Source organism: Naumannella cuiyingiana (assembly GCF_013408305.1).
Lineage (GTDB): Bacteria > Actinomycetota > Actinomycetes > Propionibacteriales > Propionibacteriaceae > Naumannella > Naumannella cuiyingiana.
In genome coordinates this window covers 1-55,833 of record NZ_JACBZS010000001.1, presented here as the reverse complement: position 1 = coordinate 55,833, position 55,833 = coordinate 1, and the positions used below count along the sequence as shown (strand labels likewise).

Below are 55,833 nucleotides of genomic sequence, written 5' to 3'. Positions count from 1 at the left end.
TCGCGATCAACGACCTTGATCCTGCCGTGTTCGCGTTCTGGAACGCAGTCGTCACCCAGCCCGACGAGTTCACCGCGCTAGTCAATAGCGTCGAGCTCTCCGTCGATGAGTGGGAACGACAGCGCGAAGTCTATCTGACCTCCGCCCGCGACAACTACCTCCCGCTCGGATTCGCAACGTTCTATCTCAATCGAACCAACCGCTCAGGCGTCCTCAACGGCGGACCCATCGGCGGGAAGGACCAGACGGGCAACTACAAGATCGACGCTCGCTTCAACCGCGAAGGTCTGGCCGAGCGCATCCGCCTAATCGCGCTGCACGCAGACCGCATAGCCGTGACCAACGAGGATGGTCTGCGTGTCATCGAGCGGTACTCGGACCGCGACGACGCCTTCATCTACGCCGATCCGCCCTACTTCGAGAAGGCAGGATCGCTCTATCTCAACGCCTTCCGAGACTCCGACCACCGCGCTCTCGCGGACTGCCTCAAAGCTGTGCAACGGGCAAAGTGGATTCTCACCTACGACAACGTGCCGCAGGTCGCAGAACTCTACTCAGACCTGCGCAGGAGACTCTTCGCACTGAACTACTCGGCTCGCCGCGTGATGAAAGCCAGCGAAATCATGGTGTTCTCGACGGAACTGTCTATTCCCGAGGAGATTCAGTCTGCGCATGCCGGCCTCGTGCAGCTGGCAGACGCCACTACCGAAGGAGCACGCTGATGGCGCGGCTGGACAAAGCATCACCCGACATGCTCTCTCTCGACCTCGCGAACCCGCGCATCCCCGACGCGAAGTTCACCGACGAAGAAGCGGCAATCGCCTACCTCTACGCACAGGCCGACCTGGGCGAGCTGATCCAGTCCATCGGCAACTCAGGGTGGCTCGACTTCGAGCCTCTCATCGTCGAGGAATCAACACGGACCGTCGTCGAGGGCAACCGGCGCCTCGCGGCCTTGCGCATCATCGCGAGCCCCCACCTCCAGCAGCAGTTCAAAGTGACGCTGCCGCAGCCACTACACGCGAACGCGATACCGACCGAGATCCAGGTCAACTATGTCGGTAGCCGCAAAGAAGCGCGCGACTTCATCGGCTTCAAGCACGTCAACGGCGCCTTCAAATGGGACTCCTATGCGAAGGCTCGATTCGCGCATTCATGGCTCCAAGACGGAGACGACATCGACGAAGTCAGCCGCAGGCTGGGCGACGGACACAACACGGTCAGCAGACTCGTCAACGGCGTTGTGGTGCTAGAGCAAGCGGAGAAGACCAAGCTCTTCGACCGCGAACTCCGTTCTAGGACGTCTTTCTACTTCTCCCACCTCTACACTGCGCTCTCGACAGCCAACGTCCGTCAGTTCCTAGGGCTGCCTGAGAGCGACAACTCGGTGCTTCCGTCCCAGCCAGTGCCGGCATCGCACCGAGCGCATCTACGTGACCTCCTGTCGTGGCTCTACGGACAAAAAGACGAACCGGCGCTGATCAGGAGCCAGAACCCCGATCTCGGACGGCTCATCAACGTGTTGGGCAGCGAGCGTGCAATCCGCGTGCTCGAATCCAACCGTGACCTGGACCGCGCCTTCGATGTCGTCGAAGACAAGGCAAAGGCATTCGAAAAGGCGTTCTACCAACTCGCCAGCTCTGCCGAAGACGTCTCCCGAATCATCGCTCGTTACGATCCGAGGTCTGATCTGGTCGATGACGCGGAAGCAACCCTTCGCGTGGTGACCATCGTGGTCAATGCGATGAAAGAGGCACACCTCGGAGGCCGCTCTTCCGATGAGAGTTAATGCGCCTCCGGAGCGCTCAACGAGGAGCGTCGCGGCCGACTGGGTGGAACTGCACGCCCTCCTGAACGCGTCCGCCGCGAACGAACAGAGTCTGATCCGAAGCCAGACCGTTCAACGGGAGCCCGACCATGGCAGCCTCCTGACTGACATCGACGCTGAGCTGGTCGACAAAGAGATTCTGGAGCCCGAGAACGACGAGCTTTCCGAGCGCGTTTACGAGGAGCTTGCCTACCGCGAACGAGTGCTCGGCGCTCGGTATCCGTTCGAGCTTGTGCCGGAGTACGGCAAGTGGGCCCTCCGGCGTCGCGCAGCGGAGAGCGACGCCGAGGTCGCAGCACACGACTGCTACATCTGCTGCCTCCTGATCTCTGCGATCCACTCCGAGCTGCTGCCGACGAAGAGCGACCACGAGGTGTTCAAATCAAGCGCGAGAGCGCTACAGGTAGAGTCGTATCTGACGGCAGCCGAAGTGCTGGGCGGACGCGCCTACTGGTTCGGCTTTCCACGGCCCGACGGCTCGGGAATGCTCGAAGCGATCCAGGACCTCGCGTCGATGATGGGCACCGCTGTGGCGCCGGAAGAACGGCCATTGGGTCTATCTGCAAACGCTGCGGACGGCACCGTGGACATCGTCGCCTGGCGTCCGTTCCTCGACGGGCAAGCAGCGTCAATTGTCGCGTACGGACAGGTGGCTTCGGGCCGGAACTGGATCGCCAAGCCCATCAAGTCCTTCATCGACGGCCACTTTCTTCCCTGGTTCGACAAGGCGCCGTCGCACACGCACATCGAGATGCTCTTTGTGCCGTTTCCTCAGCACCACGAACAGCCTGAGGAGAAGAAGGAGGACTTCCGCGCCGTAGCTTCAGAGAAGGCCCGTCTTCGCGAAAACGACTACGGCGTGGTGATTGACCGGCTTCGGCTGACCGAACTCATGGCTTCTTCGAAGGCCAACGGCCGCTACAAAGTTGGCGATTACCAGACACACGAGGCCTTCACCTCGGCTTGGGTGCAGGAGGCGCTCGACTACGCTGCGGACGGCGCCCTTTCGGCATGAAGCACATACTCGCTCCCGGCAAGGCCGTTATAGACGGTCTAGAGCGTCTCGGAGACGCGCTGGGCTGCGAAGTCCGCCGAGAGCTCCGAGTGGGTCACAGTGCCGCGGTCGATCTATCGTGGACCGCAGCCGAAGTTAACGACGTTCAACCTTTAATATTCGAAGTGGAGTCAACTCCCTCCGCAGGTCTCGCGAATAACGCCACGAAGGTTTTTGGTAGCTCTCTCGACGAGTTTCCTCGACCGCTGTTCTTCTTCCATCTTGTGCTATCGGGAACACCCGATAATGCGCGAATCAGAAGCGCGGGAATATTGTGGGGTCAATACAACTACCGAGGCTATCGATTTCATGCTCCCGACGATCGGAAACGACTAGTCGCCGACGTGCTCGAACAGCATCGGCGAGTGCGTCAAGAAGTGTCGCCCCCGTTCAGTGGTGGACGCTCTCCGCGGTCGAGAACTCGATGATTTCTCGATCGCCGAGGCGGCATTATCGCGAATGGAAAAACTACGCTTCATTGCGCCCTACCTTCTTGGCTATGGAACGCTCGCGCTCAGGGATGAGCGCTTCTTTCCTCTCTACGCTCGGCGCCTACGCCCAATCGATCACAATCCGGCGAAATCAGGTGCAACGAGACTAGTACCAGCTCGTGCCACCCGTGAGATCGAAGAAGGTTACCTGGATGCGCCCGGAAGCTACATCCCGGGTCTTCTTGAAAGCGCACTGCGAATCTACGGCGGCGATGTCCTGGACTCCGAAGGGCCCGATCTGTTGGAACGCTGGGCGACAGGCAGCGGACCTCATATTCGGATGATTGATGCCGCCTTCGGGCTCAACCGCGACTGCGACCAGTTCGTTCTCATCTCCGCGCCTTTCCACTACGTCTGGGCGGCGACTGCTCTAGAGGTCCACCCTGAGTCTCGGGCATGGGTCTTGAGCGACTTGATGGAATTGGTAAGACGTGAGCACGACAAAGGTGTACACGGTCCTGTCTCTTGGCCTGCCATCATCTGGATGAGCCACCTCCTAGCAGGTCGACCCGCGCTCGGCTGCGCCCTCGACGTGGAATCCATGTACAGCGAGCTACAGCAGATCGTGGGTGAGATCGGAGGCATCCCAAAGGCGCTGCTTCTCGATCCGCCTCCGCCATACGGCGATCTATGGGGTGGGGGCGACATGGAGTGGATGGACGCAGATGGAGCCGAGGAACTGCCTGCCATCGAGCGCTTGCGCGAGTCCGTAGAGGCGCGGCTGGGTATAGATGGCAAAGCAACGTGGGGAGATAGGTGAAGAACTTGGGCTGGAGGTGATGGGTTCTTGGCGGACCTGCCTCTCGGCGCTGGTGTCACACGACGCGTACCTCCGCCCTACGAGCGAGTTGCTGCGCGTTGTCTATAGTCACGCTCGGTCCACAGAGGAATTTCGAGGCCCCGAGCAGACGTAGATGCGCTCCGCCAGTACATCGGGCTAGATCGGGGCGGTTAGGAGGAGTGGACCAATCAAGTGACCAACAGCTTGCAAACCCTGCAAGACTTGACCTGCAGAGCACGCTTCTGAAACAGAAAATCCCAGATCAGGTGGGCCACCAGCCTTCTTCCTGGCACCTGGGGGTCAAGGGGTCGCAGGTTCAGATCCTGTCAGCCCGACGTAAAAGCCCAGGTGAGAGTAGGTTTTCTTGCTTGGCCTTCGTCACGTCTAGGGCCGTCTCGCCTGGTCTGCCTCTGCCCACGGTCCTGTCGAACTTCCGGGTCGACTGCTCGCCCGTGACTCGTCCGCTGCGAAGGCCAGGTCAATACCTGGTTACCCGCAGCGGAGCGAGTGCTTCTGTCCAAGCGATGACCTCGTCGATCAGCGTGCTTAGCGCGGCCTCTTGGTGGGGGTTGGGCTTCAGTGCGCCTGGGTCGGTGGGGTCTGTGGGGTCGGCGAACTCGAACTCGGTGAACACGGGCAGTGCGACGTGGCTGCGCACGGTGGCGACCTTGACTTCGGCCAGGGTGAGTCTGAGGTGTTCGACTGCGCGTGTGCCGCCTTGCGTGCCGAGGCTGACGAACCCGGCGGCCTTGTTGCTCCATTCGCCGAACAGGTAGTCGATGGCGTTCTTCAGGGCCGCGGGCATGGAGTGGTTGTACTCGGGGGTCACGAAGATGAAGCCGTCGTAGCTACCGATCGTCTCTGCCCAGCGCTGAGTGTGGGCATTCTCGTACTGGCCCATCATGGGCGGCAGCCGCTCATCGAACAGTGGCAGGTTGTAGTCGGCGAGATCTACGAGGTCGACGCTCGCCTCGCCCGCGGCGATCGCGGGCTGGCTACGGGCGGACTGAGCCACCCAGTCGGCGACGGCGGTGGTTCGCCGCCCGGGGCGGGTGCTGCCGATGATGACGGCGAGGCGGGTTGTCATGGGTGCTCCTGGCTCTGGTCTTCCTTGGGGGTTGTCTGTCGCGTAGGCTACAACGGACGTAGCAATGCGTACAACGTAGAGTGCAAGGAGTGGAGATGGCCGAGTCGCAGAGTCCGCGTCCACGCGGCGGGCAGGCCGACAAGCGTCGGGCGATACTTGCCGGTGCACTGCGCGTGTTCGCTCGCGATGGCTACACCCGGGCCAGCATTGACGGCATTGCTGCCGAGGCGGGCGTTTCCTCACGCACGATCTACAACCACTTCGCCGACAAGGCGGAGCTGTTCGGCGTCGTCATCGTCGAGAGCACCGCGAGTGCCGCCGAGCTGCAGGTCGCGATCATCGAACGGCACCTGGCCAAGATCCTCGACCTGGAAGCCGACCTCATCTCCTTCGGTGAGGAGCTTGCCGTGCCGCCAGAGGGGTACGCCGAACACTTCGGACTCGTTCGCCAGGTCATCGCCGAAGCAGAGCACATCCCGGCCGAGGCCGTCACTGCCTGGCAGGAGGCGGGACCGCGCCACGTTCGCCGCGTCCTGGGGCAACACCTCGCCGCCGCCCAAGACCGCGGACTCTTGCAGGTCCCTGATCCAGAACTCGCAGCATCACAATTGATGTCGCTGCTCTCAGTGGTACACCCCACACATGTTGGGGACGCACCAGACGCCAAAGAGATCACCCGCATCGTGACCTCCGGCGTGGGCCTGTTTCTGCGTGGCTACCAGCCCTCGGCCAACTGAAATGGTCCCTGTGCGCCCATTCGATGAAGTCCGGCTTCGGGCGCGCCGGCAAGAAAATCTGGCTTCCGAACTCGTCCTGGGTCAGCCACGGAGCTTCCCGGGGCACAGGTCTACAGGTTGGCACACGCCGAGTTGGCCGCGAAGGGATCGCGGAGCTGGCGTTTGCGCTCGATCTCGCGGGCGAGTTTCGGGGCCGCGGTGTACGCCGCCTGTGCGGCCCGCGCGATCTGAGGCTGGGCGAGAGGATCGATGCGCGACGCTGCGCCCTCGATGAAGTCGGCGGCGTTGTCCACCGCCTGCTGGCGTTCGTCGAAGGCCCCGCGAAGGTCGGCGAGCACCGCTTCGCCGTCCTCGACCGGCGGCGAACCGAGTGCTTCGATGGATGCTCGTGCCGATCCGATCTGGGTGGAGACGGCCTTGAGATGCGACACGAGCTCGGCGGCCGTCGCCGGATCCGAGACCCGGGACCAGTCCAGCTCGCTTCGGCGATCGGCGGTCTCGGCAACCGTGCCGACGGCGGCGCAGGCACTGCCGACCCACGCCTCGACCGGGCCGCTCACGTTCTCACCGTCGCGGCGCTCAGGCAGTGCGCAGCCCGCCGTCAGGAGCACCGCGACGAGATATCCCGCCAGCACCGCGCCGGTCGGCATTCGAAGACCCATCCCGCCTCCTGTTGGTGATCTCGTGAACATCAAGCTAGCACAGGCGTGCTAGTATTCGTCCATGGCACGTGTGGACCATCAGCAACGGCGGCGCGAGATCGCGGAGGCGGTCTGGCGGTTACTGGAGAACGGCGGGGTCGAGTCGGCATCGGTACGCGGGGTCATCGCCGAGACCGGGCTGTCGTCGGGATCGATCCGGTTCTTCTTCTCGACCCAGGCAGGGCTGCACCAGTTCGCGATGGCGAGTCTTGCCGAGCGGGTCCGGGAGCGAGTCCGCGGCGCGACCGCCGAGCCCGATCCCAGCGCCCGCGCCCTGGCAATGGCGAGCGAACTGATGCCCCTGCGAGACGACACCGAGCGCGAGCTGTCCGTCTGGATGGCGTTCGTCGCGAAGGCTCGACACGACCCGGAACTCGCCCGCATCGTCGCCGAGCAGGCCACCGCCATCCGGGAGTTCCTCGCGAAACTCCTGTCCGATCTCGTGGCCCTCGGTCTTCGGGCCCCAGGCACCGACACCGGCACCGACGTCGCCCACCTGAACGCCGTCATCGACGGCCTCACCCTCGAACTACTGACCGTCCCGGAGCTGATCGACAGGGATCAGGCCGCGGCGCTGCTGCGACGCGCGCTGCTGCCCGGCGAGGAGCCGACCCGCAAGGAGGAGAACGCATGACCCAGCGAAGGCAGGCACCCGAGGCCCGCGCCCAGGCCACATCCGGGCGGTGGGCGCCGTGGTGGATCTATCTGATCGTGCTGTTGGGGACCAACTACCTGCGCAGCTACTTCCTGCCGGGCGGGTCGATGCCGCTGGCCGTCACGGCGGCGATCGCCATCGGCCAGGCAGTTGTGCTGTTCGTGATCATCACGGCGATCTGGCGGGCAACCCACCGCAGCGCGGGCTGAGTGGTTCGACGGTAGGGAAACCGGACCGCCAGCTCGTCGGTCAGCGCCACTGTGTAACGGGGCCCCTGCGGCTGGAATGATCACATGCCCTTCACCGATGCCCCGTCCACCACCGACCCCACGAACACCGATCCGGCCGCCGCGCCGAGGCGGGCCCGGCGTACCGCCTGGCTGATCGTCGGAGCGGCCGCCGCGATCCTCGCCGCGCCCGGCCCGTTGCAGGTCCCGCTGCTGATCTTCGTCGCCATCCCGGCGATGATCGTTTGGGGCCGCTCGGCGTCGTCGTGGCGTGCCGCTCTGGCCGGCCAGTGCGCGGTCTGGGGAGCCAGCACGGTCTGGACCTTCCTCAGTGCCGCCCTCGCCGATGTCAAGATCCTCGACCCGACCATTCTCGCGTTGTCGATCATGTACCTGCCGCTCAACGTCGTCCCGATGCTCGCCGACCGCTGGCTCGCCCGAAGCTTCCGCGACCGCCCGCTGCTCGCCAGCCTCGGCTACCCGACGGTGCGGGTGATCGGGGAGTACGCCTTCGCCAGCCTGATGCCGCTGGGCGGCGTGCTCGGGCTGCTCGGCAGCACCCAGGCGGAGTTCCCGGCGCTGATCCAGCTCGCGTCCGTGACCGGGGTCTGGGGCGTGTCGTTCATGATCGGCTGGGTGGGCTCGCTCGGCGCGGGCGTCCTGCTCGGCGGCCTCCGCTCGGCCGCGGCGCGACGCTGGTTCATCGGCCTGGCCGCGCTGGCGGCGGTGATCATCGGCGGCTCGATCCGGCTCGCGGTCGCCGACCTGGTGCCGGCCGAACGGGTCCGCGTCGCCTCGATCAGCGTGCCCGCCGAGCTGCGCAACACCGACACCGGCAGCGGCGCAGTCGCCCGGACCGAGGCGATGGTCAGCGCGACCGAACGCGAGCTGGAGGCCGGCGCGAAGATCGTCTCCTGGTCCGAGGCGGCCGGCCTGACGCGTACCCAGCGGGACCACGACGCCCTGCTGGCGCGGATCGGGGACCTGGCCGCCAGGCACGACGCCTGGATCAATCTGGGCCTCGGCCACGGCGAGCTGACCTCGCCGGAGGCGAAGGTGCGCAACCTCAGCGTGCTGGTCGGGCCCGACGGCTCGGTGGTTTGGACCTACGACAAGGCCCGGCCGATCCCCGGGTTGGAGGACAACCTGACCGCGGGGGATGGCAAGCTACCGATCGCCGCGACCCCGTATGGTCGGCTGACCACGATGATCTGCTACGACACCGACTTCCCGAGCACGGCCCGCGCCGCCGGCGGGGCTGACATCTTGTTGTCCCCGACGTTCGACTGGCCGGGCATCGAGCGCCTGCACGCGATGTCGGCGACGCTGCGGTCGGTCGAGACCGGCGTGCAGTTCGTCCGCTCCACTGCGGGCGGCTGGTCGATGATCATCGACGGCAACGGGCGCTGGCGTTCGGTGACTCCCGACGGGGACAGCGGCCAGACCGTGGTGCTGGCCGACGTTTCGACCCGCGGCGTCCGGACCGTCTACGCCGTACTCGGCGACTGGTTCCCCGCCGCCGCGGGCCTCGGCCTCGCCGGCCTGCTCGCCGCGGCCGTGATCGGGCGGCGCCGTGCCCGCTGAGGCGGACCGCCCCGGCGTGCCACGGGCGGCGGTCGGTCGGGCGCTTGGCTGCTGGGCCTACGCTCTGCTGACCGCCGCCCGGTCGATCGTCGCCTGGCCGGCCGTGATCGCGTCCACGGTGTTGGTGATCACCATTCCGCTGCTGCTGCCGATCGCGCTGGCCATCGCCGCGAGCGAGCGGGCGCTGCTCCCGCTGATCGGCCGGTACGCCCGGGACCGCCACCGACGCTGGCGGGGGCAGGGGGAGCGCTGGTGGCGGCTGCGCTGGTCGGAGGCCGCGACCCGCGACGACCTCCGTTACGCGGGCGCCTGGCTGGTCACGTCGCTGGTCGCCTGGGCCGTGCCCGCGCTGCTCGTCGGCGGCGTGATCTTCGCCCGACAGGCGGTGATCGGCCCCTGGCAGTGGGCGCTGCTCGCCGTGGGGCTGGTGACACTGTCGGGGGTGATCTCCTGGCCGGTGGCCGAGGGTCAGGGCTGGCTCGCCTCCCGGCTGCTCGGCGGCCGGGACCTCGACGCCGAGGTCGGCGAGCTGCGCGAGTCGCGAACCCGCTTGGCTGCCGCCTTCGAGGCGGAACGGATCCGGATCGAGCGCGACCTGCACGACGGCGCCCAACAGCAGTTGCTGGCGCTCGGCCTGACCATCGGGCTGGCGCGCGAGGTTGCTGGCCCCGAACGCGATCTGCTGCTCGACCGGGCAGCGGACGAGGCGGCGCTCGCGAGTGATCAACTCCGCACGCTGGTACGCGGGATCCGGCCCAGGGTCCTCGATGACCACGGCCTCGGGGCCGCCCTGGCCGAGATCGCGGGCCGGAGCGGGGGCACGGTAGCGCTGGACATCGCGCCGGTCCGGTTCGATCCGGCCGCGGAGAGCTGCGCCTACTTCGTCGCCATGGAGGCGCTGACCAATGCCACCAGGCATGCCGGGGCCACGCGGGTGATGATCACGATCACCGAACGCGACCGGGACCTGGTCCTCACCGTCGTCGACGACGGGCACGGCGGCGCCGTGGTGCGCCCGGGTGGCGGCCTGCAGGGCCTGATCGACCGGGCGGCGGTGCACGACGGCAGCATCGCGATCGACAGCGCGGCCGGCGGCCCGACGACGCTTTCGCTGCTCATCCCGGGCGCGCTGCGGCAGAGTGACGAGGCGGTGGGGTGATGAGCCGGATCGTGCTGGCCGAGGACTCGGTGTTGCTGCGCGAGGGACTGGTCGCACTGCTGCGCGGCGGCGGCGACGAGGTGGTCGCGGCCGTCGGGCGGGCCGACGAGATCGCCGGTGCGGTGGCCGAACACGAGCCCGATCTGTTGATCACCGACGTGCGGATGCCCGTGCGGGAGGGGTTCGCCGACGCACCCGGTGCCGAGGTGTCCGGCCTGGCCGCCGCGCTGGAGATCCGCCGCGACCGTCCCGACCTGCCCATCCTCGTGCTGTCGCAGTACGTGGCGGCCGCCTACGCCGCGCAACTGATCGACAGCGCGGGCCGGGCCGGGCTGGGGTACCTGTTGAAGCAGCGGATCGCCGACGTGGCCGAATTCCGGCGTACCGTCTCGGTCGTCCTCGCCGGGGGCACGGTGATCGACCCGGACGTGCTGCAGACCGTGCTCGCCGATGCCCGCCGCAATTCCCCGCTGCTCCGGCTCACCCCGCGCGAACGGGAGGTGCTCGCCTGCGTGGCGCGCGGGCTGTCCAATGCTCAGATCGCCGCCGAGCTCGTCGTGGGCGCGGCAGCGGTGGAGAAACACCTCGGCAACGTCTTCGACAAGCTCGGGCTCACCGCCGACGACGGCAACCGCCGGGTGCGCGCAGTCCTGGCCTACCTGAAGGGGTGACCGGGGCCTACCGCTCATTCGCCATCCTCAGCCGGGGATCGCGGGTCGGGTCGGCGTACCGGTCCGGGCAGCCGACCCGGGGCGCGTCCGGCCGCAACTCGAAGTGCCAGGGCTCGTTGCGGTAGATCCGGCACAGCCCGTAGCCCGCGCCGTGCCGGGCCAGCCAGGTCGTCGCCGCGGCCGGCCCAAGATCAACCGCGTCACCCGACACGTGCGGCGAGTTCTCCGGGGTGGCCACCCAGCGCGCGGCCGCCCGCGCCGACCCGTACTTCCGCACGGCCTCGTCCAACAGCCGTTGCTGGTACGCCCGGGAGCGCCACCCGCTGTTGACCGTGAACGAGACACCGGAGTCCTCGGCGTCCGTGGCCGCCCGCCGGAGCGCGCTCAGCAGCGCCGGATCGAGACGGCGGATGCCCGGATAGGAGTCGGCGAACACCCCGACACCATCCGGCAGGACGCCATCGCCCCAGGGCGATCGGGCCGAGCGTGCGGGGTCGGAACCGAGAATGATCGCGGCGAGGATCAACACGGAGGCAGCGACGCCGAATGCCGTGGCGCCGATCAGGATGCGATTCATGCGGCCAGTCAAGGCAGGTGCGCGTTGCCCGGTTGTATCCCGATTTCCTTACACCGACGATATCTGCGGCCTCCTACCATCGAGGCGTGCGCGTACTGGTCGTCGAGGACGAGCCCGATCTGGCGGAGGCGATCCGGGACGGGCTGCGTCTTGCGGCGATCGCGGCGGATCTGGCCGGCGACGGCGACACGGCGCTGGAGATGCTCGCCGTCAACAACTACGACCTGGCCGTGCTGGACCGCGACATTCCCGGACCGTCGGGGAACGACATCGCGGCCCACATCGTCGCCTCGGCGAAGCCGATCCCGATCCTGATGCTGACCGCCGCTGATCGGCTGGACGACCTCGCGTCGGGCTTCGAGCTGGGGGCCGACGACTATCTGACCAAGCCGTTCGAACTGCGCGAACTGGTGCTCCGCCTGCGCGCGCTCGACCGCCGTCGGGCGCACAATCGGCCGCCGGTGTGGGAGATCGCGGGCCTGCGGGTCGACCCGTTCCGCCGGGAGGTGTACCGGGACGGCCGCTATGTGGCCCTGACCCGCAAGCAGTTCGCCGTGCTCGAGGTGCTGGTCGCCGCCGGCGGGGGAGTGATCAGCGCCGAGGAGCTGCTCGAGCGCGCCTGGGACGAGAATGCCGACCCGTTCACCAACGCGGTGCGGATCACGGTCTCCGCCCTGCGCAAGCGCCTCGGCGAGCCGTGGTTGATCGCGACCGTGCCCGGTGTCGGCTATCGGATCGATCCCGCGTCATCGGACGGTACGCCGGCGGGCGAGGCGCGCTGATCATGGATCGCCGACCCGGCCCGAGTGTCCGCCTCAAGCTGACGCTCAGCTATGCCGGCTTCCTGATCATCGCCAGTCTCGCGCTGCTCGGTGCGGTGTGGGTCTTCCTGCTCCGCGGCCGATTCGTCGCCGGCACCGACGACCTGCGCACGCTCTTCTCCAATGTGTTGCTCCTGCAGGGCTACGGTCCGGCGGTGTTCGTGCCGGCCGCCGTACTGGTCTTCGCCTTCTTGTTGATCTTCGGCCTGGTCGGCGGCTGGTTCCTCGCCGGCCGGATGCTGGCGCCGCTCGACCGAGTCACGGAGGCGGCCCGGCTGGCGGCCGACGGCTCGCTGGCGCACCGGATCCGGCTACCCGGCCGCCGCGACGAGTTCCGGGAGCTGGCCGACGCCTTCGACACCATGCTCGCCCGGCTGGAGGCACAGGTCGAGGAACAGCAACGGTTCGCGGCCAATGCCTCGCACGAACTGCGCACCCCGCTGGCGATCACCGCAACGCTGCTGGACGTGGCCCAGGCCGACCCGGACCGCGACACCGGCGAGCTGATCGCCATCCTGCGCCGCGTCAACGGCCGCGCGATCGATCTGACCGAGGCCCTGCTGCTGCTCGGTCGCGCCGAGCGGGGCGGGTTCGGCCGGGACCCGGTCGACCTGTCCCTGCTCGCCGAGGAGGCGGTCGAGACGCTGCTGCCGCTCGCGGAACGGCGCGGCGTCGCGATCGAGCTCACCGGGGACGTCGCCGTCGCCGCCGGTTCCCGGGCACTGGTGCTGCAGTTGATCACCAATCTGGTGCACAACGCGATCGTGCACAACGTGGCCGACGACGGTCGCGTCGCGATCCGCACGTCGGCAGATTCCGGGCGGGCGGTGCTGATCATCGAGAACACCGGACCGTCCCTGGGCGCCGGGTTGGTGGCGACGCTCACCGAACCGTTTCAGCGCGGCACCGGGCGGGTGCGCGGTGATCATGCCGGAGTGGGGCTGGGGTTGGCGATCGCCCGCAGCATCGTCACGGCACACGGCGGCACCCTCGCCCTGCGACCACGGGCCGGTGGCGGGTTGCTCGCCTCCGTTGAGTTGCCCGAGTGGTCCGTCGAACGGGCGCAGTCCTGACGACTCCACCCGTTCAACCGACCAGACGCCCGGTCTTCCGCAGTGCGCTGCCGCTCAGGACGCCGGCCGCGGCCGATGGCCACTGCCGGGCCGCCGGCCCGCGGGTCGGGAGATCACCCCGGGTACGCCGCGGCCGCGCAGCGAGACGCCCTTGGTCTCGATCACGCCGATCAGGGCCACCGCGCCGATCGCGCAGGCGATCATCATGTAGATCGCCGGGAAGATGGTGATCCCGGTGGCCTCGATCGCCGCTTCGTTGACGTAGGGCGCCGTGCCGCCGAACAGCGAGGTCGCGACGTTGTAGGAGATCGCCAGCGCGGCATAGCGCACCTGGGTGGGGAACATCGCCGGGAAGGTCGCCGAGATGGTGGCGAGCTGCGGGACGTAGAGCAGCCCCAGCACCGCAAAGCCGACCGCTGCGCCGATCGCGGAAGTGCCGATCAGCAGATACATCGGGATCGCCAGCACGAACAGGCCGACCAGCGAGAACCACCACATCGGTTTACGGCCCACCCGGTCCGACAGCGCGCCGGCGAACGGCAGGAAGATCATCATCGCCAACTGGCCGATGATCGGGACGACCAGCGCCCCCTCCTCGGTCAGACCGATGGTGGTCTGCAGATAGGTCGGGGTGTAGGTGATCAGGGTGTAGTTCACGACGTTCAGCGCGATCACCAGTCCGAACAGTTGCAGGATCGGCTTCCAGTAGGTGACCAGCATCTCCTTGAAGACGACGCCGACGTTCTCCTCGGTCTGGTCCTTCTCGTCCAGCTCGCGGAAGACGGGGGTGTCCTCCACCCTGGACCGCAGATACAGACCGACGATGCCCAACGGTCCGGCGACCAGGAACGGAATCCGCCAGCCCCACTCGTACATGGCGTCGTTGCCGACGACCAGCAGCGTGCCGAGCATCATCAGCGCGCCGAGGGAGAAGCCGCCGAGCGTGCCGAACTCGAGGAAGCTGCCGAAGAAGCCACGGCGCTTGTCGGGGGAGTACTCGGCCATGAACGTGGCGGCCCCGCCGTACTCGCCACCGGTCGAGAAGCCCTGGATCATCCGCAGCAGGATCAACAGGGCAGGCGCCCAGTAGCCGATGGTTTGGAAGCTCGGCAGCAGGCCGACACAGAACGTCGCGGCGGCCATCATCACGATCGTCGCGGCAAGTACCTGCTTGCGGCCGAGCCGATCACCCAGCGGGCCCCAGACCATCCCGCCGAGCGGCCGGATCAGGAACGACACGGCGAAGATGCCGAGCGTGATCAGCGGATTCTCGTTGGGGATGAGGTTCGCGGTGATGAAGGCGGTGCCGTAGGCGTACAGCCCGTAGTCGAACCACTCCGTCGCATTTCCGATGGCCGAGGCTCCGACCGCCCGCTTCAGGGTCTTCGGGTCCACCTCGTGCTCGGCGGGGCTTGCTGTGCCTCCGCCTGTGGAATCCGCCTGTTCAGTCATGTCACCACTCCTGACGCCAAATAGGATTGTCTACAATCGTGGTCCGCCTCACACTAGCCACTGCCCGCGGTGTTGGCCAGCGAGGCCGATCGGTGCGTGTCCGGCGGGCCCGGAAGATCCATCGAAGTGCTTGTGTGGCCCGGCCCGGGAAGGGGAGGATTGCCGCCAAGGCAGCGCCAGCATCCTCCGGAGGGGCTTCGATGAAGAGCACCATGCAGGACTTTCCCCTGACCATCGGGTCGATCCTGACCCACGGGACGACCGTGCATCACGACTCGGAGGTGGTGACGGCCACCGCCGACGGGGTACGCCGGGAGTCCTACGGCGAGCTCGGCGCCCGTGCCGCCCGACTGGCCCACGCGTTGCGCGGACTCGGCATCTCCGGCGACGAGCGGGTCGCCACCTTCCAGTGGAACAACGCCGAACATCTCGAGGCCTATCTCGCCATCCCCTCGATGGGCGCGGTCCTGCATCCGCTGAACATCCGCCTCTTCCCCGAGCAACTGACCTATGTCGCCAACCACGCGCAGGACCGGGTGGTGATCGTCGACGACTCCCTGGTCCCGCTGCTGGCCCGCCAGCTTCCGACCCTGGAGACGGTGACCCATGTCCTGGTCGCGGGCCCGGACGCGGCCGGCGCCGATCTCGACGCGCTGCGGGCCAGCGGCAAGGAGGTGCTCGACTACGCGACCCTGCTCGCCGAGCAGCCCGAGGAGTTCGACTGGCCGGCCGTCGACGAGCGATCCGCGGCGGCGATGTGCTACACCAGCGGCACCACCGGCAACCCCAAGGGCGTCGTCTACAGCCACCGCTCGTCGTGGCTGCACTCCCAGGCCTGTTGCACCGGCAATGCGTCGGGGATGTCACTGGCCGACCGGATGCTGCCGATCGTCCCGATGTTCCACGCCAACGCCTGGGGTCTGCCCTACGCCGCGATCATGAGCGGCGCATCGCTGTGCATGCCCGACCGCTGGCTGCAGGCAGAACCGCTGGTCCGCTTCATCCAGGAGAGCCGGCCGACCATGTCGGGCGCGGTGCCGACGATCTGGAACGACGTGCTGAGGTACCTCGACGCCCATCCCGACATCACGCTGGATTCGCTGAAGCTGATCCTGTGCGGCGGATCGGCCGTGCCGGTCAGCCTGCAGAAGGCGCTCGCCGAGCGGCACGGGCTGACGATCCGGCAGGCCTGGGGGATGACCGAGACCTCGCCGGTGGCATCGATGGCGACGCCGCCGGTCGGTGTCGAGGGCGAGGAGGCCTGGCGCTACCGGGGCGGACAGGGCCGACCGCTGGTCGGTGTCGAGGCGCGGATCGTCGCCGACGACGGCGCCGTGCTGCCCGCGGACGGCGAATCGGTCGGCGAGCTGGAGGTACGCGGGCCGTGGGTGACGGCGCAGTACTACAACAGCGACGACCCCGAGACCGGCGCCAAGTTCCATGACGGCTGGCTGCGTACCGGCGATGTGGGCACCCTGGACGACCTGCGCTACATCACCCTCACCGACCGGGCCAAGGACGTGATCAAGTCCGGCGGCGAATGGATCTCCTCGGTCGACCTGGAGAACGCCCTGATGGGCCACGACGCGGTCGCCGAGGCCGCGGTCGTCGGCATCCCGGACGAGAAATGGCAGGAACGCCCGATGGCGGCGGTCGTGATCAAGGAGGGCGCGAGCGCGACCGCGGAGGAACTGCGCGACTACCTGGCCACCCGGTTCGCGAAGTGGCAACTGCCCGATGCCTTCACCTTCATCGACCAGGTGCCGCGTACCTCGGTCGGGAAGTTCGACAAGAAGGTGATCCGCAAGGCCTATGCCGACGGCGAGCTGCAGGTCGATCCGCCGGCGAACTGATCAGCGGCGCCGCAGCCAGGGCAGCAGGTCCGCCAGCAGTTGCCGCGGACCCACCGTGTGGGGCGCCGCCGGCGTCGCATACTCCGGCGGGTCGTCGTGCAGGGTACGCAGGGTGGTGACGACATCGCGGTGCAGGTGGTCGGCGGCGGGCACATGGCCGGTCAGCCCGCCCGAGGTGTGCGTCTGCCCCTGGTACTGCACGCAGGTGGCGGGTACGCCGGCCCGCCACAGGGCCCGGGTGTAGGCAGCGCCGTCGCCGCGCAGCGGGTCGAGCTCCGCGGTCAGGATCACCGCGGGCGGCAGCCCCCGGTGCGTGGGCGCGCGCAGCGGGGAGGCGTACCGATGCCGGCGCAGTCGCCGGTCCGGCCCCAGATACTCCTTGACCACCGGTTCGAACACCGGGCGCAGCGCGATCCGCGGCAGGAATCGGGAGACCGCCCGCGGGTCCAGGTGCCCACCGGTGAGGTCGACGACCGGCGCCTCGAGCAGTTGCAGCCGGACCGGGTGATCGGCCCGCTCGGCATTGATCAGCGTCGCCGCAGCGGCCAGGTTCGCGCCCGACGACGCGCCGCCGATCGCCACCCGGGCGGGATCTGCGCCGAGCTTGCGGGCGTGCCGGACCACCCAGTCGAAGATCGCGTAACACTGCTCGGGCTGCGCGGGAAAACGCACTTCCGGGGCGTGGGAGTACTCACCGGCCACCACGATCACGCCGGCCTCGTGCGCCCGGGTCCGGAACTGATGGTCCCAGCCGGGCCAGTCGATACCGGCGATGGTGAACGCGCCGCCGAAGAAGTGGACCAGGACGGGCAGGTCCGCCCCGGGTTCGGCCGGGCTCTCGGTCGGCCAGTACACGCGCAGCCGCGCCGACGGGTACCCCGGCACCACGACCTCCTGCTCACGAGTGGCCACCTCGATGCGGCGGCGGCCGAGCACGGAGTAGGCCCGGTGATCCGCGGCGGTGGTGAGCCGGCGGCGCTCGGCCGGGTCGGGGTTGAACGCTGGGTTGTCTCCCGCGGCCAGCAGTCGTTCGGTGGCCGCTACGAACGGATCGAGGCGCACGGCATCTCCTTGGGTCTCGTGCTCCTTCGAAGCACTTCGAGTCGCTGCAGCGAGTGTAATGTTCGGCTCACCGTCCAGGGCCGGAGGGAGCGTGCATGGCCAGGGGCCGCCCGACGATCTACACCATCGCCGAACGAGCGGGAGTCAGCATCTCCACGGTCTCGCTCGCCATCAACCACCCGCAACGCGTCGCGCCCAACACCCGTCGGCGGATCGCCGAGGTCGCGGCGGAGCTCGGCTACCGACCGGACACACCGTCGGGCGAGCGGCGCGGCGGTCGCCGCGGCGGGGTCGGGGTCGCCGGCCCCTTCACTTCGGTGGCCAGCTACGCACGGCGCCTGAACGGCATCCTCACCGAGCTCCGCGGCACCGGGATCGACGTCACGGTCTACGACCTGCCGAGCGCGGAACGGGTCGACGCCCCGCTGCTCGACACGCTGCCGATCCGGCCGGGGGTGGACGGCATCATCGTGCTCGGCATCCCGCTCTCGGCCGAGGGCGCGGCCCGGCTGTCGGCGTGGGGCCCGCCGGTGGTCCTGATCGACGTGGCGAACAGCGAAGTCGGCGGGGTGCGGGTCGACGATCTTGCCGGGGGTGAGCTGGTCGGGAGCCACCTCGCCGCCCTGGGACATCGCCGGGTGGCGTTCGTGCACCCCCCGCAGCGATCGTTCAGCTACGTCTCCGCGGGGATGCTGCGCCACGACGGTCTGGTCCGCGCGCTCGGCCGCGCCGACGGCCCGACGGCGGTGGTGCCGGTCGAGGTGACCGATCCTGACCCGGCGGCGATCGCCGAACAAGTGCTGGCCGTGCCCGGGGTGACAGCGGCGTTCGCGCACACCGATCTGATCGCCGGCCGGCTGCGCGCCGGGCTGATCGCGCGGGGCATCGGCGTACCGGACCAGTTCTCGGTGGTCGGCTACGACGACGGCGAACTTGCCGAGACCCTGGGGCTGACGACGGTACGCCAACCGCTGGAGGAGACCGGCCGGGCGGGCGCCCGGATGCTGCTCGACCTGATGGATCAGGGCGCGTGCGAGTCCGAATCGATCATCCTCGACCCCGAGCTCGTCGAGCGCGCGACCACCGCGCCGGCACCGGCCTGATCGGCTCCGCGCTCAGCGCACCCCGCGTACCCCGAGGATCGCGAGTCCACCGAGCAGACTGAGCACGATCGAGCAGACGAAGAGTGCGGAGTAGTTCTGCCCGCCACCGATCGCGAGCACCGGGATCGCCAGCATGGGGGCGAGCAACTGCGGAAGCTGGTAGGCGAGGGCGACAATGCCGAGATCCTTCCCGGCCTCCTCGAACGTGGGCAGCACCTCCGTCATCAGCGCGACATCCACCGCGACGTAGGCGCCCTGGCCCGCGCCGACGATCAGGATCGCCACCATGAAGACGCCGGTCGAACCGGCGAAGACCGCGATGATCAGGCCGATCACGGTGACCAGGCAGGAAACGAAGACGATCGGCTTGCGGCGCCCGGTGTGGTCGGAGAGCCAGCCGAACACGAGCGTGGTCACCACATTGCCCGCGAAGAAGAAGAGCATCGCCTGCGCCAGCACGCCGGAGGCCTGCTCGATCGGGATGCCGAGCTTGTCGATGATGAAATAGAGCAGGTAGAGCGTCACCGAGACAATGGACATCGTGACCAGGAAGCGGCACACCCAGGCCCACCCGAAGTTGCGGTAGACCACGGGATTCAGCCAATAGGTCGAGACGATCTCCTTGATCGACAACGGTTCGGCCGGCTCCGTGCGCACGCGGTCGCGGAGCACGAGGACCAGCCCGAGCGAGAGCGCCGCACCGATCAGCCCGGGCACCAGGAACCAGGTGGCCTGCTGGTCGTTCGGCAACATGGCGACCGTCTGCGCGCCGACGATCAGCGCGATACCGGCCGACACACCGGTGACGGCCGCGATGCGGGCGCGGATCCGACGAGGAATCTGGTCGGCGAGCAGGGCGTGCACGGCCATATTGGTCGCCCCGAAGCCGATCTGGGTGACGCACCAGAACAGGGCCATGGCGGGCACGGTAGTGCTGAAGGCGAGGCCGACCACGCCGACCACACCCACGGCGACGCCACCCACCATCCATGGATTGCGCATCCCGAATCGGGACCGGGTCCGGTCGCTGAGCCGTCCGAACAGCGGGGTGATGATCACCACGACGATGCCGCCGATGCCGGCCACCAGGGCGAGGTTGGTGCCCTTGTTCTGGTTGTCGAGGATCGCCAGCGCCTTCGGGATGGCGGCCCCGCCGAGGGTGCTCAGGGCCAGGCTCACCCCGAACCAGGCGAGCACGTACATCGGCAGGAAGACCCGCCGCTGCGGCGCGCCGTGGACCTCGTCGCCCGCCGGGTCGACGGCCGGTGCGGCGGCCTCGGTCGGTTCGATGGCATCGGTGCTCATCTGGGACTCCGTTCGGTGTGGTAGGCATCGCGAAGTGCGGCGGCGCAGTTCTCCTGCCACTCCCGCGCGCCCGCCATGGTCGCGGTGAGCGCGGGGGTGCCGTGCAGATGGCCGGCGCCGCGGAGCACGCAGACATCGGCCCCGGCCGCGGCGAGTCGGGCTCCGTACTCCTCGGCGCCGTCGCGCAGGAAGTCGTGCTCGGCGGTCATGATCAACGTCGGCGGCAGGCCGGTCAGGTCCGGGACGTCCAGCGGTTCGGCGTACCGTCCGGTCCCGCCGGGCAGATAGAGCGGTACGACCGCGTGTGCTGCCGCCGCCCCGAACTCGTCGCCGTAGAGCTCGCCGGAGCGCCCGTACGGCCGGAACGCCGCCGCTGGTACCTCCAGCGCCTGATGGGCCGGCACCAGGCCGTGCCGGTCGCGCAGCGCCAGCGTGGTCCCGGCCGCCAGCGTGCCGCCCGCGGACGATCCGCCGACGCCGATCCGGGTCGGGTCGATCCGCAGCCGGTCGGCGGCCTCGGTCAGCTCGAGCCAGGCGGCAACCGCGTCCGACAGCGCGGCGGGGTAGGGGTGTTCCGGTGCGAGCCGGTAGTCCAGGCTGAAGATCACGAGCCCGGCCGCAAGGGCACGGGCGGCCAGCAACCGGTCGTTGACGAGCTCGTCCGGGCTGCCGTGGACGAAACCGCCCCCGTGCAGGAAGAGCTGTGCGGGGGCCGGGTCGGAGATGCCGTCCGGGCGGTAGCAGCGCACCCGCAGGCCGGCACCGCCCGTGGCGGGCAGCCATGCGTCGGCGATCGCCACGCCGGCGGGCGCCTCGGCGGTGAAGGTGACGGCCAACCGGTCCGACAACCGGCGCGCCGCAGCCCGCTGGACCGCAGGATCCGGTGCGGTGAGGTCCGGCAAGGACGACCGCAACTCGGTCTCCCTGGCCAGCCAGGTGTGGACGGCCGGGTCGAGATCGAGTTCGCTCAACCGGGTCTCGGTGGCGTCGTTGCCGGGCACCGCACTCCTATCGAAGTTCTTCGAGAATCGCACGCACTCTACCGGGGCCATCACGCTTGCACCAGATGTGCTGGATTGATTGGCTGGGGGTCTTTCCCAATGGTGCGGCGACAAGGAGAGCGATCATGGCGAACCAACCTGCCGTGGACCGGCCCCCGCGCGAACAGTGGTCCGGCCAGGCCGGATTCCTGTTCGCCGCGATCGGATCCGCAATCGGCCTCGGCAACATCTGGCGCTTCCCGGGAGTGGCCTACAGCAACGGCGGCGGGGCGTTCCTGATCCCGTACCTGGTCGCGCTGCTGGTGGTCGGTATCCCGATCCTGCTGCTCGACTACGCCCTCGGCCACCGTTATCGCGGCTCGGCGCCGACCACCATGCGCAGGCTGTGGCGGCCAGCCGAGACCCTCGGCTGGTTCCAGGTGATGATCGCGTTCGTGATCGCCACGTTCTATGCGGTGATCATCGCCTGGGCGCTGCGCTACACGATCTTCTCGTTGACGCTCGCCTGGGGTGACGACCCCGCGACCTTCTTCACCGAGGACTTCCTGCAGGCCGCCGGCGAGGGCGTCAGCCTGGCGTTCGTGCCGGGCGTTCTGGTCCCGCTGCTGGTGGTCTGGGTGATCGTGGTGGGCATCCTCGCGATGGGGGTACGCAACGGCCTGGAGCGGGCGAACGTGATCTTCTTGCCGCTGCTCTTCCTCGCCTTCGGCATCCTGGTTGTGCGCGCGTTGTTCCTGCCGGGTGCGGCCGAGGGGCTGAACGCGTTGTTCACCCCCGACTTCGCCGCGCTCGCCGACCCCGCCGTCTGGATCGCTGCCTTCGGCCAGATCTTCTTCTCGCTGTCGATCGCCTTCGGCATCATGATCACCTACGCCAGCTACCTGAAGCGCCGCTCCAACCTGACCGGCACCGGACTGACGGCGGCCTTCGCGAACTCCTCGTTCGAGCTGCTCGCCGGGCTCGGCGTCTTCGCGGTGCTGGGCTTCATGTCGCTGCAGTCCCAGACGCCCATCGACGAGATGTCGATCACCGGCGTGGGCCTGTCCTTCATCGCCTTCCCGCAGATCATCAGCCTGATGCCGGGCGGTGCGCTGATCGGCACCCTGTTCTTCGGCTCCCTGGTGGTCGCCGGCCTGACCTCGCTGATCTCGGTGGTCCAGGTGATCTCCGCGGCCTTCCAGGACCGGTTCGGACTGACCGCGCGGACCGGGGCGCTGGCGGTCGGCATCCCGTGCGCGATCGTGTCCTGCCTGTTGTTCTCCACCACCACCGGACTGGTCACCCTGGACACCGTGGACAAGTTCACCAACGAGTTCGGCATCGTCGGGTCGGCCATCGCCACCGTGGTGATCGTCGGGCACCTCGCGCGGCAGACGCCGGCGCTGCGTGCCCACCTGAACGACGTGTCCCGCCCACGGATCGGGTCCTGGTGGGAGGTGCTGATCAAGTGGCTGATCCCCGCCGTGCTGTTGATCATGCTGCTCTGGTCCGGCTACGGCGTGGTCACCGAGGGCTATGAGGGGTACGCCGGATGGTTCCTCGGGGTCTTCGGCTGGGGCGCGCTGTTGTTCATGTTGGTGATGGCCTGCGTGCTGACGGCACTGCCGCGTCGCCCCGACGAGGACGCCGAGTTCGCCGCGACCGAGGCCGGCGGGACAACCGGCCAGACGAAGGAGGACTGAGCCATGACCACCGTCGCAATCTTCTTCATGCTGCTCGCGATGCTGACCATCTGGGGAGGCCTGATCGTCAGCGTGATCATGCTGGCGCGCAACTCGCGAGGGGGCTGAGGTCGCCCCGCGGAAGCGGGACATGCTTGACTTCTGTTCGTGGGAGCGGTCCGGACATCGCTGCGCCGGACCCCGGTGTTGCTGGGTCCGGCCTTCGTCGCCGCCGTGGCCTATGTCGATCCGGGCAATGTCGCCACCAATCTGACGGCCGGTGCGGCCTTCGGCTACCTGCTGTTGTGGGTGCTGGTGGTGGCGAACGCGATGGCGGTGGTCGTGCAGTACCTGTCGGCCAAGCTGGGCCTGGTCACCGGGCAGAGCCTGCCCGAGTTGTTGCGCGAGCGCCTGGGGCGGCGTACCCGACTGGCCTACTGGGCACAGGCCGAACTGGTGGCGGCGGCGACCGATGTCGCCGAAGTGGTGGGCGGGGCGATCGCGCTGCACCTGCTGTTCGGGATCTCGCTGCCACTGGGCGGCGCCATCGTTGGCGTCGTCTCGATGGCCCTGCTGGTCGTCCAGTCGCGGCGCGGTCAGCGTCCGTTCGAGTTCGTGATCATCGGGCTGCTCGCCGTGATCGTCGTCGGCTTCCTCGCCGGGCTGGTGGTCGCCCCGCCGGACTGGGCCGCCGCGGCCGGGGGACTGGTGCCGCGATTCGCCGGCACCGAGACGGTGCTGCTCGCGGCGGGCATGCTCGGCGCCACGGTGATGCCCCACGTCATCTATCTGCACTCCGCCCTGGCCCGCGACCGGCACGGCGGCGGCCACCCGCCGGCGGTGCTGGGCCGGTTGCTCGCCGCGACCCGTTGGGATGTGGGGCTGTCGCTGGCCGTCGCGGGGGCGGTGAACATCGCGATGCTGCTGCTCGCGGCAACCAGCCTGCGCGGCGCGCCGGGCACCGACAGCATCGGCGGCGCCCATGCCGCCATCGCCGCGAGCCTCGGCGCCGGCATCGGCACCATCTTCGCGGTCGGACTGCTCGCCTCCGGGCTCGCGTCGGCCTCGGTCGGGGCCTATGCTGGCGCCTCGATCATGGGCGGGTTGTTGCGTACCCGGATACCGCTGCTCGCGCGCCGGGCGATCACGCTGGCCCCCGCGCTGGCCGTGCTCGTCCTCGGGGCGGATCCGACCCGGGCGCTGGTGATCAGTCAGGTCGTGCTGAGCTTCGGCATCCCGTTCGCGGTGCTGCCGCTGATCAGGCTGACCGGTGACCGGTCGCTAATGGGGTCGTTCGTCGACCCGCCGGCGCTCCGGGCCGCCGGGGTGGCGATCGCGGCGATCGTCTGCACTCTGAACGCGGTGCTGATCGTGTTGACCGTGACGGGGATGGGCTGATCAGGCACCGCCGCTGCCGGCCGGCGCCTCGTCGGTCGGATGCAGCGACGGTTCGGCCGGCGCCGCCAGCGTCAGCACCACGTCGGCGATGTCCGGATGAGTCTCCAGGTCCGCCTCCAACGCGCGCAGCCGCTCGGCCAGCCGCGTCTCGTCGTCATTGCCGACCAGATCCACCGCCGCCACGATGTAGACCCGGCGCGGACCGACAAAGGCACAGTAGAGATAGCTGACCCGGTCGATCTCCGGTCGGGCCAGCAGCATCCGCAGCACGCGGTTGCGCCAGCGCGCCGGCACCGTCTGCCCCACCAAGAACTCCCGATTGCGCTGGATCAGGAAGATCGCCATCGCCGCCAGCAGCAGGCCGATCATGATCGATCCGACAGCATCGGGCACGGGGCTGCCGGTGAGCTGGTGCGCCGCGATGCCCAGCGCGGCGATGAGCAGACCGATCAGCGCGCCGAGATCTTCGACGAAGACCGCACGCAGCGTCGGCACGGAGGTGTGGTTGATCACCCCGAGCACCGACATGTGGGCCAGCTCCGCCTCCTGCCGAGCCTCCTTGAGCGCCTGCCGGAAGGAGAACCCCTCCAGCACGAAGGCGATCGCCAACACCACGTAGTTGATCACCAGGTGCTCGGCCGGTTCCGGATGGAGCAGCGTGTTCACCCCGTTCAGGATCGAGACCACGGCGCCGACGGTGAACAGCCCGAAGCCCGCGAACATCGACCAGACATAGGCCTCGCGGCCGTACCCGAGGGGGTGGCTCGGATCGCGGCGGGGGCGGCTGCGTCGGTTGGCGACCAGCAGAAACACCTCGTTGCCGGTGTCGGCCCAGGAGTGGGCCGCCTCGGCCAGCATCGAGGCCGAACCGGTGAAGGCCGCGGCGACCGACTTGGCGATGGCGACCAGCGCATTCGCCGCGAACGCAATGACCACCGTCCGGGTCGACTCCTCGGCCCGCTCACCTGCCGCCTGCTCCATGCGGAGACCCTAGTGTGGCCGGGCGGCTCCGTCGCGGGATTCGGAGTGGTGCTCCGGGCGATCGGCCAGCACCGGGGCCGTGCGGGAGTCGGCGTACCGCGCCCCGGTCAGCGCGGCAGCCAGGCCATCGCGACTGAGCAGTCCCGCGACCAGCAGCCCGAGCAGCCAGACCGGCGCCGTGTAGCCGAGCGCACCGAGCCCCGGCAGTTGCGCCGCCGCCATCGCCAGCGCCGGGAGCGCGGGCCCGAGCAGCGCCAGGGCGAGCCGGCGCATCGGCGTACCCGCCCCGTCGGTCCAGCGCGGAACCAGCCACAACAGCCGCTGGCCTGCCGACGCGCCGAGATGGGACAGCGCAGGAACCACGAAGACCAACAGTGCCGGCAGCAGCCAGCGCGCCACGCCGACCCCGGTCTCGGGCAGGAAGCTGGGCGTGTCCGCGATCGCATCGAGCGCCCGCGCACCCAGCTCGACCGCGGCGAACACGACCGCGAACAGCGCCGCGTCGACGACCGCGCCCAGCCAGCGGCGGGCCCGGGTCACCGGGCGCGGATCGAGCCGACGGCCCTCCAGCGCGCGGGCCCGGCTCACCCAGGACAGCACGAGCGGGGCGATGGCGACCCCGATCGCCGCGCCGACAGTGTTGGCGATCAGGTCGTCGGCGTCGGCGATCCGCCAGCGGCACGGAAGCAGGCCGAACGCCGCCGTGCCCTGGGTCAGTTCGATCAGCGCGGAGACGCCGATGCCGGCCAGGATCGTGACCGCGGCCGGCCATTCCAGCAGGCGCCGGCCGAAGACGCCGAGCGGGACGAACAGCACGACATTGAGCAAGAGCTGGCGCAGCGCGAACGATGACGCGAGGCCACCCGCGCCGCCCGCGGCATAGGCCGCGGCCAGGTCGTGGACGAAGACGAACGGCTCCGGCTGGACCCGCACGTCGTAGCGGGCGCACCAGGCCTCGCCGTATCCGTCGGGAATCGGCAACATGGTGTAGGCCAGCAGCGCGAACGCATAGACCGCGACCATCCCGAAGGCCGCCATCCGGGTCAGGCTCAGCCCGCCGAAACGCCGCGCCTGCACCACGATCAGCGGGATCAGGACCACCCCGAAGGTGAGCGCGCCGAGCAGCATCGCCTGCATGGCAAGGCTCAGGTAGGTGGTCATGCTCTCCTCCGGTCGACACCCCAACTGTGCCCACCGCGACAACCGGCACCAACGCGACCGTGGTCGTGGTTGCGGCGGCGGCCCTCGGCCGGCGGGCCGGTCAGCCGAAGGCCGTCAACAGCCAGGGGCCGATCGCGGCACCCAGCAGGACCAGTGCGCCGACCGCGGCCAGCAGCGGGCCGATCGCATTGCCCGGCCCGTCCAGGGTGAATCGGTCGGGGTCGGCGGGGTCGTAGTAGACGGTCACCTGATCGCCCTCGCGCGCCGGGGCCGGGGAGGAGCCGACATCGGAGCGGGCGCGATGGATCCGGCCGTCGCGCAGCGCGAACTCGACCACCGGGTAGGAAACGCTCGCGCCGCGGTCCATCGACCAGTCGTGGTCAACGTCGAGCGCCACCACCTGGCCCGACGCCCGGACCCCGTCCCGGCGCAGGGCCCGTGCCCGGCGCATCGCCGACCAGCCCATCAGGACGAAGGCCGCGCCGACCACGGCGGCGACGACCCGGATCATCGTCACCATGGTGCCGAAATCGGGAATCCCGTTCCTCATCGCCGCCCCCTCGGTCGCGCGTGCAGCCACGGGCGCAGCAGCGCCGTGATCCACGGCAGGAAAAGATAGGTCATCAGGGGGGTCAGGACGACGGTCGCCAGCAGCACCCGGACGGGCAACGGCCACCCGCCGATGACCAGACCGAGCAGCCAGTTGACCAGCAGGCTCAACGGGAAGAAGACCACGAAGATGCTGACCGCCTGCTTCCAGCGCGGCGGTGCGGTGATCATCATCGGTTCGCCGGCGCCGGTCTCGCCGACCGGCACGTCGAACCAGCCCTCGATGCCGGTCAGTCGCTGCTCGCGATGCGTACGCACCAGGTCGCTGCCGGCCGCGATCCACCAGGCCCGCTCCGGCGACCCTTCCCAGGCCGCGAGGCTCTCCGGATCGGCGAACCGGTAGAGCATGTGCCAGGCGCGCGGCTCACCGGGATCGCGGACCCAACCCGAGCCGAGATAGCCCGGCGCCTGCCGCGCGAGATCCTGACCCGCCCGCGCCCAGGCATCGGCCTCGCGCGCCTGGGCCGGGTCGACGAGCCGGGTGACCGCGACCGTGACCGCGCTGTGGCGTACCTCCTGCACGGGCCCAGCCAATCATCCGCGACCGGCATTCTTCCAGCGGCCTGGCTCTGCTCAGGGGCCTAGACTCGCCGGGTCATGTCGCACCGGATGTTCGTTGCCGCCCTGCCGCCCGAGGATGTCATCGACGATCTCGACGCCTTCGTCGAGCCGCGCCGCGGCGCCGACCCGCGGCTGCGCTGGACGCCGGCGGAGCAGTGGCACCTGACGACGGCGTTTCTGCCGCGGGTCCCCGATCGCGCCGTGGAGCCGTTGATCGCGGAGCTGACGGCCGCCACCTCCGTCGTGCCGCCCTTCGCCGCGGCCCTGACGGGTGCCGGCTGTTTCGGCCCGCCGGATGCCGCGCGTGTGCTGTGGCTCGGTCTGGCGCCGGGCGCCGATGAGCTCGCGCGGCTGTCCCGGCGTACCCGGAGCGCGGCGAACCGGGTCGGCGCCGAACCGGACGGGAGCAACTTCACCGCACACCTCACCCTCGCCCGGGCCAACCGCCGTTTCGAGGCCGGCCGCTGGCTGCAGATCCTCGACACCCACCGCAGCCGGCAGTGGACGGTCGACGAACTCTGGCTGATCGCCTCCCACCTCGGCGAGGGACCTCGCGGCCGCGCGCGACACGAACGCCTGGCGGCGCTCCCACTGGCCCGGTCCACCTCCTGAGATGCCGAGCGCTCGGCGCGGGGCCCCGCCTAGCGTGCCGGGGTGCCGACGGTCCGCCTGTTCGATCGTGATCATCCCCTGACGCTCGCGAGCGGGGCGATGATCGATCAGGTCGATGTCGCCTACACCACGCACGGCACCCTGAACGCCGCCGGCGACAACGCAATCTTCGTCTGCCATGCCCTGACCGGCGATTCCCACGTCGCCGGGGTCGACGAGAACGGGCGGCGCGGCTGGTGGGACACCATGGTCGGTCCCGGCCGGCCCCTGGACACCGATCGGTACTTCGTGATCTGCCCGAATCTGCTCGGCGGCTGTCGCGGCACCACCGGTCCGTCCTGCGCCCGGGCGGACGGCGGCGAGGCCTGGGGCCTGGACTTCCCGCTGCTGCAGATGGCCGACCTGGTCAGGGTGCACCGGGCGCTGCTGGACCACCTCGGCGTCGACCGGCTGCATGCCGCGGTCGGCGGGTCCCTGGGTGGGATGCAGGTACTGGAATGGACCCTCACCCATCCCGGGCAGATCGACCGCGCGGTGATCATCGCCGCCTCGAGCCGGCTGACCGCGCAGAACATCGCCTTCTCCGCGGTCGCCCGGGAGGCGATCCTGCGCGATCCCGGCTTCGCCGGCGGACGGTACGCCGAACGCGGCACCACGCCGGCGACCGGGCTGTCCATCGCCCGGATGATGGCCCACATCACCTACCTGTCGGAGGAGGCGATGTCGGAGAAGTTCGGCCGGCGGTTCCAGAGCCCGGACCGCGCCGGCGGCGGCTTCGGCGTCGACTTCGCGGTGGAGTCCTATCTGGCCCACCAGGCCAAGTCGTTCCTGACCCGGTTCGACGCGATGTCCTATCTCTACCTGACCCGGGTGATGGACTACTTCGACCCGTTCGCCGGGCCGGCAGCGGCGGCGGGCGCGGTGGACGCCGGCACCGATTTCTTGATCATGTCCTTCGACTCCGACTGGCGCTTCGACTCCGGCCACTCCCTGCGCATCGTGCGGGAGCTGGAACAGGCGGGGGCGCCGGTCACCTTCCGCGAGATTCCCTCGCCCTGGGGCCACGACTCCTTCCTGTTGGAACTACCCGCCTACCAGTCCACCGTGGCCGCCTTCCTGGACAGCCCCGCCCGCGCCCGCGCGGTGGCCGCGTGAGCCTCGTCGGCGGCCTGCGCCGCGACCAGTTGCCACTGGTCGAGTTGGTGCCGCGCGGCGCCCGGGTGGCCGATCTGGGCTGCGGCGACGGCGCGCTGTTGGCGTACCTGCGCGATGACCGGGGCTGTAGCGGCACCGGGGTCGAGATCGACCCGGACGCCGTCCTGGCCGCGATCCGGGCGGGCGTACCCGTCATCGAGCGCGATGTCGACGACCAGGTCGCCGACTTCGCCGACGACTCCTACGACGTGGTGATCCTTTCCCAGACCCTGCAGGTGATCCAGCACCCGGCACAGGTGCTCACCGAGATGCGGCGGATCGCCCCGACCATGATCGTCTCCGTGCCGAACTTCGGGCTGTGGAGGCACCGGCTCCGGCTGCTGCGGGGGCGGATGCCGATGTCGCGGGAGCTGCCGCACGCCTGGTACGACACGCCGAACCTGCACCACACGACCCTGGTCGATCTGGAGGACCTGTTCGCGTCCCTCGGGCTGCGGATCCGGACCCGGGTGGTGCTGGACGAGTCCGGCCAAGTGCGCCGCTGGTCGCGCCGCGCCGCGAACCTGCGCGCGGGCTCAGCCGTCTACGAGCTGCGCCGCGACTGACCCCGTCAGCGGGCGGCGAGGGCGGCGCGGGTCGGCGTCCGCGGGATCCAGGCCAGCCGCATCCGCGCCTCCTCCGGGGTCCGGTTGGCCTTCCGTGCATTGCACGGGCCGCAGGCTGCGACCGTGTTCGACCAGGTATTTCTGCCGCCCCGGGAGACGGGCACCAGGTGGTCCACCGTGCTGGCGTGGCCGGCACAGTAGGCGCAGGTGTGGCGGTCGCGGCGGAGCACGCCGCGCTTGGTCCAGCCGGGGGCCCGGGCGTACAGGAAAGCGGTCTTGACGTAGCGCACCAGCCGCAGCACCAGCGGCCAGGGATAGGGCCCGATCACCGCGCCCTCGCGGGCCTCCTCGACGATCGCGACCTCGCGGACGAGCATGCCGATGGCGTGCTTGACCGAGACCGTGTGCAGCGCCGTGTTGTCCGCGTTGAGGACCAGGACCCCGCTCATCGCGCCGCGCCCTCGCGCCGGCCCGGGACGCGGGGATCAAAAAACCGCCCGGCGCACGGCGCGAGCGGTTCAGCGAGGTGTGCGACGACACGCACACCCATCGGCGGGCGGCTGCCTATCCGCGTCGCGAGGTGGTGGGGCAGCAGAACGGCGCGGCCGTCCTCCGGCCGCGTGCCGATGAACTGTCGCATCTCGCCTCCTCCGCTGCTTCGGGCGCATCGCCGACGGTGCCCGGCCCGAGCGGCCGGACGGGAACAGAGTAATGAGCATCCGGGGAATTGTCACCGAACTTCTCCGGTCGCCGCGGGCTCGACCTGCAGGCGCGGGCTGGACCGGCAGGTACGGGCTCAACTGGCAGACGCGGGCTCAACTGGCAGGCGCGGGTTGAATCGGCAGGCGCGGGCTGGACCGGCAGACGCGAGGGTTGCACCGTTCGCGGGTGCCGGTTGGGCTCGCGGATGTCGCGGGTACGCCGGTGCCGCGGGCTCAATCTGCAGCCGCGGACTCAACCGGCAGGCACGGGCTCAACCGGCAGCCGCGGACCCGACCGGCAGGGTGCGGGATGTGGGCGTTGGGCGCCGAGCGCACCGATCTGACTCTCGGGGGCGGCAGCGGGAGCGCGCGCGGCGTGGCGGCGCGGTTGCGGTCTGCGCCACCCGCGACGAGAGTCAGATTGGTGCGCCACCCGCGACCTCGACCGCCGACCCGGCCCGAACCAAAGGACCGCCCGACCCGTTCTCAGCCGGCCCGGGCGGCCAGGGCCTTCCGGATCCGGTCGGCCGAACTGCCGAGGCCGTGACGCTCCGCCAGCTCGTCGAACCGGGCGCCGGGCGGGCCGGGGAGCGGTCCGGGCTGGGGGAGGGGCAGGTCGCGGGCCACGCGTACCACCTCGCCGGCGACCCCGAGATAGTCCACGGCGTCGGCAAGCTTGCGCCGGGTGGCGGTGGTCAGCGACGAATCGGAATCCATCGCCGCACGCATCAGCCCGGCCAGATCGTCGTACTCGCCGAGCAGGCTGGCGGCGATCTTCTCACCGATCCCCGCCACCCCGGGAATGCCGTCGGACGGATCGCCGCGCAGGACGGCGAAGTCGGCGTACTGCCACGGCGCGATCCCGTACTTCGAGCGGACCCATGCGTCGTCGACCTCGGCCAACCGACTCATCCCGCGGGCGGTGTAGACGATCCGCACCGGATGCTTGTCGTCGACGAGCTGGAACAGGTCACGATCACCGGTCACCACGTCGACCGGGCCGGACCAGGTCGTCGCCAACGTGCCGATCACGTCGTCGGCCTCGTAGCCGTCCGCGCCGATCACCGGCAGCCCGAGCGCATCGAGCACCTCCATGATCACCGGGACCTGCGCCTCGAGCTCGTCCGGCGCCTCCTCGGCGGTGCCGGACTCCGCGCCCACCCCGCCGGCCCCCACCGGCGCGCCGGCCGGCACCCGGGGCGCGACCCGGTGCGTCTTGTAGCTCGGCAGCAGCTCGACCCGCCACGACGGCCGCCAGTCGTTGTCCCAGCAGCAGGCCAGCGCGTCCGGGGAATAGTCGGTGATCAACCGCGCGATGAAGTCGAGCAGGCCTCGCACCGCGTTGACCGGGCGGCCGTCGGGGGAGCGCAATGTCGACGGCAGCCCATGGAACGCGCGGAAGTACAACGAAGCGGTGTCCAACAACATCAGGCGCCCGTGACTCACCCGGTGATTCAATCACGCGGCCCCCGGTCGGATCGCTACTGCAAGGATGGGGGGATGGAGGAGACCGATCGCCTGATCCTGGAGCTGCTGGCCCGCGACGGCCGCATGTCCTACACCGACATCGGCAAGGAGACCGGCCTGTCGACCTCGGCCGCGCAACAGCGGGTACGCCGGCTCGAGCAGCGCGGGGCGATCACCGGCTACCACGCCCGGATCGACCCCGGCGCGCTCGACCGGACGCTGACCGCGTTCATCGCGCTCCGCCCGTTCGACCCGAGCCAGCCCGACGACCTGGCCGAGCGGATGGAACCGATGAGCGAGGTGACCTCCTGCTACTCGGTCGCGGGAGACCCGAGCTATTTGATCAAGGTGCAGGTGGAGAACCCGCTCGCGCTGGAGGCCCTGCTGACCCGGATCCGGACCGAGCTCGCCGTCTCCACCCTGACCACGCTCGTCTTGTCGGTACCGTTCGAGGACCGCCCGGTCGTCTAGGGGGTACGCACATCCGGCCGCGCTGCGTGGCGTCGCCTACGCTGTCTTGGTGACCGCTCAGCAGGTACGCGCGCCGCAGCCGACGACCCCCCGGGTGCTGGTGCCGCGGCTGCGCGGCCCGGCCAGGATGGGCGCCGCGGCGCTGATCGGCCTGCTCGCCGGACTCGGCTGGGAACCCACCGCCGCCTGGCCGCTCACGCTGTTCGGCGTGGCGGCGCTGACCCTCGCCTGCATCGGGCTGCGACCGCGGGCCGGATTCGGCGTCGGCTTCGGATTCGGGCTCGGGCTGATGGCCGTCACGGTCGGCTGGACCTATGTGATCGCCGTGCCGGTGGCCGCGGCGCTGGTCGCCTTCGAGGCTCTGTTCTTCGGCGGGCTCGGTGCCGCGCTGACCCTGGTCACCCGGTTGCCGGGCTGGCCGGTGTGGGCCGCCGCGGCCTGGTCGCTGTGCGAGTTCAGCTACTCCCGGGTCCCGTTCGACGGCTTCGGCTGGACGCGGCTGGCCTATGTGGCCGTCGACACCCCGTTGGCCGGGCTCTTCGCCTTCGTCGGGGTGAGCGGGGTCAGCTTCCTCGTCGCGCTCGCCGGCCAGGGCCTCGCGGCCCTCGTCGCGGCCTGGCCCGACCCGGCCGCCCGGCGCCGCGTCGCGGCACAGGTGATCGTCGTGGCGACCGCGGTTCTGCTGGCCGGTCTCGGCGGGCGGGCATGGCAGCCCGAGCCCGCCGCCGGCGTCGGGGCGCCGGTGCGGGTCGGCATCGTCCAGGGCAATGTCGACGGGGTGGGCATCGGCGCGATGGGCCGGGCCCGGTCGGTGACGAACAATCACCTCAGCGAGACCGTCGGCCTGATGGCGCGGGTGAACGCGGGGGAGTTGCCCCGGCCCGACTTCGTCCTGTGGCCGGAGAACTCCACCGACATCGACCCCACCACCGATCCGCAGACCGGCCAGATCGTGCAGGCCGCCAGCGAGCTGACCGGCGTACCGATCCTGGTCGGCGCCGTGATGGACGGCCCCGGCGCCGACGAACGACAGACCGCCGCGCTGTGGTGGGATCCGCACATCGGCATCACCGCCCGCTACAACAAGCGCAATCTCGTCCCCTTCGGCGAGTACATCCCGCTGCGCCAGGTGTTGCTGCCGCTCGTGCCGATGCTGCGGCTGGTCGGCGCCCAGTCGGTGCCCGGCACGGAACCCGGGCTGATGCAGGTACGCCTCGGCGACGGGCGGGCCCTGGCGATCGGCGACGTGATCTGTTTCGAGCTGGCCTGGGACAGCACGGTCCGGGAGGCGACGTCGGGGGCGCAGTTGTTCGTGGTGCAGTCCAACAACGCGACCTATCTGCGTACCGGCCAGCTCGACCAGCAGTTCGCGATCACCCGGGCCCGGGCGATGGAGACCCGGCGGGAGGTGGCGATCGCCACGACCAATGCGCTGTCGGGTTTCGTCGACCGCAACGGCACGGTGCTGTGGGAGGCCACCCCCGGCGAGCCGGCGTCCACTGTCGTGGAGATGCCGGTACGCGAGGCCACCACCCCGGCGATGGCGATCGGCGCCCCGCTGACCTGGCTGCTGGCGGCGCTCGGTGCCGGGGCGATCGGCGTGGCCATCGCACGGACGGTGCTCCGCGGGCGGGTAGCATCGACGGGCATCGCTTCCGGCCGCGCGGCCGGCCGGTGACGCGCCCCGACCCACCATCACCGAGGTGACGAATTTGTCAGTTGACCCGGCCCTGGCGACGACCCCGCTGGTCATCGTGCCGACCTACAACGAGGCCGACAACGTGCCGTCGCTCGTCGGCCGCCTGCGCCGGGCGGTACCGGCCGCGCACGTGCTGATCGCGGACGACAATTCCCCGGACGGCACGGGCCGGATCGCCGACACCCTGGCGGCGGCCGATGATCACGTGCATGTGCTGCACCGGCGCGGCAAGGAAGGCCTCGGCGCCGCGTACCTCGCCGGTTTCGGCTGGGGGCTGGACCGCGGCTACGGGATCCTCGTGGAATGCGATGCCGACGGCTCGCACGCGCCCGAGGAGCTGCCGCGGCTGCTGCACGCGCTGTCCGGTGCCGACATGGTGAAGGGTTCGCGCTGGGTCCGCGGCGGCCGGCTGGTGAACTGGCCCCGCTCGCGCGAGCTGCTGTCGCGCGGCGCGAGCCTGTGGGTGCGGATGTGGCTCGGCATCGGGGTCAAGGACTCCACCGGCGGCTACAACGCGTTCCATGCCCGCACGCTGCGCGGGCTGGAGCTCGACGACATCGCGTCGGCCGGCTATTGCTTCCAGGTCGAGTTGACCTGGCGGGCCGTGCGCAATGGGTTCAGCGTCGCCGAGGTGCCGATCACGTTCGTCGAGCGCGAGCACGGCGCGTCGAAGATGGGCCGCGCGATCGTGATCGAGGCGATGATCCGCACCGCCTTGTGGGGGCTGGAGCATCGCGTCGGTCAGTTGCAGCGGCTGCTCACCGGTGGCGTGCATCGGGCCCGCCGTCTGCGCGGCCGGTCGAAGCAGGTCCACCGCGCCCGACATTAGGGGCGGCTTGGCACCATGGGGTCATGACCTCGCCCGTGCAGCCGCCGCCGGCCGGCACCCCGCGGCGCCGCAACGGATGGGCCTCGCTGGCGATCCTGGCCGGGCTGATCGCGCTGCCGGTGGCCGAGATCTGGGTGCTGATCGCGCTGGCCGGACAGATCGGCTGGTGGACCCTCCTCGTGCTGCTCGCCGGAGCGTTGCTCGGCGGCTGGCTGATCCGCCGGGAGGGTGCCCGCGCCTGGCGCAAGCTGGAGAGCGCCGCCCGCAGCGGGGCCGAACCGGGGCGCCCGCTGCTGGACGGCGCGCTGGTGCTGATCGGCGGGGTGGCGTTGATCATCCCCGGGCTGATCACCGACGTGATCGGCCTGCTGTTGCTGCTGCCGTTCACCCGCCCGGTGGCCCGGGCCGCGCTCGGGGCGTACCTGAATCGCCGGTTCGGCCGGCTGCGCGACCAGGTCGACACCTTCCGAGCACGCGGCGCCGGCATGGTGATCGAGGGCGAGGTGGTCGATCCGCCGGACGATCCCGAGCCGGGGCAGCGGCGCACGATCGAGGGCTGACCGGGCCCGGACATGCCGATGGCCCGGATCATCGGACCCGGGCCATCGGTCAGCGTTGCCGATCGTGCGTCAGCGGCTGGTACGCCGGGACGCGCGCGGCCGTTCGGCCTTGGAGATCTCCATCGGAGTCAGCTCGCCGGCGCGGAGCAGGTCGAGGCGCTCGTGCAGCAATTCCTCCAGCTCGGAGATGGAGCGCCGTTCCAGCAGCATGTCCCAGTGGGTGCGTACCGGCTTGGCCTCCTTGGCCTCGCCCTTGACACCGTCGGAGCGGACGGCCTCGGCGCCGCAGCGCGGGCACTCCCACTCGGTGGGCAGCTCGGCCTCGACGGCGAACATCTTGGTGAAGTGGTGGCCCTTCGGGCAGTCGAAACCCAGCTCCTGGCGGGCGGCGAACTCGACTCCGGCCTCGTCCTCGAAACTCTTGCTGCCCAAGCCCGTACCACGCAGTGAACGGTCAGCCATGATTCCCTGCCTTTCCTTGGACTAGCTCCTACAACGTCGCGGCGGCCACGAATGTTCCCGCCGCCTTCTCATGGTGGCACGCGTGGGGGCAACCTGTCGCCCGTGTCGAGCCGTCACCGCTGTCCAACGTCTGTCCCGCAGGGATCATTCCCTCCCGCTCGGCGAGCCGTCGCCGACGGCCGGATCCGGTGCCGCCGCCGGGGTGTTCGGCAACCGCCACAGCAACAGACCACCGGCGAGCAGCAAGACGACGATGCCGAGCGTGCCGAGTCGGTCGCCTCCCCAGGCAGCGAACGCGGCGAACAGCGCCGGGCCGACGAACGAGACGGCGCGGCCGGTCGTGGCGTACAGGCCGAACATCTCGCCCTCGTGCCCCCGCGGCGCGAGTCGCGCCAGGTAGCTGCGCGACGAGGCCTGCGCGGGCCCGACCGCCAGGCACAGGATCAGCCCGAAGATCCAGAACATCGTCGGGCCGCTGACGAACAGCAGCACGGTGCCGGCGCCGACCAGCAGGGCGAGCGAGGCCATGATCACCGGCTTCGGGCCGACCCGGTCCTCGATCCGGCCGCCGATCACCGCGGCCAGGCCGGCGACCACGTTCGCGGCGATGCCGAAGATCAACACCTGGCTCTCGCTGAGCCCGTAGACGGTGACCGCGAGCACGGCCCCGAAGGTGAACACGCCGGCCAGCCCGTCTCGGTAGAGCGCGCTGGCGAGCAGGAACCAGACCGCCGACCGCCTGGTCTGCCAGAGGGTGCGAACATCGGCATACAGCTTGCGGTACGCCGCGATCGGCCCGAGCGGTCGCGACCCCGGCGGCGGGACATTCCTCGGCACCGCGAACAGCACCGGAAGGCCGAAGATCATGAACCACACCGCGGCCCCGACGGCGACGACCCGATACTTCATTCCCTCGTCCGCGGTCACCCCGAACCAGCCGACCTCGGGGGCTATCAGGCCGAAGTAGACCAGCGCCAACAACACGATCCCGCCGAAATAGCCCATGCCCCAGCCGAGTCCCGAGACCCGGCCGACATTCGCCGGCGTCGAGACCTGCGGCAGCATCGCGAAGTAGTTGACCTCGGCGAACTGGAAGCAGACATTCCCGAGCCCGATCAGCACCAGACCCGCGAGCAGATAGTCGGGGGAGTCCTTGATCGCGAAGAGCGAGAACATGATCAGCCAGGTCAGCGCGGACCACACCCCGAGGCTGGAGCGGCGGCGGCCGCGCGCATCGGCGCGCTGGCCCATCACCGGCGCGAAGACCAGGATCACCAGGCCGGTGATCGCCATCGCGCGGGCGACGTACTCGGTGCCGCTGACGGGCCCCTCGGCCGGAGCGACCGCCCGGGCCAGGTAGGGCACGAACACGAAGGTCGTGATCACCGCATTGAACGCCGCCGATCCCCAGTCCCACAGCGCCCACGCGGCGGCGGCGACCCGGCTCGGACGCGGCGGCACCGCGTCGCCGACGCTCACCACAGACCCCGTTCGATCAGCACGTCGCGCAGGGTATCGATCCGGTCGCTGACCAGGCCGTCGACACCGAGATCGATCAGCCGGCCCATCTCGTCGGGGTCGTCGATCGTCCACGCGTGTACCTGCCGTCCCGCCGCGTGGGCGCGGGCGACGAAGCGCGGGGTGATCACCGGCACTCGGATGCCCCGCCAGGTGTGACTGACGGGCACCTGGTAGGCGTACCCCGCATCCGGGTCCCGGCGTGGGGCAAGCGGGGCGAAGGCATTGCGCGCGACGGCGAGGGGTCCGGCGGAGGTGGCGACCGACGGTCCGGCGAGCCGACGGAACGCCCGCAGCCGAGATGACGAGAACGACCCCACGCAGACCCGGTCCGCCGCACCGTGCCGTCGGATCGCGGCGGCCAGCGGCGCGACGGCCGCGTCCGCCTTCAGGTCGATGTTGAGCCGCGCGTCGAAGGCGTCGAGCACCTCGGCCAGGGTCGGGATCGGCTCGCTGCCGCCGATCCGCGCCCGGCGTACCCGGGCATACGGCAGCTCGCCGATCCGGCCGGTCTCGTCGGTGACCCGGTCCAGCACGCTGTCGTGGAAGGCGACGAGCACGCCGTCGGCGGTCGCATGCACATCGGTCTCCAGGTAGCGATAGCCGAGCTCGACGGCGTTGGCGAACGCGGCCAGCGTGTTCTCCTTGCCGAGGTTGGCCGGCAGCAGCGCGCCGCCGCGATGCGCGAGCGCGACGAAAGGGGAGTCGAAGTACGGGTGACGCGGAGGAGGCGAGGAATCGTCGCGGACGGGCGGCACGCTGAATTCTTGCATCGCCCGCCGACGGCGCGGCAGTGGCACAATTCCGCGGTGACCACCGTCTTGTCGATCCAGTCCACCGTCGCCTACGGCCACGTCGGGAACTCGGCCGCCACTTTCCCGATGATGCGGCGCGGGGTGGAGGTGTGGCCCGTGATCACCGTCCACTTCTCCAACCACACGGGCTATGGCCAGTGGCGCGGCCCGCTGCTCACGCCGGACGACGTCCGCGAGGTGGTCACCGGCATCGATGAGCGTGGCGTCCTCGGCCGGGTCGACGGGGTGTTGTCGGGGTATCAGGGTGCGGAGGCGATGGGCGCGGCGGTGCTCGACGTCGTGGCGCAGGTACGCCGGCGCAATCCGGCCGCGGCGTACTGCTGCGATCCCGTGATGGGCGATGTCGGTCGCGGTATGTATGTCCGACCCGGCATTCCCGAGTTCATGCGCGACACCGTGGTGCCGGCCGCGGACATCGTCACCCCGAACCATTTCGAGCTGGAGTTCCTGGTCGGCCGGGCCCTGCCGACGCTGCCGGACGTGCTCGCGGGGGCCCGTGAGCTGCGCGAGCGCGGGCCGCGCGTGGTGCTGGTGACCAGCGTCGACGTGCCCGAACTGCAGGCGGGGCTGCAGGCGGACGGGCTGCAGGGTGAGGGGCTGTCGATGGTCGCCGTCGACGGTGATGGCGCCTGGAGCGTGACCACCCCGCGGCTGGACCGGACCTTCACCGGCTCAGGCGACCTGACGGCGGCGACATTCTTCACCGAGCTGCTGGGCGGCCGGAGCACCGCCGAGGCGCTCGGCACCACGGCGGACGTGGTCCATGCCGTGCTGCGGATCACCACCGAGGCCGACAGCGCCGAGCTGGCCCTGGTCGCCGCCCAGGACGAGATCGCGCAGCCGTCGCGGACCTTCGAGGTACGCCCGGCCGGCTGAGCGTGATCAACGCCCGAGCCCGGGCGAGACCGGACAGTACTGATCGAGCTCGGGTTGCACCCGGCGGGCGATCTCGGCCATCGCCTCGTCGGGCCCGCTCTGGCCGAGCAGGACGCCCTCGCGCGCGGTGTTCATCGCCTCCCACAGGGCGGGCCCGACCGGCAGGGGCGGACGCGAATGCCCGTAGCCGCCGATCAGCAGATCGGCGAAGAAGCGCTGGTCGGCGATCAGTGACTCGTCGCTCAGCATCGCCGTTCGGGTGGGCAGGTAGTTCTGCCGCTGCACCCAGACCGCCTGACCCTGCGGCGATGTCATGAACTTGATGAACTCCCAGGCGTCCTCGACATTGGCGGCGCCGGTCGGGATGGTGAAGCCGGACCCACCCGACCACGAGTAGGGCTCGTCGCCGTCGGCCCGCACCGGAAGATAGGTGACCCCCCAGTCGAGCTTGGGGGCGTACTTCTTGAGGTTGAAGATGAAGTTGGAGAACACGACGCTGGTGGCGAGCCGGTCGTTGAAGAACGGGGACTGGCTGGGCGGTGCGTTCGGCGGCTTGTAGGTGGCCACGAATGCGTCGACCTTGGGGTAGTCGAGTCGCCGGGCCCAGTCGCGGTAGTCGGCATAGACCTGACGAAAGCCCGGGTCGTCCACGGCGATCCGACAGCTCGCCTCGTCGAAGATGACCGCGTCATTGGCCAGACACCAGGTGAACGGCCAGGCCTGTTCCTCCCACGGGATGAAGCCGAGGTGGGTGTAGCTGCCGGCGGCGTCGGTCCGGCTGACCTTGTCGGCGATCTCCCACACCTGATCGAAGGTGGGCGCCCCGCGGGCCGGATCGAGCACCGCCGGGTCGACGCCGCTGTCTCGTAACAGGCCCTTGTTGAAGTAGAGACCGCGGCTGTCGGTGTCGAACGGGATGCCGTACACAGCCCCGTTGTAGGCCGCCTCGTTGACCGTGAAGGGTAGGAAGCCGCCCAGCAGATCGGCGTCCTCGCCCGCCAGCAGCGGGGAGAGGTCCTGCAACAGTCCACGGCTGCCGAACTGCGCGAAGGTGAACCGGTCGCCGAGAAACACATCCGGCGCGGTGTTCCCGCGAATCGCGGTGATCAGCAGCGTCGCATCGTCGTCGCCGCGACTCTGCACCGTGACCAGCCGGACGAGTTTGCCGGGATTGCGTTGCTGGTAGGTCTCGGCGAGTATGCCGAGCGACTCCATCATGTCCGACGAACCGCTCTTCACCCAGACCACGATCTCGTTCGGCCTGCGGGCCGGGGCGCAAGCTGCCCAGGTGGGCACAGCCGCTGCGCCTGCCGCGGCCAGCAGCAGGGTCCGGCGACTCACTGGCAACGAATGCATCACCGGAAACCTCCCACATTGAGTCCGCGCACGAAGTACCGCTGGAAGATCGCGAACAAGACGATCAACGGGACGAGCGTCATGATCGAGGCGGCCATGAGCTGGTTGTACTGCGTGTCGGTCTCCGTGCTGAACATCTGCAGGCCGATGGCCAGGGTCTGCACCGACGGGTCCTGCAGATAGATCAGCGGACCCATGAAGTCGTTCCACGCGAGCACGGCGGCGAAGATGGAGACCGCGACGAGCGCCGGCCGGGCGATCGGGAAGACCACCCGCCAACAGATCTGCCACTCCGATGCGCCGTCGATCCTGGCGGCGTCGATGGTGTCCTGGGCGGTCTGTTTCAGGAACTGTCGGAGCAGGAAGATGTAGAACGCGCTGGCGAACATCGACGGGACGATCAGCGGCAGCAGCGTGTTCACCCAACCCAACCAGGCGAACAGGTCGAACATCGGAATGATCGCCAGCGGGAACGGGATGAACAAGGTGGCGAGCACCAGATAGAAGATCTTGTCGCGTCCGGGCCAGTCGATGCAGGCGAAGCCGTAGGCGACCACGAAGCTGGACAGCGTGACCAGCACGGTCGACGCCACGGTGACCAGCACGGTGTTGGCGAACATTCGGAAGAACGGGAACGCCTGCACCGTCTCGGCGAACACGCCCCACTGTGGGTCGGTCGGCCAGAAGGTCGGCGGGAAGGCAGCAAGCTCCTCGCTGGTCTTCAGCGCGGTGATCACCATCCAGTACAGCGGCACCAGGAACAGCAACGAGATGACGATCATGATCAGCCGGGCGAGGCCTTTTCCGATCAAGCGGCCGCGTCGCTGCTGGGCCTGCCATCCGCCCGGCCGACCCGGTGGGGTGTCCGTCGTGCCCGTGGGGCCCGCATCGGTCGCCCCCGCGGGGCGGGTGAGTTCGGTCGTCATCCGTTCACCTCATAGGTCACGAAACGCCGCGACAGCGTGTAGATCAGCACCGCCAGCAGCAGTCCGACGAGGAAGAGCACGACCGCCAGCGCCGAGGCGTACCCCAGCTGCGCGTAGGAGAAGGCGTTCTTGTACAGGTAGTACAGGTAGAAGAGGGTTCCGTTGTTCGGCCCGCCCTCGGTCAGGATGTAGGCCTGGGTGAAGATCTGCAGCCCGCCGCTGATCCCCGTGACCAGGTTGAACAGGATGGTCGGGGAGAGTAGTGGCAGGGTGATCACGAAGAATCTGCGCAGCGGCCCCGCACCGTCGACCGTCGCGGCCTCGTAGAGCGAGTCGGGGATGTTGTTCAGTCCGGCGAGGAAGATCAGCGCCGCATTGCCCGCCGCCAGTTGCGCCATCAAGACGATGATCAGTTTGGCCGAGGTCGGGTCGCCGAGATAGTTCTCCGGCGGAAGGCCGAACCAACCGACGATGCGGTTGAACAGGCCGTACTGCGGATTCACGAAGACCACGAAGATGAAGCTCAGCGCAAACACCGGCACCAGCGACGGGAGATACAGCGCGGTGCGATAGAGGCCGACCTCGCGGACCCGCGCATTCATGCACAGCGCCAGGACGAGCGCGACCGCCAGGCCGAGGGGGACCGCGAGGCCGGCGTAGAACAGGGTGTTCCAGGTCGACTTGACCACCAGCGGGTCCTGGGCGATCCGGGTGTAGTTGCCGACTCCCGCGAAGGTCGGCTGCTGCAGGCCGGTGTAGTTGAGCAGCGAGACGGCCAGGGAGTAGATCAGCGGATAGGCGACGAAGGCGAGGAAGCCGATGATCCACGGGCTGATGAACGCCAACCCCAGCCGCAGATTGCGGCGCCGGATCGCGTTGCCGGCCCGGATGGCATTGCCGGCCCGCGTCGCATTGCCGGCCCGCGTCGCATTGCTGGCCCGGTTCGCGGGGCCGGCCGGGTCGGTTCGTCCGCCGTGCCGCGTGCCCGTCGGCGTCGATGGTGCCACCTGCATCGCCTCCCAACATCGTTGTCGGAGATGGATCTCAGGCGCGCCGCCTGATTTACGCTCATCGCTGGAGTAATCACGGACATTAGGCTGCGGCGCACGCACCGTCAAGGGCCGACAGGCCCCGGGGAAGGCGGGCGATGATCGAGGGGGTGGGCCACATGCCGAAGGCGGCATCACAACTCGCCATGGGCGATTTCAACCAGGTGCTGGTGCTCGACCTGATCCGGCGGGCAAATGGTCAGGTGAGCCGGATCGATCTCGGCGACCGCTCCGGGCTCGCGCCACAGACGGTGTCCAACATCGTCGGCCGGCTGCTGGACAGCGGGTTGGTGACCGAAGGGGCGGCCGTCCCGCGCGGCCGCGGCAAACCACCGCGCCCGTTGACGGTCAATCCCGCCGGCGCCTGCGCCGTCGGCGTCCACCTCGACCCGGCGACCGTCTCCTACACCCTGCTCGATCTGGCCGGCGGGGTGGCCGGGCGGCTGCGCAGGCGGACCCCGCCGGGAACGAAACCTGCCGACATCGTGGCCCAGGTGGTGGAGACCGTCGCCGATCTGACCGGGAGTTGCGGCGCCGACCCCGACCGGCTGCTCGGCATCGGCCTGGCCGTCCCCGGCCCCATCGACGACAGCCGTGGAGTGTTGCTGACGCCACCCCAATTGAGCCAGTGGCACGACGTCCCGCTGCGCGACGACCTCGCGACGGCGGCCGGCGTACCGGTGCTGATGGAGAAGGACGTGAACGCGGCGGCCGTCGCGGAGGTGTGGGCGCGCGAGGGGTGTCACGAGGACTTCGTGCTGCTCTACCTCGGCACGGGCGTCGCAACCGGGTTGGTGCTGGGCGGGGAGGTCTGGCGCGGCCGGAGCGGGAACAGCGGCGAGATCGGTGGCGTGCTGACCACCGACGACTCCGGCGCGCCGCTCCGGTTCGCCGACCGGGTGATCCCGGGCGACCTGATCTGCCAGGCACGCGAGCTCGGGGTCGACGTGCCCGAGGTCGACCCCGACGACCCGGTCGCGGTCGACGAAGCGTTCACCCGGCTGGTGCTGCTCGCGGCCGACGGCGACCCGGCGGCCGGCCGCGTCCTCGACGAGTCGGTGACGGCGGCCGGCGCCGTGCTGGCCCAGTTGATCAACCTCGTCGATGTCGATCATGTCGTCGTCGGGGGGCCGCTGTGGTCGCGGGTCAGCGATCGCTACCTCGCCGACCTCGCGTCGGCGATGCGGCCACGGCTGGTCGATCGGGACGATGTCCGGGTGCTGCCCTCGGTGCAGGGTGACACGGTGACCGCCTACGGTGCCGCGGCCCTGGTGATGAACCGCTTCCTGGCTCCCCGGCCGGGGAGCCTGATCGGAGCCTGAATCGTCTTGACCAGGATTAAGTCCATCGGATTGAATGAATGGACCCGACCGAGAGTGAGTCATGTACCCCGAACGTGCACTGCTGCAGGAGCGGCTGGCCCGCTTCCGTCGTGATCATCTCGAGCCCGCGGTGGTCCGCGACCGCGTCCCGCTGACGATCACCCGATGGGACGCGCCGGGCGAGCCCGTGCCGTTCGACGAAGCGGCGGCCGCGAGCTACACCCGGGCCGACATCGGCGATCCCTGGGGGCGACCGTGGGGCACCACCTGGTTCCGCCTGACCGGGGCGATCCCCGGCGCCTGGCATGATCAGCCGGGCACGCGAGCCGAGCTGATCGTCGATCTCGGCTGGACCGGCGGTCCCGGCTTCCAGGCCGAGGCGCTGGCGTACCGGCCCGACGGAACGATCATCAAGGCGCTGGAGCCCTACAACTCCTGGCTTCCGGTCACCGGCGACGCGATCGACGTCCTGGTCGAGGCCGCCGGCAACCCCGATCTCAACACCGACTTCCGGCCGAGCCCGATGGGGGACAAGGCCACGGCACCGCGCGATCCGCTGTACCGGCTGCGGACGGTGGAGGCGGCACTGCTCGACGAGGTGATCATCGAGCTGCTGGCCGACCTGGACGTGCTGGACGGGCTGATGGCCGAACTGCCCGAGAGCTCACCGCGCCGCGCCGAGATCCTGGCGGCCACCCAGCGCGCGGTGGACGCCGTCGACCCCGACGACGTGCCCGGCACCGCCCGGGCCGGGCGTGATCAACTCGCGGACGTGCTGGCGCGTCCGGCGAGCGCCAGCGCGCACACGGTGTACGCGGTCGGGCACGCCCACATCGACTCGGCGTGGCTGTGGCCGGTCCGCGAGACCATCCGCAAGTGCGCGCGTACCTTCTCCAATGTCTGCGACCTGATGGACCGCGATCCCGACTTCGTCTTCGCCTGCTCGTCGGCCCAGCAGTACGCGTGGATGAAGGAGCACTATCCGGATGTCTTCGCCCGGATCACCGAGAAGGTCGCCGAGGGCCGCTTCGTGCCGGTCGGCGGGATGTGGGTCGAATCCGACACCAACATGCCCGGCGGCGAGGCGATGGCTCGTCAGTTCGTCGCCGGCAAGACCTTCTTCCTCGACAACTTCGGCGTGGACACCGAGGAGGTCTGGCTGCCGGACTCCTTCGGCTATTCCGCCGGCCTGCCGCAGATCGCCCGAGCCGCGGGCGCCCGCTGGTTCCTGACCCAGAAGATCTCCTGGAACCAGACGAACAAGATGCCGCACCACACCTTCTGGTGGGAGGGCATCGACGGCAGCAAGATCTTCACCCACTTCCCGCCGGTCGACACCTACAACGCGCAACTCAGCCAGGACGAACTCGCCCATGCCGAGCGCAACTACGCCGACGCAGCCCGCGCGAACCTGTCGCTGGCGCCCTTCGGCTGGGGCGACGGGGGCGGCGGTCCCACCCGGGAGCAGCTTGCGGCCGGGCGGCGGGCCGCCGACCTGGAGGGCTCGCCGCGGGTCCGGTTCAGCACGCCCCGGGCGTTCTTCACCGAGGCCCGGGAGCTGGACACCAATCCGCCGACCTGGCGCGGGGAGATGTACCTGGAACTGCACCGGGGGACGCTCACCTCGCAGGCCCGCACCAAGCGCGGCAACCGCCGCAGCGAGCATCTGCTGCGCGAGGCCGAGCTGTGGGCGAGCACGGCGACGCTGCTGCGCGGCGCGGCGTACCCCTATGACGAGCTGACCGAACTGTGGCAGCTCGTGCTGCTGCAGCAGTTCCACGACATCCTCCCGGGCAGCTCGATCGCGTGGGTGCACGCCGATGCCGAGCGCAACTACGCCGCGATCCAGTCGCGGCTGGAGGAGATCATCGCCCAGGCACTGAGCGTGCTCGGCGACTCCGCCGCGGGGTCGACCATGATCGCCAATGCGGCGCCACACGCGCGCGACGGCGTACCCGCGATGGCGATCGGCGCGCCGACCACCGCAACGCCGGCGACGGTGGTCGCCGACGGCGACAATCACGTGCTGGACAACGGATCGGTGCGCGCCGTGATCGACCCGCACGGCCGCATCACCTCGCTGATCGACGCCGCGTCGGGACGGGAGGCCATCGCGCCCGGCGGTGCGGGCAATGTCTTGGAACTGCACCGGGACATTCCCAATCAGTGGGACGCCTGGGACATCGACGAGCACTACCGGCGCAATGTCGTCGAGCTCGCCGACGCCTCGGCCAGCGAGGCCGCGGTCGAGCCCGACGGCAGTGCGGTCGTCACCGTGAGTCGCGATCACGGGCGGTCGACGATCACCCAGCGGATCGTGCTGCGCCCGGGCGCCGACGCGCTGGAGATCGAGACCGTGACCGACTGGCACGAGCGGCAGAAGCTGCTCAAGCTCGGCTTCGCCCTCGACGTGCATGCCGAGCACTCCAGCGCCGAGACCCAGTTCGGCCACGTCCGACGGCCGACCCACGTGAACACCTCGTGGGAGTGGGCGCGGTTCGAGTTCTGCGCGCACCGCTTCCTCCATGTCGGCGAGCCCGGCTACGGGGTGGCGATCGCCAACGACGCCACCTACGGCCACGAGGTCGTCGCGACCCCGCGAGCCGGCGGCGGGCGCGCGACCACGGTCCGGCTGTCGCTGTTGCGCGCGCCGCTGTATCCCGACCCCGAGGCCGATCAGGGCGAGCATCGCCACGTGGTGGCGGTACGCCCGGGGGCGGGGATCGCCGAGGCCGTCGAGCTCGGCTACCGGACCAATCTCGAGCCCCGCCGGCTCGCCGCGACGCAGCCGGTCGATCCGCTGATCAGGATCGACAACCCGGCGATCGTGGTCGAGTCGATCAAGCTCGCCGAGGACCGCAGCGGCGACGTGATCGTGCGGCTCTACGAATCGCTCGGCGGGCGGGCCGACGGCCTGCTCACCACCGGCTTCCCGGCGGGCGAGATCCGCGAGACCGACCTGATCGAGCGCACGCCACCGGAGGCGTCCGGAGCGGTGCGCACCGACGGCGACGGGACCGCGCTGGCGCTGCGCCCCTTCCAGTTGCTGACGCTGCGGATCAGCCCGGCGAGCTGATCTCGCTGCCGGCTCAGTCGGAGAAACGCTCGATCTGGGCGCCGACGGCGTTCAGCCGGTTGGCCAGGTCCTCGTAGCCGCGGTTGATCACATAGACATCGCGCAGGATCGAGGTGCCCTTGGCGGCCAGCATGCCGAGCAGCAGGCAGACCGCCGGCCGCAGCGCGGGCGGGCAGACGACCTCCTGGCCGCGCCAGCGGGTCGGGCCCTTGACCTGAACCCGGTGCGGGTCGAGCAGCGTGACCTGGGCGCCGAGGCGATTCAGGTCGGTCATCCGGATCGCGCGGTTCTCATAGACCCAGTCGTTGATCAGGGTTTCGCCCTCGGCCGAGGCCGCGATCACCCCGAAGAACGGCAGGTTGTCGATGTTCAGCCCGGGGAACGGCATCGGGTGCAGCTTGTCGATCGGCGCCCGCAGCTTGGACGGGCGTACCGTCAGGTCAACCAGCCGGGTGAACCCGTTGCGCGCCGCGTACTCCTCGCTGAGCGAGAAGTCCAGACCCATCTCGGTGAGGATCGCCAGCTCGATCTCGAGGAACTCGATCGGCACCCGCTCGATGGTCAGCTCGGAGTTGGTGACGATCGCGGCGGTGAGCAGGCTCATCGCCTCGATCGGGTCCTCGCTGGGGGAGTACTCGACATCGGTGTGGATCTCGTCCACCCCGTGCACGGTCAGCGTGGTGGTGCCGATGCCCTCGATGCGTACCCCCAACTGCTGCAGGAAGAAGCACAGGTCCTGGACCATGTAATTGGACGAGGCGTTGCGCAGGACGGTCGTACCGGGGGTCATCGCCGCCGCCATCAGGGCATTCTCGGTGACCGTGTCTCCGCGCTCGGTGAGGATGATCGGGCGGTCCAGGCTCGCGGCGTCCGGATCGACCGTGCAGTGGTAGTAGCCCTCGGTCGCCTCCACCTGCAGCCCGAACCGGCGCAGCACCTGCAGGTGCGGCTCGATGGTCCGCGCGCCAAGATCACATCCGCCGGCGTACGGCAGGCGGAAGTCCTCGTAGTAGTGCAGCAGCGGGCCCAGGAACATGATGATCGAGCGGGTACGCCGGGCCGCCTCGGCGTCCATGCCGTCCAGGTCCAGTTCGTCCGGCCGCTCCAGCACCAGGTCGCTCGTGCCGGGCAGCCAGGTCGCCCGCACCCCGATGCTGGTCAGCACCTCCAGGATCCGGTTCACCTCCTCGATCCGTGCGATGTTGCGCAGGGTCGTGGTGCCGCGGTTGATCAGCGAGGCGCAGAGCAGCGCCACCGCGGCATTCTTGGACGTGAGCACCGAGATCCGGCCCGACAGCGGGCGCCCGCCCTGCACCCGCAGGTGCTCGGGGCCCGTCCGGCCGACGGTGATCAACTCGCTGTCCAGCGCGCGGGCGATCCGGCCGACCATGTCGATGCTCAGGTTCTGGTTCCCGGCCTCGATCCGGTGGATCGCGCTCTGGCTCGTGCCCAACAGCTCCGCGAGCTGATGCTGAGTCAGACCGCGATGCTTGCGCGCGTCGCGGATCAGGGAGCCGATGCGGTCGAGTGAGGTATCGGTCATCGTCACGCGGACCACCGTAACTCATATACGAGATATTTCCAGTCGACGCGCTCAGACCTCACGATACGTGGCCGATCAAGGGCCCTAGAGTTGAGCCCATGAGTGCACAACACTTCGACGTCGTCGTGCTCGGCGCCGGCCCCGGCGGTTACGTCGCCGCGATCCGGGCCGCCCAGCTCGGCCTGAAGACCGCCATCGTGGAGAAGAAGTACTGGGGCGGGGTGTGCCTCAATGTCGGATGTATCCCGTCCAAGGCGCTGCTGCGCAATGCGGAGCTGGCCCACATCTTCAACCACCAGGCCAAGACCTTCGGGATCAGCGGGGAGGCGACCTTCGACTTCGGGGTGGCGCACTCGCGCAGCCGCCAGGTCGCCGACCGGATGGTCAAGGGCGTGCACTACCTGATGAAGAAGAACAAGATCACCGAGTTCGACGGCTGGGGCACCTTCACCGACCCGAAGACGATCGAGGTCGAGCTGAACGGGGGCGGCACCGAGACGCTGACCTTCGACAACTGCATCATCGCGGCCGGGGCGACCACCAAGCTGCTGCCGGGCACCGAGGTGTCCGACCGAGTGGTCACCTACGAGGAGCAGATCCTCACCAACGAGCTGCCGAAGTCGGTGATCGTCGCCGGCGCCGGCGCGATCGGCGTGGAGTTCGCCTTCGTGATGGCCAACTACGGCGTCGACGTGACCATCGTCGAGTTCCTGGACCGGATCGTGCCGACCGAGGACCCGGAGATTTCCGCCGAGCTCGCCAAGGCGTACAAGAAGCTCGGCGTGAAACTGCTCACCTCGACCAAGGTCGACAAGATCGAGGAGCATCCCGACGGGGTGAGGGTGATCGTCAGCGGCGCGGACGGATCCGACTCCCAGGTGCTGGAGGCCGACAAGGTCCTGCAGGCCATCGGCTTCGCGCCGCGGCTGACCGGCTACGGCCTGGAGAAGGCCGGCGTCGCCACCACCGACCGCGGAGCGATCGAGATCGACGACTTCATGCGTACCAATGTCAACGGGGTGTACGCCATCGGCGACGTGACCGGAAAGCTGATGCTCGCCCACACCGCCGAGGCGCAGGGCGTCGTCGCCGCGGAGACCATCGCCGGCGCCGACACCATGCCGATCAACTACGACATGATCCCGCGCGCCACCTACTGCCAGCCGCAGATCGGGTCGTTCGGCTACACCGAGGCCCAGGCCAAGGAGCGCGGCTACGACGTGAAGGTCGCCAAGTTCCCGTTCAGCGCCAACGGCAAGGCCCAGGGCCTCGGCGAGACCGTCGGCTTCATCAAGGTGGTGGCCGATGCGGCGCACAACGAGCTGCTCGGCGCGCACCTGATCGGGCCCGAGGTGACCGAGCTGCTGCCCGAGCTGACGCTGGCCCAGATGTGGGACCTGACCGCCGACGAGGTCGCCCGCAACATCCACGCCCACCCGACGCTGACCGAGGTGCTCAAGGAGGGCGTCGAGGGCATCGCGGGCCACATGATCAACCTCTGAGCCGGCGGTCCCGGCGTACCCGACCGTCAGCCGCGGACGCAACCGGCACCCGCGAGCCCAACCGGCAGGTGCGGGCCGAGTAACCCTCGCGGCTGCCGGTTCAGTCCGCGGATGCCCTGGGCTACCCGCAGACGCGAACCCAACCGGCACACGCGAGCCGAGTAACCCTCGCGGCTGCCGGCTCGACCCGCGGCTGCACGTTCGACCCGCGGCTGCCGGCCCGACCCGCGGCTGCCGGTTCGACCCGCGGCTGCCGGTTCAGCCCGCGGATGACCTGGGCTACCCGCAGCCGCGAACGCAATCGGCACACGCGAGCGGAGTAACCCTCGCGGCTGCCGGTTCGACCCGAGGCTGCCGGTTCGGCCCGCGGCTGGCGGGTCGACCCGCGGCTGCCGGTTCGACCCGAGGCTGCCGGTTCGACCCGCGGCTGCGGTTCGGTCCGCGGCGGGCCGGGGATGGTGCACGATGGGGGTGCGAGAGGATGATCTTCATGGCGATGCACATCACCGGCGATCCTGCCGCCGACGACCTGCTCGACCGCGACGACAACGCGCTGCTGATCGGGATGACGCTGGACCAGCAGATCCCGATGGAGAAGGCCTTCTCCGGCCCGGCCGTGATCGCGGAGCGGATGGGCGGCAGGTTCGATGTCGCGGCCATCGCGGCGATGGACACGGACGCCTTCGTGGCGCTGTGCTCGCGCCCGCCCGCGGTGCACCGCTTCCCGGGCTCGATGGGCAAGCGGGTGCAGCAGGTGGCCAGCGCGCTGGTCGAGGACTACGCGGGCGCCGCCGCCAACATCTGGGCCGGCGTCGACGACGCGGCGACCGTGCTCAAGCGCCTCAAGGCGCTGCCGGGCTTCGGCGACCAGAAGGCCAGGATCTTCCTCGCCCTGATCGCCAAGCAGCGCGGGGTACGCCCGACCGGCTGGGAGGCGGCGGCGGGCGACTACGCGGCGGCGGGCCACCGGTCCGTCGCCGATGTCACCGACGAGGCCAGCCTCCAGCAGGTGCGGGCGTACAAGAAGGAGCAGAAGGCGGCCGCCAAAGCCGCCGCGGCGGACAAGTCGTGATCCGGGACGAGTAGGCACAGGGAGGGGTGTGCGATGGGCGACGTGGGTGACCGGGCGAAACGAGCGGGCCAACAGGCCGCGGACCGGGGCGAGCAGGCCGGCGAGGCGATCCAGCAGAGCAAGCCCTATCAGGCGCTCGTCGCGCTCGGGCTGGTCAGCTACGGGATCGTCCACCTGCTGATCGCCTGGATCGCGCTACAGCTCGCCTGGGGCCTCGGCAGCGGAGACGCGTCCAACACGGGCGCGCTGCGCCAGCTCGCGGCCCAACCCTTCGGGAACGTCTTGTTGATCATCGTCGCGGTCGGGCTGTTCGCGCTGACCCTGTGGCAGTTGCTGGAGGCGGCCATCGGCCACACCCACATCGAGACCCCCAAGCGGTACGCCCGCCGGGCGGGCTCGGTCGGCAAGGCGATCATCTACCTGCTGCTTGGGATCAGCGCCGCGCGGGCGGCCACGGGCGGGGCACAGTCCGATTCCAATGCCAGCCAGGAGAGCGCCTCGGCGCAGTTGTTGGCGCTGCCGTTCGGGCAGGCGCTGGTGGTGCTCGCGGGGGCGGTGATCCTCGGCATCGGCGTCGCGCAGATCGTCAAGGGGGTACGCCGCAGCTTCCGCGACGACCTCGACGGCGCCGTCCCGCAGTGGGCGCTGCGCCTCGGCACCGCGGGCTACGTCGCCAAGGGGGTCGCGCTCGGCATCGTCGGCGCGCTGTTCGCCTGGGCCGGGATCAGCTACGACCCGGGTGCGGCCGGCGGCATGGACGACGCCCTGCGTACCCTGCTCGACCAGCCGTTCGGCCCGTTCCTGCTCAGCGCGCTGGCGCTCGGCCTGGCCTGCTTCGGCGTCTACTGCTTCGTCTGGGCGCGCAATGCCCGCCACGAGAAGGCATGACGCGCACGCTGGTGGTCGCGGCCGCGATCGTCCGCGACGGGCGGGTGCTGGCCACCCGGCGGCGCTATCCGCCCGCGCTGGCCGGCCGCTGGGAGTTCCCCGGCGGCAAGGTCGAACCGGGGGAGCGGCCGACGGACGCGCTGGCCCGCGAACTCGTGGAGGAGTTGGGCGTGCGCGCGGAGCTGGGGCCCGAGATCGCTCCCGATGCCGGCGGCGCCTGGCCGATCGACGAGCGCCTCGAGCTGCGCCTGTGGTGGGCATGGGTACGCCCGGACAGCCCCGAGCCCACGCCGGGCCACGGTCACGACCGGCTGGTCTGGCTCCCGCCGGACGAGCTCTCCCGGCTGGACTGGCTGGACCCCGACCGGCCGATGGTGGACCGAATGCGCCGCGACGGGCTGCCGGGCGCTCCTACTTGATCATGCCGTCGCGCCGCATCGCGTCCTGGGTGGCGCCGGGCATCACATACAACTGATAGCCGTAGAACTGCGTACCGTCGACCGGCACGGCGCGGAAGTCGTCGGCGACGGACCACCGGATGCACGCCAACACCAGATCGTCGTGGAAGCCGTTCAGGTTCGACACCACGTCGACCTGGCGCGGCCCGAGCCAGTAACCGACCCAGTTCAACGCCTGCGCGCGCCGGTACTCCGAGATCCGGCAGGTTACGTCGACGTCGACGTTCTGCGTGCGGCCGGTGAGCTGCTCGGCGCGGACCACGGCCGCGGTGATCTTGTCGGGGGTGTCGCGGCCCTGTTCGGGATTGCCGATGATTGCGGCGGTGGTCAACAGCGCCGTCAGGAACAGCGCCACCGCCTTCGCCCAGCGGCGCAACACGAGCAGGACGAGCGAGGTCGCGAGTACGGCGATCGAGGCCCACCAGAAGAACCGATTCGGATTGTCCAGGGTCGGCACGAGCGGTCGGCGGAACTTCTCGCCGCGCGGCCACAGCCACGACCAGGTCTGCACACCGGCCGTGTTGCCCGGCCCGTAGTTGCTGCCGTAGGTCGGCACGATCGGTGCGACGGCGAAGATCATGATCAGACTGAGCGTCACCCCGAGCACGGTGGCGAGCGCGAGCAGGCCGAGCCGCGTCACCCGGAACAACGCGATCAGCGCGAAGGCGACGGCGAGCGCGGCGTACGAGTCGAGATAGCGGGTGTAGATCCACACGTCGAAGCGCGGGTCCGCCGCCTTCGACATCGTCTCGGCCGGGCCCACCCAGCCGAGGATGCCCACCGCGGTGCCCAGCAGGACCAGGCCGAGGACGAAGCCGACGGGGCCGACCGTGCGGAAGCGGCGCAACTCCTGCCAGCTCCAGGCGATGATCACCAGCGCGCCGAGCAGGGCAAGCCCCAAGGTGGCCACGAGCTGGGCCCAGGTGTGCGCGACCGTCACCCGCGCGAACAACTCCGGCCAGGTCGTGCGCAGGTTCTCCAGGAAGTTGCCCTCCTGACCGAAGTCGTTCAGCAGGATGCGTGCGGTCGTGACGCCGACCAGCCAGCGCACGGCGAAGTAGCCGGCCACCAGCGCGGCGAGCCCGACCAGCGCCGGCACGATCCGCCGGCGCAGCAGGCAGACCAGCCAGACTCCCGCCGCCACAACCGCCACGAGCGCGCGGATGTGGGTCAGGTGCGCGGCGCTGACCAGCGCCACGAAGACCAGGGTGCGCGGCACGGTCGGGCGGGCCCAGACCCAGAACGCGGCCGCGACGACCCAGGCGAGCAGGAAGCCGAGGAGCTGATCGGCGAGCACGTAATCGCCGAGGGCGGTACGCGACGGCAGGCAGGCCACGATCGCGCCGACGGTGATCGCCGGGGCGAGGCCGAGCCCGAGGCGCCGCGCCACGGTGGCGATCGGCCAGATCGTCGCGACCGAGAGCACATTCCCGACGACGACGGCCACCACGTAGACCGTGCGCGGGTCGTCGGTGACCCACCAGATCGGGGCGAGCAGGAACGAATAGCCGGGGTAGTAGCCCGCGCCAGACATCAAGGTGACGTGCGGTACGCCCGCGATCAGCTTCGCCATCGCCAGGATCCCGATCTCGTCCCACGGGGCGCGCGGCGCCACGGCCGACTGCGCCACGATGACCCGGATGACGATCGCGGCGGTGGTCGCCAGCGCCGCGAGCGCCCACCACGCTCCGGTGGACGCCACCCGCTGTCGCACCGGCCCGCGCTCACCCGACTGCGGGCGTACGCGAGCCAGACCGGCGGTGTAGAGATCGCCGGCCGACGGCACGGCCGTCGATCCGGCGGAAGCCGCGGGAGGACGCGTGGCGGGGGATCGGTCTGACATCGGTCGGATCGGCCTTTCGGGAAGCTTCGCGCCCGCCCGTCCCGGGCACAACGCGACGCCGACGCTAACACGCAGCAGCCACGATTCTGGTCGGCGCGTGGCCGCGTTCGCTCATGCGGCGCACAGCCTCGTCGGGTAGCGTTCCCGCGCGGGCGAACCGTGGCCCGCCGAGCGACCTCCAGGGAGATGCATGCAGCGCAAGTCCGTCGCGGCCGTCGTGGTCGCGTACAACCGGCGCGAGCTGCTGACCGAGACCCTCACGGCGCTACTGGCCCAGGAGCGGGTCCCCGACCGGATCGTCGTCGTCGACAACGGTTCGACCGACGGCACCAGCGAGCTCGTCTCCGAGCGGTTTCCCGCCGTCGAGTTGACCACCCTGCCGCGCAACACGGGCGGGGCGGGCGGGTTCGCCGTCGGTGTCGAACGCGCGCTGCTGGCCGGGCAGGGGGCGGACTGGGTCTGGCTGATGGACGACGACACCGTGCCGGGGCCGGGCGCCCTGGGCGCGCTGCTCGACGCGGCGGATCGTTTGGCAGAGCCGGAGCTGCTCGCCTCGCGGGTGGTCTGGACCGACGGCCGCGACCACCCGATGAACATGCCCCGGGTGCGGCCGTTCGCGGACGCCGCGGATCGCGGGGACGCCGAGCGCGTCGGCGCGTATCCGGTCCGCTCGGCCTCGTTCGTCTCCACCCTGGTCCGCGCCTCGGCGGTGCGCCGCGCCGGGCTGCCGATCGCCGACTACTTCTTGTGGAACGACGACTTCGAGTTCACCACCCGGCTGCTGCGTCACGGCCGCGGCTATCTGGTGCGGGGGAGCACCGTCACGCACAAGACCAAGGTGTTCGGCGGTACCGACGCCGATCCCGGCCCGCGGTTCTATCTGGAGGTACGCAACAAGGTCTGGCTGCTCGGGCGCGGCCGCTCGCTCGGGCCGCTGGAGCGGCTGCTCTATGTCGGGTCCACGCTGCGGCGGTGGGCCAGGACGATCGCGCGCTCGCGTCGGCGGCGGGTGCTGGCCGACGGACTCGTCCGCGGCCTGCGGGACGGGCTGGCCCGCGGACCGCGGCACAATGCCGACGTGCTCGCCGACCTGCCCGCACCGCTGGTGGTCGGGCAGCGCGCGCTCGGGGGCCGCCCGTGAGCGTCGAACCGTTCTCCGTGTTGTTGCCGGTCTATGCCGGCGACCGCCCCGACCACTTCCGCCGCGCCCTGCGCAGCGTGACCACCGAACAGCAGCGCGCCCCCGACGAGGTGGTGTTGGTGCAGGACGGGCCGGTGTCGGTCGAGCTGGCTGCCGCGATCGAGCACGCCCGCGGGGACTGCCCCGTCCGGCTCGTGCACGTGTCCATCGGCACCAATATCGGGCTCTCGGGAGCGCTCACCGAGGGGCTGGCCGCCTGCCGCAACGACGTCGTCGCCCGGATGGATGCCGACA

General features: G+C 69.8%; 55 protein-coding genes (1 of these 55 only partly in view). 33 read left to right on the top strand and 22 right to left on the bottom strand.

Going from position 1 to position 55,833, the window contains the following annotated elements; translation table 11 throughout:
• From GGQ54_RS00270 to GGQ54_RS00255, 4 genes are all read left to right on the top strand, one after another.
• On the top strand, nucleotides 1–722 hold the 3' portion of the coding sequence (locus tag GGQ54_RS00270; protein WP_179443568.1) for a DNA adenine methylase. Its footprint begins 199 nt before the window's first position; the window shows 722 of its 921 coding nt (coding positions 200–921); its start codon lies beyond the left edge, outside the window; it ends in the stop codon at nucleotides 720–722.
• Nucleotides 722–1,789: a hypothetical protein gene (locus tag GGQ54_RS00265; RefSeq protein ID WP_179443567.1), complete on the top strand. Its 1,068-nt coding sequence runs from the start codon at nucleotides 722–724 to the stop codon at nucleotides 1,787–1,789. The genes GGQ54_RS00270 and GGQ54_RS00265 overlap by 1 nt, the downstream gene beginning before the upstream one ends.
• Nucleotides 1,790–1,832: 43 nt before the next feature.
• Nucleotides 1,833–2,843: a hypothetical protein gene (locus tag GGQ54_RS00260; RefSeq protein ID WP_179443566.1), complete on the top strand. Its 1,011-nt coding sequence runs from the start codon at nucleotides 1,833–1,835 to the stop codon at nucleotides 2,841–2,843.
• A 435-nt stretch (nucleotides 2,844–3,278) separates the two neighbouring features.
• Nucleotides 3,279–4,133, top strand: coding sequence for a hypothetical protein (locus GGQ54_RS00255; RefSeq protein ID WP_179443565.1), 855 nt, complete (start codon nucleotides 3,279–3,281; stop codon nucleotides 4,131–4,133).
• Nucleotides 4,134–4,632: 499 nt separating this feature from the next.
• Here the strand turns inward: GGQ54_RS00255 and GGQ54_RS00250 are convergent, their stop codons facing one another.
• Nucleotides 4,633–5,241, bottom strand: a complete 609-nt coding sequence (locus GGQ54_RS00250; protein WP_179443564.1) for an NADPH-dependent FMN reductase — start codon at nucleotides 5,239–5,241, stop codon at nucleotides 4,633–4,635.
• A 95-nt stretch (nucleotides 5,242–5,336) separates the two neighbouring features.
• Here GGQ54_RS00250 and GGQ54_RS00245 point away from each other — a divergent pair, with 95 nt between their 5' ends.
• Nucleotides 5,337–5,978, top strand: a complete 642-nt coding sequence (locus GGQ54_RS00245) for a TetR/AcrR family transcriptional regulator (protein WP_179443563.1) — start codon at nucleotides 5,337–5,339, stop codon at nucleotides 5,976–5,978.
• 110 nt (nucleotides 5,979–6,088) lie between these two features.
• On the opposite strand, the gene GGQ54_RS00240 is transcribed toward GGQ54_RS00245, so the two are convergent.
• The gene (locus GGQ54_RS00240) at nucleotides 6,089–6,640 is read right to left on the bottom strand and encodes a hypothetical protein (protein WP_179443562.1); all 552 of its coding nucleotides are present in this window, start codon (nucleotides 6,638–6,640) and stop codon (nucleotides 6,089–6,091) included.
• Between the two features lie 61 nt (nucleotides 6,641–6,701).
• Here GGQ54_RS00240 and GGQ54_RS00235 point away from each other — a divergent pair, with 61 nt between their 5' ends.
• The 5 genes from GGQ54_RS00235 to GGQ54_RS00215 all read left to right on the top strand — a co-directional run bounded on the left by GGQ54_RS00235 (nucleotide 6,702) and on the right by GGQ54_RS00215 (nucleotide 10,975).
• On the top strand, nucleotides 6,702–7,313 hold the full coding sequence (locus tag GGQ54_RS00235; RefSeq protein ID WP_179443561.1) for a TetR/AcrR family transcriptional regulator: 612 nt from the start codon (nucleotides 6,702–6,704) through the stop codon (nucleotides 7,311–7,313).
• Nucleotides 7,310–7,543, top strand: a complete 234-nt coding sequence (locus tag GGQ54_RS00230) for a hypothetical protein (RefSeq protein ID WP_179443560.1) — start codon at nucleotides 7,310–7,312, stop codon at nucleotides 7,541–7,543. Before GGQ54_RS00235 ends, GGQ54_RS00230 begins: the two co-directional genes overlap by 4 nt.
• A gap of 84 nt (nucleotides 7,544–7,627) precedes the next feature.
• Nucleotides 7,628–9,145: a nitrilase-related carbon-nitrogen hydrolase gene (locus tag GGQ54_RS00225; RefSeq protein WP_179443559.1), complete on the top strand. Its 1,518-nt coding sequence runs from the start codon at nucleotides 7,628–7,630 to the stop codon at nucleotides 9,143–9,145.
• Nucleotides 9,135–10,304: a histidine kinase gene (locus GGQ54_RS17520; protein WP_179443558.1), complete on the top strand. Its 1,170-nt coding sequence runs from the start codon at nucleotides 9,135–9,137 to the stop codon at nucleotides 10,302–10,304. Before GGQ54_RS00225 ends, GGQ54_RS17520 begins: the two co-directional genes overlap by 11 nt.
• Nucleotides 10,304–10,975 carry a response regulator transcription factor gene (locus tag GGQ54_RS00215; protein WP_179443557.1) on the top strand — a complete coding sequence of 224 codons (672 nt, stop codon included), beginning with the start codon at nucleotides 10,304–10,306 and terminating at the stop codon, nucleotides 10,973–10,975. The genes GGQ54_RS17520 and GGQ54_RS00215 overlap by 1 nt, the downstream gene beginning before the upstream one ends.
• A 7-nt stretch (nucleotides 10,976–10,982) precedes the next feature.
• Here the strand turns inward: GGQ54_RS00215 and GGQ54_RS00210 are convergent, their stop codons facing one another.
• A complete protein-coding gene (locus GGQ54_RS00210; RefSeq protein ID WP_179443556.1) occupies nucleotides 10,983–11,552 on the bottom strand; it encodes a M15 family metallopeptidase in 570 nt (189 codons plus the stop codon).
• A gap of 86 nt (nucleotides 11,553–11,638) precedes the next feature.
• Between GGQ54_RS00210 and GGQ54_RS00205 the strand changes: the two genes are divergently transcribed.
• Complete coding sequence (locus GGQ54_RS00205) at nucleotides 11,639–12,334, top strand: response regulator (RefSeq protein WP_179443555.1); 696 nt, start codon at nucleotides 11,639–11,641, stop codon at nucleotides 12,332–12,334.
• Nucleotides 12,335–12,336: 2 nt separating this feature from the next.
• Nucleotides 12,337–13,446, top strand: coding sequence for a sensor histidine kinase (locus tag GGQ54_RS00200; RefSeq protein ID WP_179443554.1), 1,110 nt, complete (start codon nucleotides 12,337–12,339; stop codon nucleotides 13,444–13,446).
• 54 nt (nucleotides 13,447–13,500) lie between these two features.
• Here the strand turns inward: GGQ54_RS00200 and GGQ54_RS00195 are convergent, their stop codons facing one another.
• Complete coding sequence (locus GGQ54_RS00195; RefSeq protein WP_179443553.1) at nucleotides 13,501–14,898, bottom strand: MFS transporter; 1,398 nt, start codon at nucleotides 14,896–14,898, stop codon at nucleotides 13,501–13,503.
• Nucleotides 14,899–15,098: 200 nt separating this feature from the next.
• Here GGQ54_RS00195 and GGQ54_RS00190 point away from each other — a divergent pair, with 200 nt between their 5' ends.
• A complete protein-coding gene (locus GGQ54_RS00190; protein ID WP_179443552.1) occupies nucleotides 15,099–16,751 on the top strand; it encodes a fatty acid--CoA ligase in 1,653 nt (550 codons plus the stop codon).
• On the opposite strand, the gene GGQ54_RS00185 is transcribed toward GGQ54_RS00190, so the two are convergent.
• Nucleotides 16,752–17,813, bottom strand: coding sequence for an alpha/beta hydrolase fold domain-containing protein (locus GGQ54_RS00185; protein WP_179443551.1), 1,062 nt, complete (start codon nucleotides 17,811–17,813; stop codon nucleotides 16,752–16,754).
• A 95-nt stretch (nucleotides 17,814–17,908) separates the two neighbouring features.
• Between GGQ54_RS00185 and GGQ54_RS00180 the strand changes: the two genes are divergently transcribed.
• Nucleotides 17,909–18,916, top strand: a complete 1,008-nt coding sequence (locus GGQ54_RS00180; RefSeq protein WP_179443550.1) for a LacI family DNA-binding transcriptional regulator — start codon at nucleotides 17,909–17,911, stop codon at nucleotides 18,914–18,916.
• Between the two features lie 12 nt (nucleotides 18,917–18,928).
• Here the strand turns inward: GGQ54_RS00180 and GGQ54_RS00175 are convergent, their stop codons facing one another.
• Nucleotides 18,929–20,221 (bottom strand): MFS transporter, encoded by a 1,293-nt coding sequence (locus GGQ54_RS00175; RefSeq protein ID WP_179443549.1) that lies wholly within the window; start codon nucleotides 20,219–20,221, stop codon nucleotides 18,929–18,931.
• On the bottom strand, nucleotides 20,218–21,222 hold the full coding sequence (locus GGQ54_RS00170; protein ID WP_179443548.1) for an alpha/beta hydrolase fold domain-containing protein: 1,005 nt from the start codon (nucleotides 21,220–21,222) through the stop codon (nucleotides 20,218–20,220). Before GGQ54_RS00170 ends, GGQ54_RS00175 begins: the two co-directional genes overlap by 4 nt.
• Before the next feature lie 125 nt (nucleotides 21,223–21,347).
• On the opposite strand from GGQ54_RS00170, the gene GGQ54_RS00165 reads away from it, so the two are divergent.
• Genes GGQ54_RS00165 through GGQ54_RS00155 form a run of 3 tightly spaced genes read left to right on the top strand, consistent with a single transcriptional unit; the run spans nucleotide 21,348 to nucleotide 24,281 of the window.
• On the top strand, nucleotides 21,348–22,904 hold the full coding sequence (locus tag GGQ54_RS00165) for a sodium-dependent transporter (RefSeq protein WP_179443547.1): 1,557 nt from the start codon (nucleotides 21,348–21,350) through the stop codon (nucleotides 22,902–22,904).
• Between the two features lie 3 nt (nucleotides 22,905–22,907).
• A complete protein-coding gene (locus GGQ54_RS00160; RefSeq protein ID WP_179443546.1) occupies nucleotides 22,908–23,012 on the top strand; it encodes a methionine/alanine import family NSS transporter small subunit in 105 nt (34 codons plus the stop codon).
• A gap of 39 nt (nucleotides 23,013–23,051) precedes the next feature.
• On the top strand, nucleotides 23,052–24,281 hold the full coding sequence (locus GGQ54_RS00155; RefSeq protein ID WP_425487388.1) for an Nramp family divalent metal transporter: 1,230 nt from the start codon (nucleotides 23,052–23,054) through the stop codon (nucleotides 24,279–24,281).
• Here GGQ54_RS00155 and GGQ54_RS00150 read toward each other — a convergent pair whose 3' ends face one another.
• The 4 genes from GGQ54_RS00150 to GGQ54_RS00135 form a co-directional block, all read right to left on the bottom strand.
• Complete coding sequence (locus GGQ54_RS00150) at nucleotides 24,282–25,262, bottom strand: cation diffusion facilitator family transporter (protein ID WP_179443545.1); 981 nt, start codon at nucleotides 25,260–25,262, stop codon at nucleotides 24,282–24,284.
• A 9-nt stretch (nucleotides 25,263–25,271) separates the two neighbouring features.
• Complete coding sequence (locus GGQ54_RS00145; RefSeq protein ID WP_179443544.1) at nucleotides 25,272–26,423, bottom strand: VanZ family protein; 1,152 nt, start codon at nucleotides 26,421–26,423, stop codon at nucleotides 25,272–25,274.
• A 100-nt stretch (nucleotides 26,424–26,523) separates the two neighbouring features.
• Nucleotides 26,524–26,973, bottom strand: a complete 450-nt coding sequence (locus GGQ54_RS00140) for a DUF3592 domain-containing protein (RefSeq protein ID WP_179443543.1) — start codon at nucleotides 26,971–26,973, stop codon at nucleotides 26,524–26,526.
• Nucleotides 26,970–27,554 carry an antibiotic biosynthesis monooxygenase gene (locus GGQ54_RS00135; protein WP_179443542.1) on the bottom strand — a complete coding sequence of 195 codons (585 nt, stop codon included), beginning with the start codon at nucleotides 27,552–27,554 and terminating at the stop codon, nucleotides 26,970–26,972. The genes GGQ54_RS00140 and GGQ54_RS00135 overlap by 4 nt, the downstream gene beginning before the upstream one ends.
• Nucleotides 27,555–27,629: 75 nt before the next feature.
• Here GGQ54_RS00135 and thpR point away from each other — a divergent pair, with 75 nt between their 5' ends.
• The 3 genes from thpR to metW are packed head-to-tail and all read left to right on the top strand — an operon-like array spanning nucleotide 27,630 to nucleotide 29,965.
• Entirely contained in the window at nucleotides 27,630–28,205 is a 576-nt protein-coding gene (gene thpR / locus GGQ54_RS00130) for an RNA 2',3'-cyclic phosphodiesterase (protein WP_179443541.1), read from the top strand.
• 42 nt (nucleotides 28,206–28,247) lie between these two features.
• Complete coding sequence (gene metX, locus GGQ54_RS16620; protein WP_343045797.1) at nucleotides 28,248–29,360, top strand: homoserine O-acetyltransferase MetX; 1,113 nt, start codon at nucleotides 28,248–28,250, stop codon at nucleotides 29,358–29,360.
• Nucleotides 29,357–29,965, top strand: a complete 609-nt coding sequence (gene metW / locus GGQ54_RS16615) for a methionine biosynthesis protein MetW (RefSeq protein WP_343045796.1) — start codon at nucleotides 29,357–29,359, stop codon at nucleotides 29,963–29,965. The genes metX and metW overlap by 4 nt, the downstream gene beginning before the upstream one ends.
• Nucleotides 29,966–29,970: 5 nt before the next feature.
• Here metW and GGQ54_RS00120 read toward each other — a convergent pair whose 3' ends face one another.
• The 3 genes from GGQ54_RS00120 to GGQ54_RS00110 form a co-directional block, all read right to left on the bottom strand.
• Nucleotides 29,971–30,414 (bottom strand): HNH endonuclease, encoded by a 444-nt coding sequence (locus tag GGQ54_RS00120; protein WP_179443540.1) that lies wholly within the window; start codon nucleotides 30,412–30,414, stop codon nucleotides 29,971–29,973.
• Nucleotides 30,411–30,605, bottom strand: a complete 195-nt coding sequence (locus GGQ54_RS00115) for a hypothetical protein (RefSeq protein WP_179443539.1) — start codon at nucleotides 30,603–30,605, stop codon at nucleotides 30,411–30,413. Before GGQ54_RS00115 ends, GGQ54_RS00120 begins: the two co-directional genes overlap by 4 nt.
• A gap of 547 nt (nucleotides 30,606–31,152) precedes the next feature.
• The gene (locus tag GGQ54_RS00110) at nucleotides 31,153–32,112 is read right to left on the bottom strand and encodes a 5'-3' exonuclease (protein ID WP_343045795.1); all 960 of its coding nucleotides are present in this window, start codon (nucleotides 32,110–32,112) and stop codon (nucleotides 31,153–31,155) included.
• 54 nt (nucleotides 32,113–32,166) lie between these two features.
• On the opposite strand from GGQ54_RS00110, the gene GGQ54_RS00105 reads away from it, so the two are divergent.
• From GGQ54_RS00105 to GGQ54_RS00090, 4 genes are read left to right on the top strand one after another with little or no spacing between them, the layout of a single operon-like run.
• A complete protein-coding gene (locus GGQ54_RS00105; RefSeq protein WP_179443538.1) occupies nucleotides 32,167–32,604 on the top strand; it encodes an Lrp/AsnC family transcriptional regulator in 438 nt (145 codons plus the stop codon).
• A 49-nt stretch (nucleotides 32,605–32,653) separates the two neighbouring features.
• Complete coding sequence (gene lnt, locus GGQ54_RS00100; RefSeq protein ID WP_179443537.1) at nucleotides 32,654–34,282, top strand: apolipoprotein N-acyltransferase; 1,629 nt, start codon at nucleotides 32,654–32,656, stop codon at nucleotides 34,280–34,282.
• A gap of 34 nt (nucleotides 34,283–34,316) precedes the next feature.
• Entirely contained in the window at nucleotides 34,317–35,132 is an 816-nt protein-coding gene (locus GGQ54_RS00095) for a polyprenol monophosphomannose synthase (RefSeq protein ID WP_218843914.1), read from the top strand.
• Nucleotides 35,133–35,155: 23 nt separating this feature from the next.
• Entirely contained in the window at nucleotides 35,156–35,692 is a 537-nt protein-coding gene (locus tag GGQ54_RS00090) for an FxsA family protein (RefSeq protein WP_179443536.1), read from the top strand.
• Between the two features lie 69 nt (nucleotides 35,693–35,761).
• Here the strand turns inward: GGQ54_RS00090 and GGQ54_RS00085 are convergent, their stop codons facing one another.
• From GGQ54_RS00085 to GGQ54_RS00075, 3 genes are all read right to left on the bottom strand, one after another.
• Entirely contained in the window at nucleotides 35,762–36,154 is a 393-nt protein-coding gene (locus GGQ54_RS00085) for an RNA polymerase-binding protein RbpA (RefSeq protein WP_179443535.1), read from the bottom strand.
• A 144-nt stretch (nucleotides 36,155–36,298) separates the two neighbouring features.
• Nucleotides 36,299–37,633, bottom strand: a complete 1,335-nt coding sequence (locus GGQ54_RS00080; RefSeq protein WP_343045794.1) for an MFS transporter — start codon at nucleotides 37,631–37,633, stop codon at nucleotides 36,299–36,301.
• Complete coding sequence (locus tag GGQ54_RS00075) at nucleotides 37,630–38,430, bottom strand: glycerophosphodiester phosphodiesterase family protein (protein ID WP_343045793.1); 801 nt, start codon at nucleotides 38,428–38,430, stop codon at nucleotides 37,630–37,632. Before GGQ54_RS00075 ends, GGQ54_RS00080 begins: the two co-directional genes overlap by 4 nt.
• 51 nt (nucleotides 38,431–38,481) lie before the next feature.
• Between GGQ54_RS00075 and pdxY the strand changes: the two genes are divergently transcribed.
• Nucleotides 38,482–39,363: a pyridoxal kinase PdxY gene (pdxY, locus tag GGQ54_RS00070; protein WP_343045792.1), complete on the top strand. Its 882-nt coding sequence runs from the start codon at nucleotides 38,482–38,484 to the stop codon at nucleotides 39,361–39,363.
• 6 nt (nucleotides 39,364–39,369) lie between these two features.
• Here pdxY and GGQ54_RS00065 read toward each other — a convergent pair whose 3' ends face one another.
• The 3 genes from GGQ54_RS00065 to GGQ54_RS17250 are packed head-to-tail and all read right to left on the bottom strand — an operon-like array spanning nucleotide 39,370 to nucleotide 42,652.
• Entirely contained in the window at nucleotides 39,370–40,704 is a 1,335-nt protein-coding gene (locus GGQ54_RS00065) for an extracellular solute-binding protein (protein ID WP_179443531.1), read from the bottom strand.
• Between the two features lie 14 nt (nucleotides 40,705–40,718).
• The gene (locus tag GGQ54_RS00060; RefSeq protein ID WP_179443530.1) at nucleotides 40,719–41,645 is read right to left on the bottom strand and encodes a carbohydrate ABC transporter permease; all 927 of its coding nucleotides are present in this window, start codon (nucleotides 41,643–41,645) and stop codon (nucleotides 40,719–40,721) included.
• On the bottom strand, nucleotides 41,642–42,652 hold the full coding sequence (locus GGQ54_RS17250) for a carbohydrate ABC transporter permease (protein ID WP_343045791.1): 1,011 nt from the start codon (nucleotides 42,650–42,652) through the stop codon (nucleotides 41,642–41,644). Before GGQ54_RS17250 ends, GGQ54_RS00060 begins: the two co-directional genes overlap by 4 nt.
• A gap of 140 nt (nucleotides 42,653–42,792) precedes the next feature.
• On the opposite strand from GGQ54_RS17250, the gene GGQ54_RS00050 reads away from it, so the two are divergent.
• Nucleotides 42,793–44,016, top strand: coding sequence for an ROK family transcriptional regulator (locus GGQ54_RS00050; protein ID WP_179443528.1), 1,224 nt, complete (start codon nucleotides 42,793–42,795; stop codon nucleotides 44,014–44,016).
• A 61-nt stretch (nucleotides 44,017–44,077) separates the two neighbouring features.
• Nucleotides 44,078–47,092, top strand: coding sequence for an alpha-mannosidase (locus tag GGQ54_RS00045; protein ID WP_179443527.1), 3,015 nt, complete (start codon nucleotides 44,078–44,080; stop codon nucleotides 47,090–47,092).
• Nucleotides 47,093–47,105: 13 nt separating this feature from the next.
• Here GGQ54_RS00045 and GGQ54_RS00040 read toward each other — a convergent pair whose 3' ends face one another.
• On the bottom strand, nucleotides 47,106–48,635 hold the full coding sequence (locus GGQ54_RS00040) for a UDP-N-acetylglucosamine 1-carboxyvinyltransferase (RefSeq protein ID WP_179446327.1): 1,530 nt from the start codon (nucleotides 48,633–48,635) through the stop codon (nucleotides 47,106–47,108).
• 98 nt (nucleotides 48,636–48,733) lie between these two features.
• On the opposite strand from GGQ54_RS00040, the gene lpdA reads away from it, so the two are divergent.
• The 4 genes from lpdA (at nucleotide 48,734) to GGQ54_RS00020 (ending at nucleotide 52,516) form a co-directional block, all read left to right on the top strand.
• Nucleotides 48,734–50,137, top strand: a complete 1,404-nt coding sequence (gene lpdA / locus GGQ54_RS00035; protein ID WP_179443526.1) for a dihydrolipoyl dehydrogenase — start codon at nucleotides 48,734–48,736, stop codon at nucleotides 50,135–50,137.
• A gap of 490 nt (nucleotides 50,138–50,627) precedes the next feature.
• Nucleotides 50,628–51,209 carry an HhH-GPD-type base excision DNA repair protein gene (locus tag GGQ54_RS00030; protein ID WP_179443525.1) on the top strand — a complete coding sequence of 194 codons (582 nt, stop codon included), beginning with the start codon at nucleotides 50,628–50,630 and terminating at the stop codon, nucleotides 51,207–51,209.
• Between the two features lie 33 nt (nucleotides 51,210–51,242).
• Nucleotides 51,243–52,097 (top strand): DUF1206 domain-containing protein, encoded by an 855-nt coding sequence (locus GGQ54_RS00025; RefSeq protein ID WP_179443524.1) that lies wholly within the window; start codon nucleotides 51,243–51,245, stop codon nucleotides 52,095–52,097.
• The gene (locus GGQ54_RS00020; protein ID WP_179443523.1) at nucleotides 52,094–52,516 is read left to right on the top strand and encodes a (deoxy)nucleoside triphosphate pyrophosphohydrolase; all 423 of its coding nucleotides are present in this window, start codon (nucleotides 52,094–52,096) and stop codon (nucleotides 52,514–52,516) included. Before GGQ54_RS00025 ends, GGQ54_RS00020 begins: the two co-directional genes overlap by 4 nt.
• Here GGQ54_RS00020 and GGQ54_RS00015 read toward each other — a convergent pair.
• Nucleotides 52,509–54,341, bottom strand: coding sequence for a hypothetical protein (locus GGQ54_RS00015; RefSeq protein WP_179443522.1), 1,833 nt, complete (start codon nucleotides 54,339–54,341; stop codon nucleotides 52,509–52,511). The genes GGQ54_RS00020 and GGQ54_RS00015 overlap by 8 nt on opposite strands.
• Before the next feature lie 247 nt (nucleotides 54,342–54,588).
• Here GGQ54_RS00015 and GGQ54_RS00010 point away from each other — a divergent pair, with 247 nt between their 5' ends.
• Together GGQ54_RS00010 and GGQ54_RS00005 are read left to right on the top strand one after the other, a co-directional pair.
• Nucleotides 54,589–55,539 carry a glycosyltransferase gene (locus GGQ54_RS00010; RefSeq protein ID WP_179443521.1) on the top strand — a complete coding sequence of 317 codons (951 nt, stop codon included), beginning with the start codon at nucleotides 54,589–54,591 and terminating at the stop codon, nucleotides 55,537–55,539.
• A partial coding sequence (locus GGQ54_RS00005; protein WP_179443520.1) for a glycosyltransferase occupies nucleotides 55,536–55,833 on the top strand: 298 nt, incomplete at its 3' end. The genes GGQ54_RS00010 and GGQ54_RS00005, both read left to right, overlap by 4 nt.

Bases quoted from the DNA above. Each gene is read 5' to 3' on its own strand.
- GGQ54_RS00265 (WP_179443567.1), top strand. From the start codon at position 722: ATGGCGCGGCTGGACAAAGCATCACCCGACATGCTCTCTCTCGACCTC.
- GGQ54_RS00250 (WP_179443564.1), bottom strand. From the start codon at position 5,241: ATGACAACCCGCCTCGCCGTCATCATCGGCAGCACCCGCCCCGGGCGG.
- GGQ54_RS00245 (WP_179443563.1), top strand. From the start codon at position 5,337: ATGGCCGAGTCGCAGAGTCCGCGTCCACGCGGCGGGCAGGCCGACAAG.
- GGQ54_RS00240 (WP_179443562.1), bottom strand. From the start codon at position 6,640: ATGGGTCTTCGAATGCCGACCGGCGCGGTGCTGGCGGGATATCTCGTC.
- GGQ54_RS00235 (WP_179443561.1), top strand. From the start codon at position 6,702: ATGGCACGTGTGGACCATCAGCAACGGCGGCGCGAGATCGCGGAGGCG.
- GGQ54_RS00230 (WP_179443560.1), top strand. From the start codon at position 7,310: ATGACCCAGCGAAGGCAGGCACCCGAGGCCCGCGCCCAGGCCACATCC.
- GGQ54_RS00225 (WP_179443559.1), top strand. From the start codon at position 7,628: ATGCCCTTCACCGATGCCCCGTCCACCACCGACCCCACGAACACCGAT.
- GGQ54_RS00215 (WP_179443557.1), top strand. From the start codon at position 10,304: ATGAGCCGGATCGTGCTGGCCGAGGACTCGGTGTTGCTGCGCGAGGGA.
- GGQ54_RS00210 (WP_179443556.1), bottom strand. From the start codon at position 11,552: ATGAATCGCATCCTGATCGGCGCCACGGCATTCGGCGTCGCTGCCTCC.
- GGQ54_RS00200 (WP_179443554.1), top strand. From the start codon at position 12,337: ATGGATCGCCGACCCGGCCCGAGTGTCCGCCTCAAGCTGACGCTCAGC.
- GGQ54_RS00195 (WP_179443553.1), bottom strand. From the start codon at position 14,898: ATGACTGAACAGGCGGATTCCACAGGCGGAGGCACAGCAAGCCCCGCC.
- GGQ54_RS00190 (WP_179443552.1), top strand. From the start codon at position 15,099: ATGAAGAGCACCATGCAGGACTTTCCCCTGACCATCGGGTCGATCCTG.
- GGQ54_RS00180 (WP_179443550.1), top strand. From the start codon at position 17,909: ATGGCCAGGGGCCGCCCGACGATCTACACCATCGCCGAACGAGCGGGA.
- GGQ54_RS00175 (WP_179443549.1), bottom strand. From the start codon at position 20,221: ATGAGCACCGATGCCATCGAACCGACCGAGGCCGCCGCACCGGCCGTC.
- GGQ54_RS00165 (WP_179443547.1), top strand. From the start codon at position 21,348: ATGGCGAACCAACCTGCCGTGGACCGGCCCCCGCGCGAACAGTGGTCC.
- GGQ54_RS00160 (WP_179443546.1), top strand. From the start codon at position 22,908: ATGACCACCGTCGCAATCTTCTTCATGCTGCTCGCGATGCTGACCATC.
- GGQ54_RS00150 (WP_179443545.1), bottom strand. From the start codon at position 25,262: ATGGAGCAGGCGGCAGGTGAGCGGGCCGAGGAGTCGACCCGGACGGTG.
- GGQ54_RS00145 (WP_179443544.1), bottom strand. From the start codon at position 26,423: ATGACCACCTACCTGAGCCTTGCCATGCAGGCGATGCTGCTCGGCGCG.
- GGQ54_RS00140 (WP_179443543.1), bottom strand. From the start codon at position 26,973: ATGAGGAACGGGATTCCCGATTTCGGCACCATGGTGACGATGATCCGG.
- thpR (WP_179443541.1), top strand. From the start codon at position 27,630: ATGTCGCACCGGATGTTCGTTGCCGCCCTGCCGCCCGAGGATGTCATC.
- GGQ54_RS00120 (WP_179443540.1), bottom strand. From the start codon at position 30,414: ATGAGCGGGGTCCTGGTCCTCAACGCGGACAACACGGCGCTGCACACG.
- GGQ54_RS00115 (WP_179443539.1), bottom strand. From the start codon at position 30,605: ATGCGACAGTTCATCGGCACGCGGCCGGAGGACGGCCGCGCCGTTCTG.
- GGQ54_RS00105 (WP_179443538.1), top strand. From the start codon at position 32,167: ATGGAGGAGACCGATCGCCTGATCCTGGAGCTGCTGGCCCGCGACGGC.
- GGQ54_RS00090 (WP_179443536.1), top strand. From the start codon at position 35,156: ATGACCTCGCCCGTGCAGCCGCCGCCGGCCGGCACCCCGCGGCGCCGC.
- GGQ54_RS00085 (WP_179443535.1), bottom strand. From the start codon at position 36,154: ATGGCTGACCGTTCACTGCGTGGTACGGGCTTGGGCAGCAAGAGTTTC.
- GGQ54_RS00060 (WP_179443530.1), bottom strand. From the start codon at position 41,645: ATGACGACCGAACTCACCCGCCCCGCGGGGGCGACCGATGCGGGCCCC.
- GGQ54_RS00050 (WP_179443528.1), top strand. From the start codon at position 42,793: ATGATCGAGGGGGTGGGCCACATGCCGAAGGCGGCATCACAACTCGCC.
- GGQ54_RS00045 (WP_179443527.1), top strand. From the start codon at position 44,078: ATGTACCCCGAACGTGCACTGCTGCAGGAGCGGCTGGCCCGCTTCCGT.
- GGQ54_RS00040 (WP_179446327.1), bottom strand. From the start codon at position 48,635: ATGACCGATACCTCACTCGACCGCATCGGCTCCCTGATCCGCGACGCG.
- lpdA (WP_179443526.1), top strand. From the start codon at position 48,734: ATGAGTGCACAACACTTCGACGTCGTCGTGCTCGGCGCCGGCCCCGGC.
- GGQ54_RS00030 (WP_179443525.1), top strand. From the start codon at position 50,628: ATGGCGATGCACATCACCGGCGATCCTGCCGCCGACGACCTGCTCGAC.
- GGQ54_RS00025 (WP_179443524.1), top strand. From the start codon at position 51,243: ATGGGCGACGTGGGTGACCGGGCGAAACGAGCGGGCCAACAGGCCGCG.
- GGQ54_RS00020 (WP_179443523.1), top strand. From the start codon at position 52,094: ATGACGCGCACGCTGGTGGTCGCGGCCGCGATCGTCCGCGACGGGCGG.
- GGQ54_RS00010 (WP_179443521.1), top strand. From the start codon at position 54,589: ATGCAGCGCAAGTCCGTCGCGGCCGTCGTGGTCGCGTACAACCGGCGC.